This is a genomic window from Ruegeria atlantica (assembly GCF_013032005.1).
In the GTDB taxonomy this organism is placed as follows: domain Bacteria; phylum Pseudomonadota; class Alphaproteobacteria; order Rhodobacterales; family Rhodobacteraceae; genus Ruegeria; species Ruegeria atlantica_A.
The window spans coordinates 57,672-115,217 of the sequence record NZ_WQBE01000005.1 but is presented as its reverse complement, the minus strand read 5'-3'; the positions used below and the strand labels follow the sequence as shown (position 1 = coordinate 115,217).

Genomic DNA, 57,546 nt, shown 5'->3' with positions numbered 1-57,546 from the left:
GGCGGAAAAGCTGAAAACCAATATCGCGGTGGGGTATTCGGTCACTTATATCTTTGGCTCAATCGGTCCGATCCTAGCGGTCAGCGTTATCCCGATCATCATGCGTGTCGACCTGCGACAAGAGGCAATCAAGCTGGCTCAGAAGCTCAGCGGTGGCGGTCGCAAGCTGGAGGAAGGCGAATTCCTTCCAATGAACCGATTTGATGCCCGCGCCTATCAGGTGAATGCAGACGCCGCGATTGCAGGCCAATCGGTCAAATCCATCGAGGGCAGCTATGACGGAGATCTGGTCGTCGAAAAGCTGCTGCAGGACGGCGTCCCGGTGGATCCGACGCCGGATACTTTGATCAGCGCAGGGGACATGATCGTGGTTTCTGGCCTGGTCGGAACGCTGACGCAATTCGAAGGTACAGCTAGCGGTGAAATCGGAGAATACCCGCCCGAACTGACCGTTGTGGAAGAACGCCGCAATGTCGTGGTCACCAACCGCAAACTGACCGGCAAGACGCTAGCGGAATTGCGCGAGGCGTTGACGGCGGATCAGCGGCGGGGAGTTCATATCTCAAAAATCACCCGCATGGGCCATGAAGTGCCAGTGCTGCACAACACCGAAATCCACGCGGGCGATGAAGTCAGCATTGTCGGTCACAAGGATGATCTGAACCGGGTTGCTAAAATGGCGGGCTATGTGCCGCCCGCAGCCTCGGTCACCAACTTCATTGCACTGGGGATCGGCGTGGCTGTTGGATATCTGATCGGTGAGATCAGTTTTGTCATTGCCGGTACGAAAGTGGCGCTTGGGTCCGGGCTTGGTTGCTTGGTGACCGGGCTGATCATCGGATACCTGCGCATCCGGCGGCCCAAGATCGGTGGGATCAATCGTGGGGCTGCGAATTTCCTACAAAGCTTTGGCCTGGCCGTGTTCGTTGGGGTTGTCGGGCTGAACGCGGGCAAACCTGCGCTTGAAGCTATTCAGCAATACGGGATCACCTTGCTGTTGTTGGGCGTCGTGGTCACGCTGATGCCGATGATCGTGCAGTTCCCGATCAATTATTTCGTCTTGCGTATCAAAAACCCGGTCGAGGCTTGTGCAGTGGTGACAGGGTCGCGGTCGGGTAATCCCGGTTTTGCAACGCTTTTGGAAAAAGCCGGGAATGCAACCCCGACGCCCGCGTTTACGATGACTTATGCGGTGGCGAACATATTCCTGACACTCTGGGGTCCGTTGGTTGTGGCATTCGTGCCGTAAGCTACATCAATACAATAACGATGACCGAGCCCCACAGGGCCAGCAAGACGTTGCCCACGGCATAGCCAAGACCATAGCCCAGGGTTGGAACCTGGCTCTGCGCCGCTTCCTGCACGGCAGCCAGACCGGGGGCAGAGGTCCCTGCCCCGCAGCAGGTGCCCGCCAGAACGCCCTCGTTTATGCCAAAGACCTTGCACCCAACAATGACCGCCGACCCATGGGCCAACAACACGATGGCCACCGACCCGAAGATCAAAGATGGCCCGCTTTCGATCACCCCGGTCACAAAGCTCGGTCCCGAGGTGATGCCCACGCAGGCCACAAACACGCACAAACCAAGCGAATCGAAAATCCACAGCGTTGCCTCGGGCACAAAGCCGAATGTGCGGTGGACCGAGCGCAACCACCCCGCCACCAGACCGCCAAGCAGCACGCCGACCGACGTCCCAAGCCCCAGTTCTATCGCGCCATACTTCAACGCAGGGATACCGATCAACCCGCCCATCAGGATGAAAAAGGCCACAAAAACCATATCGGTCTTGCTGGTTTCGCGGTCCAGATAACCAAGGCGTGCAGCGGCATCCTCGATATGACTGCGAGTGCCCGAAACGGTCAGCACGTCACCCTTGTGCAGGGTCACGCCGCGAAAGATTGGCAAACGCTCGCCGCTGCGCATGATGCCGCGCAGGTAGATGGTGCGCGCTTCGGGACGGGCGGACAGTTCAGCCAGGGTCTTGTTGACCACCTCGCTGTTGGTCACGACGATGTCGTTGGTTTGCACCGGCAGGTCCAGAAGTTCGGGGTCTTCAACCTCTTCCCCCAATAAGGCGGTGTGTTCGATCAGATAGGATCGCACGCCGGCGATGGCGGCTATGTCACCCTCTTGCAGCACCATATCGCGCGTGGTGGGCAGGATCTTATTGCCCCGGCGGATACGATCGAAAAACGCGCGGACATGTTCAGGCACGCGGGCCTCAAGCTCGGAAATCCTGTGGCCGACGAATTCGGGGTTGATACGATAAGCGCGGGCTTCGAAATCGCGGTGTTCGGACACCATCGGAGCGTCGTTGCTGTTCAACCCGGCCTCGTACTCTGCGCAGGCCTCTTTCAGCGACCTGCCATAGAGCCTGGGCGCAAGCTGCGTGTGGAAAAAGATGGTCGCAATGACCCCGACGAAGTAAGCCACGGCAAAACCGGTGGCAATCTCACCGTCGAAAATGGCTTGCGCGGCCTCGTCGGCGCCAGCTTTGGCAAAGGCGTCAATGGCAACACCCAAAGTCGCGCTTTCCGTGACACCGCCCGCTAAAAGCCCCGCAGCAATTCCAACGGACAGCCCCATAAGCGGAGCCAACAGCACCGCGACCAACAGCGCCACAACACAAAGCAACACTGTGATGGCAATCTGCGGCAACGCACCAAAGTTCAAAGACCGGAAAAATTGTGGCCCGGTTCGGTACCCAATGGAGAACAGAAACAGTAAAAAGAACGCCTGTTTCAGGTCATCTGAAACGACCACTCCGGTCTGGCCGACCAGAACACCGGCCAGAAGACAGCCCGCCACCGATCCAACGGTAAACGAGCCGATGGTGATCTTGCCTAGCGCATAGCCAAGGGCAAGGCTGCAAAACAAGGCCAGCGCAGGATGAGGGCCCAGGATCGACCCGATCAACTCCATGATAAGCTCCCCTTCCCTGCGGCTCTGCCTCAGCCGTGTAGCGGCAATCCTTTCGAGGCCCGATAGGCCTGTACATAGCCCACAGCCACCGCCCGCACGGCACGCCCAATTTGGCGATAGGCGCTATCGTCCAGATTGGCGAAAGAAACACGTGCCGACCAGTTCGGTGCATCAAAGCCCGATCCGTTCAAAAGCACGATCCCATGGTCCTGCGCCAGCTTGAACGAGATATCCAGCGGGTGGACGTTTTCCTTGATCCACACCACCACCTCTTCGCCAACATATTTTCGCAGCCAGAATTCGAAATCAATGATGCCGTAATATTTGTCGAACAATGGGTTGTCGGGCACGTCGATACCCATCCCCTCGACCAGTTCATCGAAACGGTGTTTCAGGATACCCCAGCAGAACTTCTGATATCCCTTATCTTCGTCCATCAACTCGACCAGCGAAAACAGCGTCATCATCACCTGCTGCGGCAGGGACAGGCCTGCCGTGTGGTTCAGTGCAACATCGCGGCTGTCGGCGACGATCCGGTCGATGAACTTGAACGACGACGGATCGGGGGTCAGCGTCTCGTATCGCGCATTGACGACGGTCTTGGTTTCCTCCGGAGCCTCGGCAATCATCTTGTCGAAGATGTTGTTTTCGGCCACCAAAATGGCCCCCAGACGCCACCCCGTGCAGCCAAAATATTTAGAGTAAGAATAAACCCCGATGGTGTTCTCGGGCAGATGACCCATAACGGACTGAAAGTTTGGAACGAAGGTGCCATAGACGTCATCAGTCAAGATGATCAGGTCAGGCCGCCGGGTTTTGACGAATTCGACCAGTCGGGCCATGACCTCGGGGCTGATGGCGACCGAGGACGGGTTGCCCGGGTTGACCAGGAACAACGCTTTTACTTTTGGGTCGGACAATTGCTCAAGATCGTCATCGGTCAGCTGGAAATGGTCCTCTTCTTCCGAGGACACGTCCACCACATTCAGCCCGTAATCTTCAAGCACCGGCATTTCCAGGTAGGGTGTGAAAATCGGCGTGCCCAGCGCAATGGTATCGCCCGCATTCAGCAACCGTTGGTTTTTGAGCGCCTTGAAAATATAGCACATCGCGGCAGTGCCGCCTTCGACCGCGTAAATGTCAAACTTGGCATCGGGCCGGTGCCCCGCGCACATCGCCCACATCACGTATTCATGGACGATGGCTTCGTTATGCGCCATGCACCGGTCCGGCATTGGATAATGATCACCGACGATGCCATCGGTCAGTTCCAGCACGAAATCGTCTGGGGTAAAACCGAATTTTTCAATCGCGAAATCCACCACAGCGGCCAGAGTATCTGCGCCCGGAGGGCCGTTCTTCGCGATCGAGTCCGCGCAATAGGCGTTGAGCCGATCATAGCAACCCGGCCCCTGCGGCATCCCTGCCAGACCGACCAGCGCTTCGTTGCGATGGCGCTGTGCTTCGGTCATGGCGAACTGACCCAGCAGGAAAAACGCCTCGCGCGCTTTGGAGGCGATCCAGTTTGGATTGCCACGCCCTGCGTTCAGATAAGGCAGCGCCATCTGGCGTGACTCTTTCTGCGCCAGCTTGATCAGTTCATCTTTGATTTGAAAAGGACTTAGGTTTTCGAACTTATGCAGGTCCAGTGTTTCTGACATGGCATCAAACCCTTGCGTTAAAACAATCGGAAAAATTCTATCGGATCGTACGCAAGGATTCGCATGTGTGTAAACTGTGTAGTCAGTCGCTGACGTTGGGATAACTGCGCAGCAGTCAGTTGATCCGGGCCGACGCCGCCAGCGCACCTGCCAGCGCATTTTGAATCTCGCCAGGGAATTCCCGCCCCTTTTCATGCAGCCCTGCAGCAACCCAGCCCACAGTATGCCCCCGGCTACCAATGTCATTCGCCCGAACTATCGTCGGAGACGTATGCTCGACGCTGACCAAAGCCATCGACCGCTCAATCTCACTATCGGTCAGCACCATTTTGACGGCACTGAAAATATCCATCGAAACCTGCAAGGTCTGATGCTCAAGCCGATGCGCAGCGCCCGTCAGCATACGGGTGCAAAAGGCTGACAGGAAATACCAGCGAAAAATGGAAAAGACACGGTCCTGCAACTCACCATGTACTGCGGCGCCATCTTTGGCTGCGCAGGCGACCTGTTCAAACGCGGCCTCGGCGGCTTTGGATGCCCGGAATATCTCGCGCTCGCGCTTTGCGATCGAGATGACACGCGGCGCAATCTCAGTTGCGGCTTCGTGGGATTCCAAATTCATAGATGTCCTCCAGCATTAAAGTCTAATGAGGACATGGAAATTCTAAAGGAAATCCGAATGCGATTTAACGCCATTTTTTGCAGAAAACATCCCTTTGTTGGCGAAATAAAAATGTCACGACCAGCTATTTAACACAAACATAACTGGCGGAAAGGAAGTAATTTCCAGCAGGTATGTTGAAAACATGCACATTAAGATTGGGGCAAATTGCGCGGTTTCGACCGAAAGATACATAGAACTGACACGATCTTGTAATAGTTATGCCCATTTCCGCATCTATGAATACCTAATCCTGCTGATCAGTTTACGAGTTTGAATTTAACGAGGGGGTACGAGCGGGACCAGGGGGTGAGCGCCTGACCAACCGGGCTCGCCTATGGGCAGAGCAGCTCCCCCCGCCGCTTACGGCCACATTTCACCGCGCCTATCCAGCAAATTGACCGACACACAATTTTGCTACGTACGTGGTTCTGGCCTTCATCGATAAAAAGCCCAATACTCGGATGAAGAGAGCTCATCTGAAATCAGGCAATACTTACCAAATCATCATGTCCAGACGCCACTATAACCTGCCGCCCCTGACCACCTTGTCCGCCTTCGAGGCCGCCGCGCGGCATCTGAGCTTTAAGAACGCAGCCGAGGAACTGTCGGTCACGCCGGGCGCGGTCAGCCACCAGATCAAGGCGTTGGAGGGCGACCTGGAAACCACGCTGTTCCAGCGCAAGCATCGCGGCGTCGATCTGACCGAAGACGGCAACGCGCTTTACGAGGCGCTGTCGTCGTCATTCGGGCGTATCTCGAAAGTTCTGGCAACGATCCGTGACCGCAAATCTGGCGGCAAGGTCACGGTCGGATCGACCACGGCAGTGGCGGCGTTGTGGTTGTCACCCGCCGTGATCCGATTTTGGCGCGAAATGCCGGACGTCAACGTGGACCAGCTGTCGCAGGATCGCCCTTTTCGGGACCGACCGGATGTGGACTTCTTTATTCGCTATGGGCGCGACCCCGACCCGAACTTGACGCACACACCCCTGTTCCGCGATCACCTAATTCCCGTCGCCAGCCCCGAGGTCGCGGACCGATTGGCTGGTGCTGACCTCGACGCGCTGGCAACCGAACGCTTGATCCACATGGCCTCGGAAGACCGCACTTGGACCACCTGGCCGGAATGGTTCAAACAACTGGGATATGTGGGCACGATCCCGATTGACTCTAGGGTGAACAGCTATTCGGTTGCCCTGCAACTGGCGCGCAAGGGGGCTGGGCTGACGCTGGGTTGGCAACGGCTGATCCAGCCGATGCTGCAATCGGGAAAGCTGGTCGCCATTGGCCCGCACTATCTGACTGCGCCCAACCAATTCTACATTGTTGGCCGCCCGGACGAAGACCTCTCGGACAGCGCCCGTGCCTTGAAATCATGGATCATTCAAGAGGTTCAGGACGGTTCAGTTTAGATCAGATCACCCAGTGGTGAGGTTTTCTGATATTGAGAAAGGGCCACACCATCCGCCAATACGGAAAAGAACGCATCTAGCAACCCACAGGAGAGCCCGATGAACAAGCACAGCGCGCTGTCATCCGTTCTGAACGATGTGACCATCGCAAATGGCCTGCCGAATGAACACTATATCGACCCGGTTGTTTTTGCCGAAGAAAAGCGCTCGGTCCTCTTTGCCAATTGGTCCGGGATCGGGTTTGGTCTGGATGTCCCCGAGGTAGGCGATGCAAAACCGGTCGACTTTCTGGGCATGCCACTACTGATCGTCCGTGATCGCGACGGAGAGATCGGTGTTTTCCAAAACACCTGCCGCCACCGCGGCATGATCCTTGTGGATACGCCCCGCAAGATCGAAGGCGCGATCCGCTGCCCCTATCACAGCTGGTGCTACAGCCTGAAAGGTGAGCTGCGCGCTACCCCGCATGTGGGTGGCCCCGGTCAGAACAAGCACGAAAACGTCGATCACAAGGATCTGGGGTTGGTGCGCGTCCGGTCGTATGTCTGGCGCGATGTGATCTTTGTGAACGTAGACGGCAACGCACCGGAGTTTCAGGATGCCCATGGTGCCCTGCTGGATCGGTGGAAGGAATTCGAACAACCCCTGCATGACGGCGGCGAGATGGCCTCGTTCAAGCTGGAGGTCAAAACCAATTGGAAACTGGCGGTCGAGAACTATTGCGAAAGCTATCACCTGCCTTGGGTGCATCCCGGCCTGAACAGCTATTCCCGGTTGGAAGATCACTATAACATCGAAGTCCGCGGGCATTACTCCGGTCAGGGCACGCTGGTCTACCGGCAGCTAAAGGATCAGGACGGCACCACCTTTCCCGATTTCGAAGACCTGAGTGACAAGTGGGATGAAGGCGCGGAATACGTAGCCTTATACCCGAACGTCCTGTTGGGGGTGCAGCGCGACCATGCCTTTGCAATCTTGCTTGAGCCGGTCGACCACGAAAACACCGTCGAACATATCCGGCTGTACTATGCCAAAAGCGTTGAGGACACGCCGCATCTGGACGGGCTTCGCACCACAAACGCACAACAGTGGCGGGCCATTTTCGAAGAAGATGTCTTTGTTGTCGAAGGTATGCAAAAGGGTCGCCACGGGGTGCTGTTCGATGGCGGACGGTTTTCACCCGCAATGGACGGGCCGACCCATAACTTCCATCACTGGGTCGCAACGCAGATCGAAAACGGACGGGCGGAATAACCTCTCGGCCGGCCCCTTTTGGCAGGAGGTCCAATGGAAAAAGACGATTTGGATCGCCTGCTGTTAAAGGCCCATGAGCAGGACGATCATGCTGCCCTGATCCACTATTACACAATGGCTGCGGATGAGCGCGAGGCGGCACAGGACATTGATGCCGCTTGTTTTTACCTAACCCACGCCTTTGTCTTCGCGCTAGAATCCGGTGCGCCCGAGGCCGAGACACTTAATGCACGCCTTGTCGCGCATGGTCGGGCACATCGTCTCGAATTTTAAGATTGGTGTCACGTCAGGGCGAATGCGCACCAGGCTATCCAAACTCTATGTGACCCCACGGGAAGCTGTTCAGACGTCTTAGGTCCCCTATAGTCAAATGAAACCGTCACGGTTGCTTTGGGAGGGGCAGGTGCATGGCGCACAGCGCGGAAATGCTGATCATTGGTGCCGGGTTCTCGGGGCTGACCATGGCAATCGAGGCACGCAAGCGTGGAATCAGCGATATCGCCATCCTTGAAAAAGCGGGCGATATCGGGGGTACATGGCGCGAAAACACCTATCCCGGCGTGGCATGCGATATTCCCTCGCATCTGTATTCGATGTCCACGCACCTGAACCCGGACTGGAGCCGCGCCTATGCCGGTGGGGCCGAGATTCAGGCGTATCTGCAAAAGATCGGCCGAGATGAGGGCCTGTACGATCTGTGCCATTTCCACCAGCAACTGAAATCCGCGCGCTGGGACGGCGACCGATGGCAGGTGGAAACCGAGGGCGGGCAGCACTGGACGGCGCGCTTTTTAGTCTCGGCCATTGGGGCACTGCATCTACCGGATGTGCCCGACATACCCGGTGCCGACGGCTTTCCCGGCCCCAAGTTCCATTCTGCCGAATGGGATCACGACGTTGAACTTGTGGGTAAACGCATCGCGGTGGTCGGCACCGGTGCCTCAGCCGTTCAGTTTGTGCCTGAAATTGCGAAAACGGCAGCCCAAATCACCATCTTCCAACGGACCGCGCCCTACATCCTGCCCCGCCCCGACGGGCCAATTGCACCGTGGGTTCGCAGCCTCTATAGGCGCATCCCCATCCTGCCCCGGATACGCCGCAAACTGATCTACTGGATTTTTGAGTATCGCCACCGTGTGTTTCGGGGTGAAGAGCGGATGGTCAACTTTGCCATGAAGATGTGGCGAAACGGGCTGGAGAAAGCGATAACTGACCCCGAACAACGCGAACGCCTGACCCCTGGCTACAGGATTGGATGCAAACGTATCCTCAGTTCGAATGATTGGTACACGGTCCTTGCGCGAGACAACGTGACAGTAATCCCGCACGGGGTGGCGACAATCGAGGGAGATCAGATCATCGCCGCGGATGGCAGCCGGACCCAGGCCGATGTATTGATCTGGGGCACAGGCTTTCATGTGACGGACGTGGTCGAGCGTCTGGACATCACCGGAACCGATGGCCTGACCCTACGCCAAGCATGGACCGATGGGATGCAGGCCAATCTGGGCACTGCCATCGCAGGTTTTCCGAACTTCTTTATTCTGTTGGGGCCACATACCGGATTGGGCCATAACTCGGTCGTGCTAATGATCGAAGCACAGGTCCGCCATATAGGCAGGGTGCTGGATCAGATGCAGCGCAACGGCTTACAGGCCATCACACCTGACGCCGCGAAACAAGAAGCCTTTACGCAGGAAATGCAGGATCGCCACTCAGACAGCGTCTGGCAAGCGGGCGGCTGCACCTCGTGGTATCAGGATGCCCAAGGCCGCAACACGACGCTTTGGCCCGGCACCGTATCCGAGTATGAAAAGCGCATGGCCCGATCCGGGCTGGAACAATATCACCCTGCCCCTCCCCCAGCCGGAGATCGTTGACATGACCACTCTTCTAACCATCGCCCTGCTGATCGTCGCATTTTTTGTCGGCATGAAACTGTGGACCCGCAAACTGACTCGCCAAGGCCAAATCCGAGTTCCGCAGCTTGGGGTCATCGCGCCCGTGAACGGCGGCAGCATCCATTATGTGGAAAAGGGCGATCCGTCGAAGCAGACCCTTGTCATGATCCACGGGCTGGCTGGGCAATTGCAGCATTTCACCTATGCCTTGGTCGACATGCTGGCCGATGACTATCACGTCATCGCAGTGGACCGGCCCGGCTGTGGCTATTCGACCCGCGACAGTGCCGATCTGGGCCGTCTGCCCGAACAGGCGCGCATGATACAAGAGTTTCTGGACAGCAAGGACGTCACCGACGCTGTCCTTGTGGGTCATTCCTTGGGCGGCGCGGTGTCGTTGGCCATGGCGCTGGACCACCCAGAAAAGATCAAGGCCCTGGCTCTGCTGGCCCCTCTGACGCAAGTTTTGCCGTCGACACCCCAGGTTTTCAAACCACTGGAAATCCGCACAGAATGGCTACGCAGCCTGATCGGCAACACAATCGCTGTACCCGTGGCCGCCAAAACTGCACCACACACTCTGGACGTCGTTTTCGCCCCCGACCCTGCGCCTGCGGACTTTCTGGATCGTGCTGGCGGTGCGCTTGGACTGCGCCCGTCGGCCTTCATCACCGGATCGCAGGACGTTGTGGGGATTGATGACAGCATGGCGGCGCAGGTCGCCCGCTATGAGGAGTTAGCCGTACCCGGCGGCATTCTATACGGCACACAGGACGCTATACTTGCAGCCCACGCGCACGGCGATCCAATGATCCAGTTCGGCCTGTCAAACGAGTGGATTGACGGGGCAGGTCATATGATCCTGATCACGGCACCGGACACATGCGCCGCATTCATCCGCCAGATCGCAGAAACCAAGTATTTCGAAACCAAGGCGGCGCCCGAGACGGTTTGAACGGCGTGGAAAAGAATCCGGCTTTGACCGTGTTTTCCCTCTTGACCCGCCACAGCCCCTCGCTTAAATCGCCACTCACTCATGGCGGAGTAGCTCAGTTGGTTAGAGCAGCGGAATCATAATCCGCGTGTCGGGGGTTCAAGTCCCTCCTCCGCTACCAAAATCCCTTTAAAAATAAAGACATTACGTCCTGTGGCCAAAATCCTCCCTGCAGGTTATCCACCGGGACTGCAATGGGACAGCAACCCGGCGGAAGGGATTCTAACGCGGACCTAACTGATTGTCCTGTCTATAAGATCGAATCCTCGGTCAGTCGGCATGCATAACAAGCATTGGCCACCGCTGGCGTCAGCCCATGCGTCGCTAATCTGGCGCCTGGCTTCTTCCAAGTCGAAAAGATGCGCGCCCTTGTATTCGACAACCAAGATTCGCCCATCGTCGAGCATCGCTACAAAATCCGGATAGAACTTTCCGTGTGGTAGCTGGAGCCAGAAAGAGGTTTTCTTGTTCTCGATATTCCGAATCCTGTACTTCACCGTATCCAACCAGTCCAGATAGACGGCGCACTCGAACTCCTCGCCTTCGGCTTTCAAGTCGCCAATCAACGGGGTGTAACCCTTTAGGGCTCCAGTCGTCTTCATTTTCCGAATAAGGCAGCACAACTTTGTTAACGCCGCCTTCGTCACTGACAGAGACCACATGTTTGTCATCAACCGCCACACCAAATCTTTTTTCGCCCTTGGGGATGATGTTGATCACAACTGACGTTGGTAGCCAGCCTGGCTTTCTCAAATCGTCGTAGTCAGGAGAAGAGCGTTTCGCTTGGCTGATCGTAGACCATGGATATCCATACTCAACGAAGCGGGAAATTTCTTCTGATCGCTCTTCGTCATGCTGGCGTTGAATGCCAAGGTCTTCATTTCTATCAACTTCAAGGTTGGCAGATCGGCGATGAATTCCGCAAAGACTACGCAACTCTTTCGCAGGGATTGAAAAAATGAAAAAATGTGAATCTGGCTTTCTTCGTCTGGTTTCTTTGGAAAATTGGATTTCATCCCAAGCGTTGAGCCACTGTCGAACCTTTATGGCCGAAAGCTCACGACGTCGGTTTGAAGCTTGCATTGTAGATGTCCTACCCCTTTGCAACAATGGACCCAACTATTCGGTGCCATGCAGTTGAGGCAACGTAACCCACAGAAAACTCGCCAACAACTCTAAATTGAGTACAACCCATTTAGGATACCTTCTCGCCAAGATTTGCAGAAAAGCGATACGAGCAAGGGTACACCGAACACGGAATGGTGGATTAACTGGCGGATTGAGGTCAGGATTATCAACTTAACCATTTAATAGTAAAATAAAAATTGAGAAATAATGGTGCCCGGGGGCGGAATCGAACCACCGACACGAGGATTTTCAATCCACTGCTCTACCCCTGAGCTACCCGGGCAAGGGAACGATGTTCATCGTTGGGTGGAGGCCTTCTATGACTTGCCACAGGCAGTGTCCAGAGGCTTTTTCAGATTTTTTCAGTGTGGACGCGATTGCTCGGTTTGACCTTCGGATCCATCCGTGTCCAAGTCCTCTTCCCGCTGCGACGGAACCGCATATGAGCCGTTCAACCACTTGGCCAGATCGAGGTCGGCACAGCGTTTTGAACAGAAGGGGCGGAACTTGGTTACCGTGTCTTCACCACAGATCGGGCAACTCATTTCAACACCTCCGTCAGTGGAATACGGCCGCGTTTGCGTTGCAGTTCGTAATGGCCCAATGGTGTCCAACCCGCCAGGGTGGTTTCAATTCCATCTGCCTTGAACGCGGCGCGCAGGGCTGATTCAAAACCGCGCCGATCTTTCTTGGGCATTGGGGCAAGGTCCAAGGTGATTTGCCCGCCCAGACCCCGCACGCGCAACGCACGTGCCAACACCTTGGCGCAGGCGAAGTTCGCCTTGGTTCCGGCGGCCATTGAGGTGTCGGATCCGGTGTTTACATCCACTGCGACCAGGGCGCGTGTGGGCTGAACATACAAGTGCCCGCCGCCCGGAAGCGACTCGGAAATACCGCGCACCTCGTCCAACGCATCCAACACGCCCTGTGTTTCAAAGCTTCCGTCCTGCGTCACCACTTCGGCCGGGTCGGTCCAGTCGCGCCAGGCCAGAACGTGAGGGCCATCGCCCTCCAACAACAGCTCGGGTTCGGTTCCCGGATCATTCAAAACCTGATCGGCATGAGCCAGCATGGCGTTGATGTCCTCGGCGATCTCGCCTGCATCTTCACCCAGACAACAAGAGCGCAGAATCAGGCCATAAGTGCTGCCGTCCATGCAGTCATGCGCAATCTCAAGCAGACGGTCACGCTCGTCTTCGTCACGGATTGAGCGTGAAATATTCAGACCCGGCGCTTCGGGTGTGACAATCGCATAGCGGCTTTTGAACAGGATGCGATCTGTGACCGGCAGCGCCTTGCCCGGCTCTGCATAGCCAGTGATCTGCACCAGCATCAGGGTGCTCGGGGCCAATCCCTTCACCTGCCGCAAGAAGGCCGGACCGTCGGGAGTTGTCAGGAACATGCCGCCCTGCCCTTTGACGGGGCGGTCGGCACGGGCGCGATAGATCGTGCCCGGTGCGGGGGCATCCCCTGCGATCAGGAAATCATCCAGCTTGCCATCCACCATTAAGGCGGCAGCTTCGCGGTTGTCGATATGATCCAGAACGATGGTGCGGCCCTTCATGACACCTCACGATACAAGGGATAGCCGATACCCTGCAAAAGGGCGGCAGTTTCAGACAGGGGTAGCCCTACGATGCCGGTGAACGAACCTGAAATCCAGGGAATGAACGCCCCGGCCGGACCTTGAATGGCATAGGCACCTGCTTTGCCCTGCCAATCTCCGGTTGCCAAATAGGCATTGATCTCAACGTCCGACAGGCGCTTGACCTTGACCTGCGAGACCACATCACGTAGCAACACGCGATCCCCACGCCGCACAGCGACCGAAGTGATCACGCGATGCCGCCGACCGGACAGCGCATGTAGGAATTCGGCCGCCTGCCCCGCATCTTCGGGCTTGCCCAGAATGCGACGGCCAAGCGCGACGGTCGTATCCGCACACAGGGTGACATCATCGCTATCCGCCTGAATAGCCTGCACTTTTACCCGTGTAATACGATTACAGTAAGGCACTGGCAATTCGCCTTTCAAAGGCGTTTCGTCAATGTCGGGGGCGCGAATTGCATCGGGCTGCACGCCAAGCTGGGCCAGCAGGTCCAGCCGCCTTGGGCTGCCCGATCCTAAGATAAACGCCATTGCGGCAGGCGTTACTTGAAGCGGTAGTTGATCCGACCCTTGGTCAGATCATAGGGGGTCATCTCGACCTGAACCTTGTCGCCGGCCAGAACACGGATGCGGTTCTTGCGCATCTTGCCTGCCGTATGTGCGATGATCTCATGGCCGTTTTCCAGCTCGACCCGAAACGTCGCATTAGGCAGGAGTTCCTTCACGACACCGGGAAATTCGAGCGTATCTTCCTTGGCCATGTTGTCTCCATCATTACGTTGCACCCGCAGAATCTACGGGGATGTGCGCTTAAATGAGCCCATTTTGGGCTTATTTCAAGGCCAGAATCACCTAAAGGCGCGATAATGTGACGGAATCGACTCGCGGCGACTGCTCCTCCCAATGAGTGCGGTTCAGAACATGCCCATCGGTGCGAACTTCGGCAATTGCTGAAAGGTCGATATCCGCATAGGTCCATCCCGGCTGGTTCAAAGCGCCTTCGGCCAACACACCAGTCGCAGGAAACCCCTTGTCGGGTGGGCCGAAAATGCCGCCGGTGCCGGTATTCTTGTCCACCGCCTCGGACCAGTCATTGTCCCCGACCAGAGACGCCATCACCGTAACGCATTGATTTTCCAGCGCCCGTGACATCGCGCCGATCCGAACCCGCCAATAGCCTGCCAAAGCCTCGGTACATGAGGGGACCAGGATCAGATCGGCCTCGCTCAGCGCATGGCCCAACAGAGGAAATTCGCTGTCATAGCAGATCAACACGCCGATCTTGCCCAACGCGGTATCGAATAGTTTCAGCGGTCCGCCCGGCGCGATATCCCAGTCTTCGCGCTCAAAGCGGGTCATGATCTGTTTGTCTTGATGATCCTGCCCACCATCGGGCGCATAGAGTACCGCACGGTTTACCGGTCGGCCCGGCCCATCCACAATCGGGGCCGACGCGCCCAGAATGTAGGTCTTGTATTCCTGTGCAAGACGCTGATGCAGGGCCCGCGCTGCCTCCATCCGATCAGACACTGCCCGGATCGAACGCTCGAGATCGCCCGCGACGTCGACCCCATCCAATGTCGACAACTCCATCGCACCGTATTCAGGAAAGACCAGCAACTCAGCCCCCTGTCCGGCGGCGTCTGAGACCCAGCGGCCTAGCTTGTCCTCATACTGCGCCCAACTGTCGAGCCAATCGAGGTTATAGGCAGCGGTTGCGACTTTCATTTTTTGAAACCCAAATCTTTTGGTCACGCGACAGTAGATTGCAAATGGATAGCCTGTACAGCTCAATTGAACCAAAAGTAAGCGCGCCAGCCCGCAAATTACCCAGTACAGAGTTGGTTTGGACGACCCAATAAACCTGCATTACTGTCCAGATTTGCATTAACCAATTTCGGCAACGCTACCAAGCTGTCAAATCGGACGCTGTCGGCAAAATTGTAATGCACCTTACCGGAGCGTAATCTGGCGGTGTTAGACTGTGTAACACTCAACCGATGCTTAGGGTTTTTCATAACGGGAGAAATTGGCATGCCTCATTACATTAATCACTTCACTTGCTCGGCGGCGGCATGGCCAAAAGACCGCGAGGGGGAGATCGCTGCGTGGACCGATATGGTCGGCGACGCCAGCGAACTTGTGGAAGGGGAAGGCCCAGTCAAATTCACAGGTTGGATAAGCAATACTGAGGGCTATGTTCTCCTTGAGGCGGACTCCAAAGCCGAAGTAATTGGGATCTGTGCGCAATTCTGGCCGCTTTTTCACAATGACATCATGGAAATTGTGCCAACTGCAGAAGCAGGACCAGCAATTTTGGCTGGCGTAAAGCGAGGGTGGGAAAAGAAGGCATAGCACTTCGTTCTGGCGACCATCAGTTTCCCCTGAAGATCGGAAAGGCCGGCCAATTTGCGGGATTGCTACATGCTAACGGGTCAGCACCGTCTGTTAGATATCCCGTATCCAGAACTGCAGCGGCTTCAGCGTCTCGCCTTTTTCCCCGATATCCTGCCACGAGAACTGGGCGACGGCGCCTGACAGCGGCTCATATCCCCGCGCCCGCCAGAAGGCGTCCAGCGGCCGGTAGTTTTCGGGCCGCATCGGGTGATCCGCCGGGCGCTGTACGCCGCAAAAGGCGCATTTGCTGAAACCCAGTGCGCGGGCATGCTCCTCACGCAGATCGAAAAACTTATGGCCAACGCCCTGACCTCGATAATCGGACAACAAAACGGATTCCGCGCAGTAGAAGATCTGCGACAGATCCAGCCCGGTGCCCTCAAACGCCGCCGCGAAATCGTCGGCGTGGTCAGTCAGCGGTGCCCCAGTTGACGCGCCAATCAGGCTATCGCTGTCAAAGGCGCCGACGACAATTGCTTTGTCGCTGTCACGATAGGATTGCAGATATTTCCGCTCATATGTCAGATCGCCATCATAAAGGTAGGGCCACGCCCGAAACACTTCGATCCGCAAGCGCGCCACATCGTCCAGAGCGGCCTCTAGCGCCGCTCCGATCAGGGGGCGGACGGCGGTGACCTCAGCCACCGGACACCTGCTTGGTCCAGTCTGCAAGATTGTAGAAGGTGGTGACGCGGGTGATCTTGCCATCCCGAAGGTCAAAGAACGACCCCGCTGGCAGGCGGTAGGTCTGACCGTGGGCCTCGGGCAGGCCCTCGTCAGTTTCCAGATAGGTGCCGTTCACGATGAATTCGGCCGCTGCACGTGTGCCGCCCTTGGCCTCGAAAACAACGATATCAGTCAGGTTCTCGCGATAGCAGCGGTTCATGTGATCGCAAAAGGCCGTGAATTTCTCTTTCCCGACACGAATTTGACCTTCGTTCACGTGATGGGCCACATCCTCGGACAGGCAGGCCAACATGCCCTCTACATCGCCGGCGTTGAAGGCATCGAAATAGGTTTGGACGGTCTGGTTCATGGTCACTCCGTAGGTTCGCCCCAGCGGTCTTTCAGATGCTTGATGATCTGATCGCGGGTCTGTCGGTAGTGATGTAGCTTTTGTTCGCGATTCTCGCCCAGTCCAGTAGGGTCCATTATTGGCCAATAATCGACATCCAGATGAAAAACCCGTGTCAATTCCAGCGCCTGACGCTGACTGGCGGGCGACAGAGCCACGACCAGGTCGAAGGAACTAAGATCGTCGCCCCATTCCTGCATCTCATCAAAGGACCGCGAGCGATGCCGGGACAGCTCGACGCCGATCTCGTGACAAACGGAAATGCAAAACCCGTCAATCTCAAGGTCGTTATGGACGCCAGCAGACTGTACATAGGTGCCGGTACCATAGAATTTCTTCATGATACCTTCGGCCATCGGAGACCGGACCGAGTTGTGGTCGCAACAAAATAGGACCGACTGCGGCAGAGGCTTCACGCGTCAGCCCCCAAAATGCAACACGCAAATCAGCGTGAACAGACGGCGGGCGGTGTCTGTGTCAATATCCGCCTTTCCTTCCAGCCGCTCCTGCAACACGCGGCTGCCTTCGTTGTGAATTCCGCGCCGGGCCATATCGATGGTTTCGATCTGGCTGGGTGGCAGGTTCTTGACCGCATTGAAATAGCTTTCGCAGATCTGAAAATAGTCTTTGACCACCTGCTTGAACGGGCCAAGCGAAAGGTGGAACTCGGCGGCTTTTTCCTCGGCCTCTGTGGCGATGTCAAAGACCAGACGTTTTTCACGGATCGACAGTTGCACGTGATACGGCCCGTCCGGCGCCGTGCGCCCATCCCGTTGAGGAAGGGTAAAACTATTGTCTTCCAGCAGATCATAGATGGCGACCTTGCGCTCTTGCTCGATCTCGGGGGTCGGCGGCGGCAGGTTTCGATCATCCAGTTCGATATGTGAAATGCGGGTCATGTCGCGTGTGGTCCGTTCAGTTCAGCACAGACCTATAGCAATGGTTTTCATTGAGCAACGCACAGAAACGCCATGTGCCATAGGTCTTTGCGTCAATTCAGCCCATTGAGGCGGGCCGTCACCGACAGACCGTGCGCCTCAAGGCTTTCGGATTGCGCCAGTTGTTCCGCCGCAGGGCCAATAGCGCGCAGCGCGTCGGGCGTCATCTGGCTGAGCGTGGTACGTTTTAGAAAATCCATCACGCTGAGACCGGATGAGAACCTGGCCGAACGCGCGGTGGGCAGCACGTGATTTGGGCCACCAACGTAATCACCGATGGCCTCGGGCGTGTACTGGCCCAGGAAAATCGCACCCGCATGGATGGTTTTTTCACTCAGCCCGACCGGATCGGCGACGCACAGCTCCAGATGCTCGGGCGCAATGCGATTGGACAGGGCGGCGGCCTCATCCAAATCGCGCACGGTGATTATTGCCCCAAAGTCGCGCCAGCTGGCCCCTGCGATGGCGCGGCGTTGCAAGGTTTCAAGTCGCTTCTCAACCGCTTGCGCCACTGCCTGCCCAAAGTCGGCATCATCGGTGATCAGGATCGACTGGGCGCTTTCGTCATGTTCGGCCTGGCTGAGCAGATCCAACGCGATCCAATCGGGGTCATTGTCCTTGTTCGCGATCACGAGGATTTCAGATGGACCGGCAATCATGTCGATCCCGACCTTGCCGAACACTCGGCGCTTGGCCGCCGCGACAAAGGCATTGCCCGGGCCAGTGATCTTGTCCACTGGCGCGATGGATGCGGTGCCATAGGCCAGCGCTGCAATCGCCTGCGCGCCACCGATGCGATAGATTTCGTCGACTCCGGAAAGCCGCGCGGCCAACAGGACCAGTGGATTCACCTGCCCGTCTGGCGTTGGCACCGTAATAGCCAACCGCTGAACCCCCGCCACCTTGGCCGGAATTGCATTCATCAGAACTGACGAGGGGTACGAGGCCAACCCGCCCGGCACATAAAGCCCGGCTGCCGACACCGCCGACCAGCGCCAACCCAGTGTCGCCCCGGCTTCGTCGGTCCATTGATGATCCTCAGGCATCTGTTTTTCGTGATAGGCGCGGATGCGCTCGGCGGCCAGTTCCAGCGCAGCGCGGTCCGTATCCGAAACCTGCGCAACCGCAGTGTCGATTTCTTCTGCGGAAAAGGTCAAAGTAACGGGCGTCAGGTCAAGCCGATCGAACTTGGCGGTCAACTCTATCACAGCCGCGTCGCCCCGGCTGCGCACATCATCGATGATTTGCGCTACGGTGGCGTCTACGTCCGGGCTGTCCTCGCGCTTGGCCGACAACAGCGCTTGAAAGGCGGATTCGAACTCGGACGACGTGGTATCAAGGAAAACGGGCATGATCAGGCACTCCGGGGCGTTTGATGGGGACATATCGCCGGGATGAGTTGGCCTCAACCCTTAGTCCTTTGAGTGCAGCGATTTGCGCATCGCGAAACAGGACACGTCGCCACGCGCGCCACATTGCCCGGTGGCCTGCCAGCCGTGCCGCCGGTAAAAGTCCTGCGCGGTTTTTGTCGCCTCTAGTCTGGCATCGAATTGACCTGAGGCAATCAGGTCTTTCTCAAGCCGGTGCAGCAGGACGGTCCCGATGCCATGACCAGTGTGATCCGGGTCAATGTACAGCAGCGTGATTTCGTCGTCGCGCAAACCGCCCACGGCGGCAACCTGCCCTGCATGTTCGGCCAGCCATATGTGCGCACCCGCCACGATCCAACCCCGGATGGATGCAGGGTCCTTGTTTGCGGTCCAATGCGCGATGGCCTGTGGGTCGCCCCGATGATCCGCGACACAAAGCTGGGTGATCGATCGGATCAACACCCGACTCAGATCGAACACATCAAAAACGGTTGCGCGGCGCAGGGATACTCCAGCCGGAAATTGCGAGAATGCCTGTGAAATGCCGCGCTTGTTCTGCATCTATTCGGGGTGATGCGGCGCCTGACCCGAAGGGGCCTTGTACGGCCGCGTCACATCCTTGAGCGTGGCGTCCAGTGCTTCGACCTTCAGTCGGATGGCACCATCCCCTGCCAGCGTCAGCAAAACCTGACCCGCTCCGTCCTCGCCTGCCTCAAAATCAATCGACAGCAGGGACATCACCATCTCCTTATCCCTGCGGTCGATGCCCTGACTGGCCACCGACAGCACCGAATCGAACACCAGAACCGCCTGAACCCGCTCAAACGGACGATCACGGCGTGTCGCGGCATCCTTATCTTCCCACCGAAAACGGTTCAGCAGCAGGCCGAACCGGCGCTGCGAGGGCTGCCATGTTATCTCGGTTACAGGAAATACCGCATCCTGCGCCAGGGTCGAGATCACCTGCAGATCCTCTGCATCCTCGGCACCCAGATTCAGAGGGGCCTCGCGCCCGTCGTGGAAACTTGCGTCTGTCATTGGCCCTTGATCCGTTCTATTTTTGCACCCACGCCTTCCAGCTTGCGCACCACATGCTCATATCCGCGGTCCAGATGATAGACCCGGCTGACCGTGGTCTCGCCCTCGGCTGCCAGACCCGCCAGAATCAACGAGACTGAAGCCCGCAGATCCGTTGCCATCACCGGCGCACCTTTCAGCTGATCCACACCTGTAACAGTGGCCGTGCCGCCATGCACTTCGATATTCGCGCCCATGCGCACCAGTTCAGGGGCGTGCATAAAGCGATTCTCGAAGATGCGTTCTTCCAATACCGCGGTGCCTTCGGCCGTACACATCAACGCCATCATCTGCGCCTGCAGGTCAGTCGGAAACCCCGGAAAAGGCTCGGTCACCACATCCACCGAGGTCACGCGCCCGTTCTTGCGCGCCACTTTCAGACCCTTTTCGGTTTGCGTGACGCTGACACCCGCCGCGTCGAGCTTGGCAGCAAAGGAGTTAACCAGCGACATGCGACCGCCCAGCAACTCTACCTCACCACCGCAAATGGCCGGGGCCAGCATATAGGTGCCCAGCTCAATCCGATCGGTCACAACCTGGTGGGTTGCACCGTGCAAGCGATCAACGCCCTGAATCTCGATGGTCGAGGTCCCCTCGCCCGAGATTTGTGCGCCCATCTTGCGCAGGCACTCGACTAGATCGACGATCTCAGGCTCGCGCGCGGCGTTCTTCAGAACCGTGGTGCCTTTGGCCAATGTGGCCGCCATGACGATGTTTTCGGTCGCACCCACCGATGCAAAACGCATCTCGTGGACTGCGCCTTTCAACCCGCCGGATGCCTTGGCGTGCAGATAGCCGTCCTTCAGCTCGATCTCAGCGCCCAGCGCCTCAAGCCCCTCAACGTGCAGGTCCATGGGTCGCGCGCCAATCGCACAACCGCCAGGCAGCGAAACCACCGCCTGCCCCAACCGCGCCAGCATCGGACCCAACACCAAATTGGACGCACGCATCTTGCGCACGATTTCATAATCCGCAGTGTGGCTGGTCAGATCATGACTCGACATCGCGATCACCTGCCCGTCCTGCAGCGACGACACCTCAGCCCCCAAAGACTGCAGCAATTGTGTCATGGTCTTGATGTCGCTCAGCCGCGGCGCATTGGTCAGCGTCAGCGGTTCTTCGCTCAGCAAGGTTGCGGGCATCAGCGTCAAACACGCATTCTTGGCCCCCGCAATCGGTATCTGACCGTTCAGCGGCCCATTGCCCGTCACCAGAATCGAATCCATCTGCTCTTATCCCTCGTCCTTTTCGGCATCGTTATCCGAGCTTGCGCGCGCCTTGGCCTGCGCCTTGCGCCGCGCCATATTCGCCTTCAGCGCCGCCTTCAGCCGCTCTTCCCGAGCGTCCGCGGATTTGCCATGTTTTTTGGGTGTATTTCTATCTGCCATAATCTTTCTCTACAGGAGGTGAAAAAAACCGTCCAGAGACCCTTGCGCCCTGTTTCGTTTGCGTCTAATCACCCGCCCACAGCGCTGCTGTAGCTCAGAGGTAGAGCACTCCCTTGGTAAGGGAGAGGTCGAGAGTTCAATTCTCTCCAGCAGCACCATGATTTCCTTATATTCCTCAAAAACTTACGCCGAACCAACGGCTTGCGCTTGCAGACTCCTACACAGGAGTCCTACACAGTGACCCTTATCATGCCTACACCAGTCAAAGACAAAAAAAGCGGAATCTACTACGTCAGGGTGCGCGTTCCAGCGGACCTTAAGGGAATCGTTGGCCGTGCCGAGGTGTCAAAGTCACTACGCACCAGAGACCCAGCAGAGGCCAAAGAGAGATTTGCGGCTGAATACGCCAAAATCCAAAAGCGATGGGCGTCCCTTCGGGCAAAGCCTGAACCGCTTCCCTTGAAAAAGATCGTTGCACTTTCGGGGCGTGTTTACTTCCGCCTTATGGAAGTGCTGGAAAACGAACCGGGTGAACCTGAGATTTGGAACCGCGTTCTGGAACTGAGCCACCAAGCGGAGGCCGCTGAGGGCGGATTAGAAAAATGGTACGGAGATGCCGCTGACGAGATATTGGCAGAAGAAGGAATTGCTGTAGACGAACCTACGCGCACTCGTTTGCTACGCGAAGTCCATAGGTCTTGGAAGCAGGCAGCTAGTCAGCAATTGAAGCGGGCCGAAGGCGACTTCACCCCGGACCCTCAAGCTATGCGCTTCCCTGAGTGGGAACCCTCAGCCTCGCCAAAAGTGGCAACCGAAGGCCCCACCCTCACCAGCCTTTTTGAACGGTGGAAGAAAGACCACTTGAGTAACGGAAAGGCAGCCGCAACGGTCGATGACTTCGCTCAGAAGAAGGATGCTCTGATCGCATATCTGGGTCATGAGGATGTCACCCGAATAAAACCTAAGGACATTGCTGACTGGTGCGACTACTTGCGGGACGAGAAGGACCTTACGGCAAAAACCATTGGCCGAAAATACCTAGCGGCCATCAAAGCTATTCTTCGCTTGGCACGGTCGAAGTTTCTGATTGAAAGTGATCCATCCAAGGACGTTTCCTTCAAAGTTCCAAAACCTATTGCGGCGCGTTCTAAGGGCTTCACAGATGATGAAGCGAAAAGAATACTGCGACACGCCAACGACGCCCTAAATGACGACGCACGGGCCACCCGAAAAAACAAACTAGCCTGCCGCTGGATACCTTGGATTTGCGCCTATACCGGAGCGAGGGCAGGTGAAATCGCACAGCTCCGTAAACAAGACTTGCGAAGCGAAGGGAATATCCAATGGCTCTTAATCACGCCGGACGCAGGGAGCGTCAAAGCACGACGCTATCGAACCGTGCCTTTACACCCCCACCTAAACGATATTGGCCTTGTTGACTTCATTAACAGTACCAGTGCGGGGTATCTATTCCACGATGGAGGCAGGACCCCGGAAGACGCCTTGCGGTTGTCCCAGAACGCCCGTGATAAGGTTGGCGATTGGGTTAGGAACAAGGTGGGCATAGCAGACCCTAGGATACAGCCGAGCCATGCGTGGCGACATAGATTCAAGACTCAGGCGCGGAATGCGGATGTCGATACAGCCTATCAGAATGCAATCTGCGGTCACGCATCTGGTAACGCAGGCGACGACTATGGGGACTTTCCCGTTGAAACACTATACCGCGAAATCTGTAAAATTCCGTGCATTAAGCTCGACTAGAAGTTCTAAGTTTCCTGCCGTTTGAGAAATCCCAAGTTTTGGCCTCTTATCCGAAAGCGGCAAAGTGCAATAGCTCAAAGCAAGTGGACCGTTTCATCGCAACATGCGAAACAGATTGAAATAATTGGCGGAGATAAACTTAGTGAAAAACTATATTATAGTGGGGTTGGCATGTCTTGTAGCGGTCTTGGTCATAGGCGTTAAACCAGTGCAACGGGCGATAAACGAGGCGATAAACCAAGGAACCTTGAAAGGTGTCGAAACTTGCATGTCTTATTCGGACAGCGAGCTTCTCTCTACAGAAGTCATAAAGGCAACATGCGTGACAACGTTTCACAAGCGTCTATACCATAACGACCACGCGACAGGCCGCGCGGGGCCGCGGCTGAAGCAGCAAACTGTAAGTTGGGGCGGCGTTCTCAAAAACAAGACACCAGACCACGTGACTACTTGGATACAAATCTCAGTTAGCATTTTTGACGAGAAAGGCGAGGAACAGGAGTACTCAGCCGAAACACCAATTTGGATAGACCCCCTGAACGAAGCTGAGTTTCAAGTAGAACTGTCAGACCTTGAAAGCGGGCAATTCGAAAACTTGGATTTTTGTGACCATGAAGATTCTGCACCCGCCGCGTGTATGACATGGGGCGTGACAGATGTAATGGGGCTTTCTCTATAGCCTCGACGCTTCGGACGCACCTCTAAGGAAAACACTGCAAAGCGTCGAGAAAGCAATCAAATTTAGCTAATGTTGACCCACGGGAAAATTTAACCAAAGGCCGAAAATCACAAGCCGATAGCTGCAACAACGCATTACAACAAACCACATGCTTGGCAAAGTTTCTCGCCAAACCGTGTAAGTTCAATTCCTAGGCTCACCTCTTGCTCGTCTTCATTGCGACTGACAAGGAAGTCTATTTCCAGACCCTCCAAAGACAAACTTTCCGCCTCTGAAACTCTTTCTTCGACAAACTTCAAAAGCTCTGAAATATGCCCGCCATGAACATCCATACTGCTAAATGAGGGCGCGTCAGTGATAGGAGTGTATTCTTCGGGCTTTGGTCGAATGACACCCACTCGCCTCAAGTTATCCGACCAGTCGTCCGCCGTGGTAATCTCTTGAAGCTCAAACTCTGCCGCCATTCGAGATGTATCTTCCATGAACGTAATGAGACGCGGCCCCATTGCCTGCCGTTCTTTCTTGACCCGGTCAACGTCCCCATAGGTGAGCCATTTCTTTCCCTCCAAGCCCGCCGCCTTCGTCGCATCTTGTTGTATTGCGCGGTTGTTCTTCACTACGAAAGCCACATACTCAATAATCCTCGCATCAGCAGGGGATAGTGAGGAAATAGCGGAGACCAAAGGGCGGTCGATGCTTTGGGATTTGTTGGGGTCAAGTGCGCTTGCTAATAATCCAGACCAAAGCGCTCTAACCTTTTCGTCAGCAGATACAGACATACCATCTAGAAGAACGTGTAAGTCTTCTTCTAATGGTGGCGTAATGTCCTTTAGCTCTATGCCTCGTTCTTCAAGCGCACCTCTGGTTTCTTCCAAGCCTAGCTGTGTATTGAGCAAACGTTTTCGTTTGACCCGATCTCCTAATATACCGATACCGTCTGCCAACAGGTTTCCTGCTTCCTCGGAAGGCTTCTGTAGTAGGCCGCGGATAACGTCGCCAAGCGCAGCATCAATTTGTTTTCCAATTGTTACATCCACGGAGACCTTCGGCTTCGTATCATCATCACTTGGCATATACTCACCCTACGTTATCTTAAGTTTCTGATTTTATAGTTTATTCAGGGGCGGCCGAACAGGGGTCCTATGGGTGTGAGTACTTGCACAGAATCCTACGCCAGAATGATTTCACCACAAAAATTTGTGGCCCAGAGATAGTAAGAGAGGCACCGCGTTACCCCCCGGGGGGGTGTCACAAGATCAGTTCTCAGCACCTGCGGGAAAGTCTCTTTAATTAATTAAAAACAAAGGGTTGACGCGAAGCTTCGCATGAATCATCTACACGTTGCATCACATAGATGCAGCACTACCAAGAATAGGAATAGTAGAATGATCGTCTTTGACTATTGCGTCGACCACTTTGACTTGCTCATCGAGCGTCACCCGCACTCAACGCCCTTTAAGGTGACCCGTGAGGGACCGGGCGAGACCTTCGTTGATGTTGGCCGCTACCGTCTGATGTTCACGAACCACAGGAAGACAGCTACGGCAGCCTGAATGCGCGCGTCTCATTTGACCAGAGTGTAACAAGACAGGTGCCAACCCCTAAGATACTGTCTCATTTAAGTGGGTTGAAACTTATAGCGCACTTTCTTACTTAACTCTCAAAGGTTAACGATACACACTCGGAGACAGGCACATGCTAATCGGATACGCGCGGACGTCGACAGCAGACCAGATCGCAGGCTTTGAAGCGCAGCAGCGTGAGTTGAAAGACCATGGTTGTGAGAAGGTGTTTGCTGAGCAGGTCAGTAGTGTGAAGCAACGTGACCAGCTTGAGGCAGCCATAGACTATGCCCGTGAAGGGGACACTCTGGTTGTCACTAAGCTGGACCGTCTAGCGCGCTCGGTCCCTGACCTCATCGATTTACGCAAGCGGCTTTCAGGCAAAGGCGTTCAACTGCACATCATGAACATGCCCATGATGAACGACAGCGCCACCGCACAGATGCTTGAAACCATCCTCGGTGCTGTTGCTCAGTTTGAACGTGAGGTGATGCTTGAAAGGCAGCGTGAAGGGATTGCTAAGGCCAAGGCTGAGGGGAAGTTCAAAGGACGCCCAGCTATGGACGAGACTAAGGCCACAGCCATTCGTGAGGCGTTCCAAAATGGTGAGAAGCCAACCCAGATCGCAAAGGACTATGGGGTCAGCAGAGCGACGGTTTACAGGCTGGCCAAAGAGGCGGCCTGAGGGGCTGAAAACAGTTCACCCCCATACATGCAGAAAGTAAGTAGTCAGCGAACAACAGTCATCGCTCATAAAAGCAGAAACCAATTCACCCCCACTTTAGCCGTACAGAACGCTCGCTATTGGGTCGGAGATAACCCTCATACGAGCCCTAACAGAACGCGCCCGGTGGTTCGAAGTTATTGCTCATAGTAGCCCTACCTAACGGCCAGATAGGGTCAAATCACCCACATACATGCCGTACACAGAATTTCCGAATTGCCTCGTTTCATGGAAGTGCGAGACGATGTCAGCATGGTGTTATCACCGACCGACAGGAAGACTGATAGCAGACCATCTGTGGCGAAGCGTCCTGTGTACTGGACATCTCACCCTAGCATTCCCCGTGGGTTTCCCTGAAGTGGAACCTATCGGGCACGTCATGTGTGGTTCCCTTCTTGGTTGCCTTGAGATAGCGGGGCTTAGGTTCCGTCAGATCATTTCGACGTGCCTGTGCATAAGGGCGTTATCAGTTAAAAAGCCACGTCGAATACAGTGTAGCGAGGGATGGCGTCGGTAAAAGGTCCCTCCGCATATGTAATAGTAACCCTAAAGGCCACCCTTAAGGTGCGTCGACCTTCGTCTCCTTCATCAAAATCAACCCCAATAAAGTCTTCCCCTGAATGTAATGCAGTTTCACTGCCAACACGTTCAGGTGCCCCCCTATGGCTCGCTCCGTTCGTGGAGAGACCAAGGGATGATGATCGTCATTCATCACACCACAATCTCACCGTAAGGAAACCTCCAAATGAACATTGTCGCATCCCTTCAGGGGAACCTTAAGGCGTGCGCTAGGTGCACCCAGACGTTTGAACCCAGAAGGTCCGACCAGAAGTATTGCTCAGTCAAATGCAAGAAGGCGGGCAGTAAGAACAGTACAAGAGGGGGTCGTGCGCTGGAGAACAAGGTGCGGTCTAGGACGCATTATGAGCGCGCGAGACACTTGGAACAAATGGTCTACTCCGTCGCTCCTTCCGAGCGTCTTGGCGTTATGCTACATATTCTGTCTTACATCTCCGTAGATGCGGGTCTCAGGAACATTCTGTGTGACCCTAAGTTGCTGCGTACACAGCCCAGAAAGTCAGGGCGGAAGAACATAGCACAGGCAGCAAGCTCATATACCCAGAGGTTCTATGGTCTTTCCATCCAGACATATGTCCGCAGGGTGCAAGCCGGCGATGAGATTGAAGGCATCGAGGTGGCACGCCTGCTTATGACTTCGCCCGCTATCCCGAACATCAAGACGAAGCTGACTTCATTCAACGTCCGTTGCAGGCATCAAATCGGAGTGGGCCGACCGTGTCCCCATAAACAGAAAACAGGGCGTCCACAGCGGGCGTCCTTTTCATCTATGAAGAAACATAGTGGAATTGAATGAACAGAACCACGTGGCCGACAAAAGGCTGCGTCGTATCGGCTACTACAAGCGTCGAGCGTTCACGAAACGCCAGAGGTCAACTGCAAGTGCCCGCTTGGGCCGCGACAAGATTGACGAACAGCCGACCGACAAAGCCACGGGCCAGCACTAGAGTCCCCCAAAAATTGGTGACGACGACCAGCGCAACACAGAGACAGATGGTTGAGCGATTGAGCCGGGAGATCTCCCTAAACGAAGCACTTTCATTGATACCCAAACTTGGATTGATCTACATGAACAACCCAAAACGGACGTCACGTTTTTCCCAAGTAAAAAAGATACAAAAAAAATTTAGTCAACAACCCTTTGATTGTATGGATTGCTTTGAAATACCGTTCTAGGTGGTGTAAGGGTTTCTGAAGTGTGATTTTTTTTGGAAAAGCCTTTGCCTAAGACGACGCTGTCAACGTTTGCTGAACAAACCCCACGGGAGACAGCAGGACCGAATACTTTCAGCGCATTCGACTATCAAGTTAACGTTTCGATGGCTTTGATGTTGGAATTGCACCGTCAGAATAAGGAATTCGTCGCCGTATTTGATCATCATGATGACCTCGTGCTCTTTGTCGGAGAAGGTGAGGAGGCTGAGCTTTCGTTCTATCAGATAAAAACCACTCACCACCTTAATTGGACCGCGAAACGGCTCGCGCAGAGCACACCCAAGGGGGAATTGCCGAAATCAATTATCGGAAAGGCTTACTACAACATCGCGCAGTTCGGGCCGGAGATTCGCCGTGCGTGTATTCTGTCTAATAGACCCTTGAAAGCTACGCCAGCATCAAGCGAAAAGGAGACTCTACTTGATGGCGAGCTAACGGTCGCCGACCTTTGCGAAAAAGACAAAAAGGCGTTGTTCCAGGCTCTGGAGGCTGACTTTAGCGGTGCTTTCGATAGCTCGCATTCCAATCTGCTATCTTTTGAGCGAGTACCCTATGACAAGGAAAGCTATCGTTTAACAGTGATGGGGCAGATCACTAAGCTGCTAGAGGAACTGCACCCTGATTTTGTAGCCTGCTCAAGCCCTTTTTACGAAGCTCTGCTCGCTTCTGCCGGGGAGTGTACCGGAAACAAAACAAAGTCGGGTACAGTCGAAGAGTTACAAGCGCGTGTATCTCTCAACCGCAACGACATCAGCAAAATGATTCACATAGTTCAAAACCGATCGAAAAATGCGGTCGAGTGGTGGCCGGTTGTTCACGATGAGCTCGCCAAGAAAGGCAAAATGGGGTTGGAAATTCAGAGAACAAAAAACAAGTGCCTTTCCTACACCAATGCTCGCCGCTCGGGGGAGAAAGCGGCATTAGACCTGAGTGCCTCAATCTCCAATGCTATTTCTCACCTCGAAATCGACGAAATTGACAGTGTTTTTAGTGCAATAGCACTGCTCAATATTAGCGGCCTTTGCCACGAACCACCGTCCGAGAGTTATGATCTTCAGGCTGCAATGATCGTCGAGGTTATGGAGGCCGTAACATGACACGCGAAGAAACGTCGAAACTTCGTCGCGTCCTTCGAAAACTAAGCGAGAAGCGCAATGCAAAAAGTAAAATTCAAGAATCTCTACCTGTTGTCACAGGTAGAAAAGAGAGCGTTGCACGTACCCTTGAACTATCAAAAACTGTTAATCAAAGGCGCAAACGGCTTCGGAAAATCAGTAATTATGAAGAGCTTGTACGAAGCGCTGGGAGCAACACCGAACAAAATTGATAACCGTTGGAAGTCTGCAAGCGCCTCGAGTTGTTTGGAGTTTGAGTACGCCGGGAAAGTATGGTTCTCCGTAAAAGCACACGGGGTTCATTCGCTCTTCGATGAAGGTGGCAACAGAGTTTTTTGGGGTCAGCGTCTTGTGAAGGACTGGGGTCCCAAGCTCGCCAAGTTCTTTGAGTTCAAGCTAGAAATGGCTGACAAACATGGCCAGACGTTGACGCCACTTCCTGCTTATCTGTTTGCGCCTTTCTATATTGATCAGGACGGCAGTTGGGACAAACCTTGGATATCATTTAAAAAGGACTTTTACCTGCCAAATAGCGCGACCACTTTGGCAGACTATCACTCCGGAATACGGCCCGATGGCTACTATTCGGCAAGGGCCGAATTGACCCAAGAAAGGATTGTACTCGCTGGCTTGGAGACCGCCGTGGAAACGCTGCGCCAAACGATGAAGCAGATCGAAGCGATTGAGGGCTCTACACCAACGTACGATCTTCGGGAGTTTGAGGGTGCATGTGACGATTTGATCACGGAAAGCGAAAACCTTCTGGGTCTTCAGGTCAGCCATAGGCAGCAACTCTCCGACCTCCGCGAGGAAGCACATCTTCTCAAGACCGAAGCCAACCTCTTAAGAAGCGCTCTTTTCGAGATGCGTGGCGAGTTTGAGATGGCAACATCGCTACCGAAAGAAGTTGAATGCCCAACTTGTGGGCAGGAATACCAAAACTGCCTAGCTGATCGGTTTGCATTAATTGAAGACGAGGGAGTGCTTTCGGCGGCCCTGATTAAAGCGCAATCCAATTTGGACCGCGTAGTGGAAAAAGAGCGGACCCAGAAAGAAAAACTTGAAACGATCAACTCAAGTCTAGCGCGAATACAAAGGATTCTAGATGTAAAGAAGCAGTCTGTATCACTCAATGACGTTCTAACAGCAGCTGGAAAAACTGAGGCTGCTAAAATGCTGCGCGTTTCATTGGATGAAAAGATCGTAGCGACAGATAACTCTAGAAAGAAAGTAGAAGCTGCTCAATCTAAGATGGGCGAGTTCAGTGATCGCGGTAGGTCTGCTGAAATTCTCAAAAATTACCGGACTTTTTTGTCCATGAACGCGCAAAGGTTGGATGTTCTCCTCGACAACCCGGAAAAACAGCCAATCACTTCGGTTAGCGCGGCTCGAGGTAGTGAGGGGCCCAGAGCTCTTCTCGCTTATTATTACGCCTTCCTGCATACGAAGGTTGAGTACACCGAAAACGTGCGGTTCCCAATTGTTATCGACTCGCCAAATCAACAGGGTCAGGACAAGACCCATTTGCCTCAGATGCTAAAATTCATCTTTGGAAGCGTGCCAGATGAAATACAGACGATTGTCGCGACTGAAGAGTTGCCGGATGAAGGGTTGAATGGAGTAACCATCGCAACCTATGGCGAGGCAAAGCGGCAGGTACTTCGAGAGAACGAGTTTGAAAGAGTGAGAACATTTTTTGAGCCGTTCTTTAATAAGATACTCACGATGGAATGAAAGATTCTGCAAACCAACGACCATTCACCCATGAGATTGGCCCCACAACTTCCCTACACAGGGATTGCTTCATACAAATTTTTATGAAACAAAATCAGTGCATTGAATGAAATGCGTCTGAGTTCAATTCTCTCCAGCAGCACCATAAAATCAAAGACTTATAGAATTGTCGGCGTGCCCCCACAGGGGATAGGCGACCACATGGGGGCCATCGCACAGGATTCCTCATCCGATGGCTACATTGCGCCGATTGGCTTGAGCATTCGATGATAGGTTGCAACTAACTGACGAACCCGCCCCCCGGCCTACCCCCTAAGTCAGCCCTGCGTGTGCCATTGAGGTTCGCCGACTTTGCGGGCATGATTTCCAAAGGACCATCCTCTCTGAAGTAAGGCTCTTGGTGTTCTTTGAAGGCTGTCGAATTGGGGCTCGGGACGAATGCCCGCTTCAGCCCGACAGGGGACGTTCACATAAGACGGAGCTACGTCCGAGGTGCGGACAAAGCCGCCATCCACTTAGCACAAGGCAACGACCGCTCTTAGTCCAAAGCGGACACCAAGATGTATTGCGCTAAGTACGCGCGTACAAAACGCAAAGCTGACCTTAGGCAATATCTTTGAAATCACAATTGATTTTGCTGCGAATGACTCGGCAAAAAGGCAAAAGTTCTAGTGTCAGATTTTGATTCAGCTGCTTTTCTCAATTGTGTCGGAAAGCAGAAAATTATTGATCGCAAGTCGCCAATCATTAGGGTCAAGGTTGCAGAATGAAACTCTTGTATCTCCTTCACGGTCACGTAACCCATCAACTTTACTGGCGATCACATTGCGCTTCGCGGCAAGCGCTTCGTCCAGCACAAGTCCATAAGCCTCCCAACGCGAGGGAATCGCAATGATATCGACGGCTTGATAAGCTTCTGCCGGATCTTTGGCGTGACCCCGAAATTCGATGCGCGGGTCACCCTCAGCCAACGCCTCAAGGTATGACCTTTGACTGCCTTCGCCAAAGATCAACAAGCGCGCGCCCGGCGTTCGGGTTGACCGAAAGCCTTGGATCAGGATGTCGAAGCCTTTCTGCTGCTCAAGCCGCCCGATGGCGCCAATTGTGGTCTTTGACTTGGGAGGCATCGTCTTTCGTGACAACTGCTCAAGATCAACGGCCGGAGGAATGACGGCCAGTTTTTCTGAAGCAGCTAGGCGTCGTTCTTGCATCCAGTCCGCCTGCGCATGGCTGACCGCCACCAACTGATCGAAGAAGGAATAGATCACCCGAAGCATCGCAAAAAACCGACGTTTGTGAGGGACATTCAGGGTGGTGAATGCCCGGGTGTAACTGTGTTCGACATGGACAAGTCGATTATTAACATGCATTGCGCGAAGGGCCGAGAACGCAGGCAGGCTTCTCCAACTTGGTGCGACGTGGGACACGATGACATCCGCATCCAGTTTGCCCCAAGAAAACGCGGTCCGTTTGACCTTCAACACCTTTTGCTCGATCGCGCCGGAAAGATCTGACTGCGCCAAAAGATGGTCGAGCATTCGCATCACGCCGCCCGCTGTCGTGTCGTCTACCAGGTGGAGGACCTTTTTCTGTTCCATGATGATGCCTCTCTCAAATCGATTGCAGTTTGGATTTCATTTGCCTCAGCCGGGTGATCGGGCCGGGTCCAAACGTTTTCAACACAAGGGCCGCGGCGAAGGTGCTGAACGACTTCACAGGTTCCTCAAGCACCGGGCGGAGGCTTTCCTGGACGCTTCGCGCAAACAACTCCCAAGCTGTGTCCCGGTCGAGGTTGGTGATGGCCCGCCGTGCCAGATAGCGTAGCTGATAGGCCCGCGCTGAGTGTTCGTGCTGGGCAAAAAACTCAGGGTTAATCGGGCGCAACTTCGCGACCAACCGCTCCCACGCCTCCAACTGGCGGTCCACAGCCGCTGACAGCCCGCCTGCATTGATCCGGTAATAGGTTAACAGCCCCGGAACGCCTTCGATCTGCCAATCGGTCGTCAACATCAGCCGCATCCAGCATTCTATATCTTCGGACTGCCTGAACGTCTCATCGAAGACCCAATCCCGCTCGATCTCAAAACTCGGGCGGTAGGCCAGAGCCTCCAGTACCGTCTTTCGAATAACGGCCGCCGATCCATTGCCGATTGGATTGCGGTTCAGAACATGGGCTGAGGTCACATCCTTCAGGCGGGGTGCTTGTTTGATCCCCATCATGAACCCCGCCTCGTCGATCAAGGCACTGCCGGAGAAACTAACTCCCACATCCGGTTCGGCCTTGAGATGGTGAATATGAGCCGCCAGCTTCTCGGGCATCCACAGATCGTCGGCGTCGCAAAAGCCGATGAACGTACCCCGCGCGGCAGCGATGCCAGTATTTCTGGCCCCCGCCAGCCCACGATTGGCCTGCCCGACAAGTCGTACGCGCGGGTCGCCTTGGTGCGCGCGGGCAATCTCAGAGGTCGCGTCCTGCGATCCATCGTCGACGATGATGATTTCGAAATCGTCATAGGTTTGCGCCTGCAGTGAGGCGAGCGTTTCGACCAAGGTTGCTTCGGCATTGTAGGCGGGTACGACGATGGATGCTGTGGGCATGGTGATCTCCTTCAGAATTCTTAAGAAAACAACGCGCGTTTGATCGCTTGCGGGAGGATCGGGGCCAGCGCGGCCCCTGCGGCGGTAGGCAGTCCTCGGCGCAGGGGCAGCAGGAAACTGCGCGCATGCAGGCTCAAGCCTTTGCGTGTGTAAGACAGGGCCTGACCCTGATGCCCCAACCGCAGCGCCCGGCGGGCAAGATAGCGCAAATAGACGGCCTCGGACGACCTCAACGGGAACACGCCAAAAGACGCAGCCGTTTTCACCGCATAGGCCCGCCCAGCGCGCATTGCGTTCAGGTCCGAGGACAAGCCCCCGGCTCTGGTGCGATACCAGACCTGGAACTGATTGACCCCTTTGACGGTAAACCCCTTGCCTACGAGGCGGATTAACAGCTCCAAATCTTCGTTATGCACCGTTCTCGTGTCCAACCCGCCAATGGCGTTAAAGACCTCGCGACGGATCGAAAGATTCGACATGGTGCAGACGGGATTCTCAGCCAACAGGTCCTGAATGTTCAGTGGTGCGCTAGGAACGGTCGAGCATGTCTGAGAATCTCCGAGCTGATCGGCGAAGAACCCGATCTGCCCAAAAACAGCATCCGTCGAAGAGGATTGAAAGGCTTCGTTAAGCTGCGCCAGCTTGTCCTTGTGCCACAGATCGTCTGCATCACAGAACGCCAGCATGTCTCCCTTGGCCAGTTCGGCCCCATAGTTGCGGGCGGCACTTGGGCCATCGAAGGGGCTGCTTGCGACCCGGATACGGGGGTCTTGGGCAATGTGATCCAGCACGATGGACAGGCACGCCTTCGAGGGACGGTCGCCGACGCAGATCGCCTCCCATTCCGTGAAGCTTTGCGCGCGAATGCTGGTCAGCGTTTCAGCAATTGTGTCCGCATCGGTGTGAAACGGCACGATGATGGTAAAGCGGGTCATTGGAAGCCGAACCTCTCTGTTGTCTTTTGATCCCGAGGCAGCAGCACCCAAGAGGCGATCAACATGAGGGAAGCACTGGTCATCAGGTATCCCATCGCCACTGGCATCAGCCCGAACGGGGCCATGATCGCGGTGTTGAGGATCAATGCGAATGCAAGGGCCGTGCTGACTCGTAGCTCGGTGATCGCGCGGTTCTCGGACCGCAGCCAGCCGGCCACGGCGGACCAGATGACGCTGGGCAATGCGGCAAGGCACAAGACCGAGACCACCGGTGAAATCTGCTGCCACTCAGCACCCAGCAGCAGCGGCACGTAGACCGGCGCAAGGGCGGCTTGCAGCAAAACCAGCGGGGACAGTACTAGGAGGGACGTACCGAGCCCATGACGCAACGCCTTGGTCTTGTCCGGGGCTGCGCAAAGATGTGGGAAAAGAACGACTGAAAAGGCCTGCGTGAACGATGTCGCCAAGCCGAGCCCAGCGTTGAAAGCCATGAAGTAGATGCCAAGGCTCTCGGCCCCCAGCATCGCGCCGACGACAAGCTTGTCGGCCTGCAAACGCAGAACTTTGACAACCTCAACCCCCAGAACGGCCCAGCCGAAGCCAACAAACGGGCGAAGGGCGGCAAACCCGCGCTCCGCGTTTGATGCCCAGGGACGTAGACGGCGCATCAGGACCAGCCAAATCGGGGCGGCCAGCAATCGGGGCAGAACCAAAGCCAGCGGCGAGGCCCAGAGCAGCGCCAGTAGCGCGGCCATAACATTTGCGCCAACCACCTGCCCTCCGGCAACAGCGGCTGTCTTTTGTAGCTTGCCCTCACGCATCGCAAGCGCGGCCTGCACCAGGCCGGCGGGCATGAACAGGTACTCTCCGGCCAGAATAGCGAGCAGCAGCGCCAGGGTCTGGTGCCCTATCGCATAGAGGGCAATGGCGATAGTCACCTGCAGCAAAAACAGCGCCCCGCACCAGACCCAGAAGATACGATGCGCGGTGTTGCAGCGCTGTTCCAGCTCGGACTGCGGGGCTTGGATGATCCTCTGCCCCACGCCGTTCTCGGTTAGCGCCTTTAGAATATCCCCTGCCGCGAGGGCAGCGGCAGCCAGCCCTATTGCCTCGGGGCTGAGGGTGCGGGCCACAACCACGACCACCGCAAGACGTGAGGCTTTTGCCGCCACTTCCGACGCCGCATAGGCTAGCAGGTGCCGCAGGAAACTGGAGTGTGCCAATCGCTGAGTCATGTCGCCAAGTGTCCAAAAACAGTATTGGGATCAGTTCTAGTTGGCAGAGACATCCCTGTCCCAGACGCGGGCGGACAGCCAGACGAACCATCGGGCGAGCGACCTATCCGATTGGGATAGACGGCAATCCCGATGCCGGTCTGACGCACATCAAGACACTGCTGTAGCTGTGAATGCAGTTCAGGAGAGTTCAAAATGAAACGACATTCCAAAGTTTTGGTTTTAGGGGCCGTCAGCGCGATTGCTCTGTCGGGTTGCAGCAGCATGAAGACCCCGCGCAACATCGAACCCGTCGCAAAAGGCGAAAGCTATCAGGCGCAGTACCGTGCCCCATCACGGCGCCGGGCAAATGCGCCCTTGCTGCAAGCGGAACATTTGAACGGGCGCGCCTGTATGCCTCCGACCGGGGATCAGGGCACAAACGCCTTTGCCAAATGGTCTAAACCCGCGCTTAGCCCTCTGCTGGGCGAGAAACTTTCGCGCAATGATATGGTGCAGATCACCATCGACGGGGATGAGCTTCTCAGCGACACCTATGTTGTGTCCCGCGATGGCGACCTGAAGCTGCCGTACCTGCCGCCGGTGCGCGCGCAGGGCAGAACGACCGAGCAGGTCGAGCGAGACGTGGCCCGGGTTCTGGTAGCCGCACAGTTCTACGACAGTACCCCGCGCGTCACGGCGCGCATCAGCGATTTCGCCTCGGTCACTGTCGGCGTGAAAGGCGCGGTGTTTGAACCCCATTCGGTCGAGATCGGAGGCACCCCCGGCGACGCGCTGGATCGACGGCGTCAGGGCGTACTGGGTGCCTCGACCGAGGCGCGCAACCTCTCGGCCGCCATTCGCGCTTCCGGAGGTGTGCGCCCGGATGCGGATCTGTCAGCGGTTGAGCTGCACCGACAGGGCACGATCTACCGGATGGACCTGCGCGGGGTGTTCGAAGGCTCGGATCCGACCGACATCATGCTGCTGACCGGGGATCAGATCGTGGTCAACAGCCGAGGGTGTTTCCAAGATGATTTGATGCGTCCCAGCCCGATCAGCCCGCCCGGCGTAACGCTTTATATGTCCAACCTCACACAACCTGCCACCGGCAACGCAGAGTCGGCCATTGGACGAGACGTGCGTGAGGTACCCTATGGGACGCGCTACCTGCAGGCCGTAGTCGATACCAATTGCGTCGGTGGGGCCAAAACCACCAATGCCAATCGCAGCGCGGTCCTGTTCACCCGCAACCCGATGACCGGGAACTCGATCGTCATCGAACGCAATATCGAAAAGCTGCTGCGACGTGGGGATCGCGATGACTATGACCCCTATGTTCTGCCAGGAGATGCGATTGCATGCTACGACAGTAAGGTGACCGGCCTGACCGAAGTCGCCCGCGCGGTTGGCATCGTCGGCGCAGCAGCGCTGCTGGCGCCCTAAGTCAATCCCTAGCGGGCGATGATTTCGCCCGCTCCCAAGCAGTGGAGACTGCAGCGAGTTTGTTAGTGATGTCTTTGTGTACTTTGGCTGCAGTCTCTACCGCAACTAACGCCGCTCGAAACTCTTCCACGCCGAATGTTGCTGCACTCCCAGCCAGTTTGTGACAGGCCTGAGCGATTTGATTTAGATCTGTCTGGTCAAATGCCCCGGTTTCAAGTTGTTCAACCAATTCATCCCCTTCGGCAATGAACTTGGCATGCAGGCGGGCAAAGACTTCAGGGCCGAGGCTGCCTTTCAACTCCACTAACGGATCTGGCTGCGCATGTTCCGAAATCTGCCCGTCGGTGCGCGTGACCACCGAAAGCGCCCTGCGCAAGGCATTCAGCGAGATCGGTTTGCCAATGAAAGCCGTCATACCGGCGGCGCGAAAGGTCTCAACCGCATCTGGCAGGACATTGGCCGACACAGCGATAATCGGCACATCTGTCGACTGCCCCCGACCGCCACGAATATGGCGCGCAGCGGTTGGCCCATCCATTATTGGCATGCTGATATCCATCAGGATCGCGTCGAACCTCTGACTGCTGGCCTTGTCGACGCCAACCTGCCCGTTCTCCGCCGTAGTTACACGGTGACCGTCCAGCGCCAACATGTTGCAGATGACCTCGAGGTTGATCTCGTTGTCTTCAACCACCAACAAGTTCAGCGGGAGAGCGGTCTCGGTATTGATCTGAGCAGCTTCTAGCAGTTGGTCGCGCGCTGACGGCTGTAACGGTATCCGCAACCAAAAAACGCTTCCTTCGCCCAATGTGCTTTCCGCCCCCACCTCACCACCCATGGCCTGCGCGAACCTGCGGGCAATTCCCAGGCCAAGCCCGGTCCCTCCGACCGTGCGACCGATAGAGGGATCGCTGGTGTAGAAGTCATCAAAAATGGCGTCGATCTCATCCTCGGCGATGCCAGCCCCGCTGTCGATCACACGCACTTCGTAGACATGTGCCTTACTCTGACCGGAAGGTTCACATCTTTCGACCTCGATCGACACACGGCCATTTTCGGTAAACTTGATCGCATTACCCACAAGGTTCAGCAGAATTTGCCGCAACCTTTGCGCGTCAGTCGCGACATGCGGATAGACTCCACCCACCCATTGCCACGAGATTGAATTGCCGCGCGAGGCCGCATTGCCGCTTTGACCATCCACAAGGTCCTGCAGCATCGCGTTCAGGTCGGTTGGCTCGTGCGCGACAGACAGCTTGCCGGCCTCGAACCGAGCAATATCCAGCACCGCATCCACATGATTTTGCAGAACCTGGCCCGAGATCTCCATGTTGCGGACAAACTGAGACTGCTGTTTGGTCGTGCGTGTATTCTTGAGAAGGGTGAGGTTGCCCAGCAACCCGTTCAACGGGGTTCTGATCTCATGACTCATTACAGTCAGAAAATCCGACTTGGCCTTTTCCCCGGCAAGGGCACGGTCGCGGGCCGAGACAAGCTCTTTCTGATCCGCAACGCTTTGTGAGATATCGCGGACGAAACCGATAACAATTTCCTCGTCCCCGGCCTGAGCGGATTGCAAAGCGAGTTCGACGGGAAAAACATCGCCATTCCTGCGCAACGCCTCAAGCTGAACGCGACCCTTGCCAACCACGTGGCGGTCGCCCCCGCTCTGCATCCGCTCCATCCCTTCATCATGCGCCGCGCGTAGATGCGCAGGCACAATCAAGTCGCCGATCGAATGCCCTTTGGCCTCATCTTCGGAATACCCGAAAATCGCCTGTGCAGCTGGGTTGAACTCCAGCACTTCGCCGGCGGCGTTCACCACGATCACGGCATCCAATGAGGTGGAAAGGATCGTATTCATGCGCTGGTTGGCCTGCTGGATTGCCCCACCGCGTTGATCTGCCTTGCGATTGACCACCAGGAGATAGGCGCTGACCGCGGTCAGCGTCAGAAACAATCCCCCGGACAAAACGGCCAGTTGAAACAGGCTGAGCGCGGTTTCTTCACGGCGCTGATCCGACTGGCTTGCAAAGTACGAGATCGCCGAGACCGAAAGCTCTCGCACTTTTTGAGCGATCCCCTGCGCGCCGTCATAGAGAACCGGCAGCCCCGCCTTCAACCCAGGATCCTCAGCATCGATTGTAGGCACCGAGACCTCCAGATATGCGGAGACGTCGTTCAGAGGTTCAGCGAATTTCGGGTCGCTTCGCAGCGTTTCAAACAACCGCGAGGTGTCTAGAATATCGATTCGGCTGTAAAAAAGATCGAAACGGCGCCGGACAAGGTCCAGGTTTTCTGTGCTTGGCTCTGCGTCCGATACACCCGCCTCAAGCGCGTTGAGGTAGAACAGGAACTCGACCTCGACCTGCGTCAGCGTCCATTGCACGTTATCTGTTCGGGCTGACTGCCGGTCGCGCAGGTCGGATATCACCTTGACGGAAAGCAACACGACCAAAGCAAGGGCACCCAAAACGGCGATACCGAGGAGCCCGAAAGCCCACCGGCGCCGCGAGTGGTATTGGAAATTTCTTGTCAAAGTCTAGCCCGTATCACCCACTTCATACTGTATTGTAACCCCACGCTATTTAACGATTTCCAACCTGTCGAGTTGCCAAATGCTGCGAGAGTAAATCACCTCGGTCTGGTACTTGGTATCACTGTCATAGGGATATACGATCCATAGCGGACCTTTCTGCCGCCGGGACATCGCCGCGCCATCCATCTCATAGGCGACAATCGGGTCCTGCGCCGATATTGAGCCCACAGGTATCTCAACCGCGTAGTCGTTGATCGCCGTTGCCCGGATCGTAGCACCCTCTGCTCCGATCTGTTCCAGCAACACAGAGAGGGGAACGCCGACAAAGCTGGTCTTGCCTTCAGTCCAGATCGTCGAGGTTTCAAAGCTGCGCTGCGGTAGCGCCTGCAACATTTCCATATCGAACTGCGCCGTCCCGTCGGGGCCGGTCTGTGCGATGTTGCCCGAAACGGTCAGGACGACTTCTCCTATCGGAGTTCCCAAGTCTTCTGCTTGCGCAGGCGTCAGGCAAATGGTGAACGCCGCTGTGAGAATCGCAAAAAACAGGCGCATCTCGGTCTCCATTTTTGTGACCTTAAGAAACCAGAAAGAGGTCCGTAGCGACAGATGGGCATGAGGATAAGCACCTATCCGAACGGATAGGTGCCTCGGTCTCATGCGGCGCTAGTCAGCAGATTCATGCGCTGTTGCAACATGGTTTTAAACCCATCACGCAACTCGGCACGTTCCAATGCAAAGACGGTGGTTGCCTCAAGAAACCCGGCGATCGACCCACAATCGAAGCGCTCTCCTTGAAAAGCGAAACCGCGGCATCCGGTCGCTTCGATATCGGCCGCGATCGCATCGGTCAGTTGGATTTCATTGCCCGCACCGGGCGCCAATCCGTCCAACTGATCGAAAATCGAAGGGTGCATCAGATAACGCCCGACAATGCCAAATTCTGACGGAGCTTGATCGGCAGAGGGCTTTTCGACCAACCCTTTCAGATGTTGCACCTGCCCTGTCCTATGTTCGATATCGACCACGCCATAGGCGCTGATCCGGTCGGATGGGACGGCTTCGGTTGCGATCATATGGCTGCCTTCAAAGTTCTGGACCATTTGCGCCAGAACCGGGCGCTGCGCGTAGATCACATCATCAGGCAGGATCACGGCAAAGGGTTCATCACCGACAATGTCACGTGCCAGAGAGATTGCATGGCCCAGACCGCGTGGGCTGTCTTGTTGGATAAAGCTATATGTCTCATCCTCAAGGTTCGTGAGGCGCAAACGGTTCAGCAGGGTGGTTTTGCCGCCATCCTTCAGTTTACGCTCCAGTCCCGAGTTGCGACCAAAATACGCCTCCAGCGCGGATTGGCCGGTTGAGGTGATGAAGATGAACTCATCAATCCCGGCCGCGCGGGCCTCGTCCACCGCATATTGAATCAAGGGGCGGTCAATCAGCGGCAACATCTCCTTGGTCACCGATTTGGTAGCGGGCAGAAACCTTGTGCCGAGACCCGCGACCGGAAAAACAGCTTTGCGAATACGTGCCATTTCAATGCTCCTAGGTTTGATCAGTAAGCGCCGCGACCTGACACGACGGCACGTGCGGTCATTGCGATGAGGATGAGGTTTAGAAGGGGCGAACGGGAGCGGACATAGGCTGTATCCAGCTCGATCATGTGGTCAAAGCCGATGCCGGCGCGGCCCGAAACCTGCCAGAGGCCGGTGATGCCGGGACGCACCTGCAGGCGCTCCAGCGCTTGTTCAGGATAGGCGGCAACCTCTTCGGGCAAAGCCGGGCGCGGGCCAACCAGCGACATATCCCCTTTCAGCACATTGAAGATTTGCGGCAATTCATCCAGCGAGAACCGGCGCAGAACCTTCCCAACGCGGGTGATGCGTGGGTCATTTTTGGCTTTGAAGCACACGCCGTCTCGATCCGAATGGGTGAGCAGATCCGCACGTCGCGCTTCGGCGTCCGGGGTCATTGAGCGAAACTTGTACATCGTGAAGGGCACCCCGTTTCGACCGATACGTGTCTGCCGAAAAAAGGCGGAGCCGCGACTGTCCAATCGCACTAATGCGGCGATTGCGGCCATGGGCAGGGCCAGAAGAGACAGCGCGACCACCGCCAAAGTGAGGTCCAGCAGGCGACATGCTGAGACCTTGGGAACAGAATTGTGCGCGGCACGCCCGAGGAATTCGAAATTGCCCAATAGATATCTGCGGGCCATACGGCGGGGCTCCATCGCCAACCGCCATGCCCACTCCATCCGGAAGCGCCGAACAAGGCGCGGCGCCCGGCGCACGTTGCCAGCCAGGAAGTCAAACAAAGCACCCACGCCCAGCGCGACGCAAGGGGCAAGCCGGTGGCGGTTCTGCATAATCCACAGCTCCTGCAGCGGGACGCCCATCGCGACCAACAGGATGTCTGCGCCAGACTGGTTGATATCGTCAATCGCCTCATCAACCCGCGCGGCCCCCGCGTAGCCATCACGCGTACCAGCCACTGCCAAATCGGGGATCATGTGCTGCAACCGCGCCGCCGCCGCCTGAGCTGTTCCGGGACTTCCCCCCAAAAGGTAGACCGACTGCCCAAAACGCGCAGCGCGTTTCAGCAGTTTGGGCACAAAATCCGTGCCGTTTAGGTTCTCGGTCAACTGGACGCCTTGCAACTTTGCCGCGACGTCTACACCAATTCCATCAGGTAGGATCATATCTGCCCGGGCCAATGCTGCTCGATAGGTATGGTTGCGGGCCCGTATGTTTGCGCAATGTGCATTCAGGAAAAACACAGTCCGGCGTGTCCCATCCAGCAGTTTGGAGATCACCTGTCCGGATCGAGCGTTCACAACTGGCAGACCCATTATCTCAGTCTTTTCCAGAGTTGGTATGGGTGTTGGCTGCGCGCCTTTATACATATCTTGGACTGACAGGAACTGCATAGAACTCTCCGATCAACAATGACAATCTGTGGCTTCAGACTGCCAATGAGACCCTGCAACCGATAGGCGAGCATCCGGAGAGGGATCGGAGAATAGGTCTATTCAAACGACCCCGCAGCACATAGCGTGGTGAAAACGGCCCGCTGACCTATCCGATTGGATATTCACCTGTCCGTCAGGAAGGCTTCATGCCATGGGTTCAATGATTTATTAACGCATTTGGGTGTGTTTGGGGGCAGGCGGAGGTTTGAAATGAAAGTTCTTATTGCTGACGACCACGAGCTTATTTTGGACACGCTCGTTGCCTTCATAGATGCAGCAGGCGGGATCGAGGTGGAGACCGCGCCGGATTTCCCAGCCGCGAAAACTTTGATTGAGAACGACGGAGCCTTTGATCTGGTTCTTCTGGACCTGAACATGCCCGGCATGAACGGGTTGGCCGGACTTGAAACCTGCATCGCTTTGGACGGTGCCCAGCATGTGGCCCTGTTTACCGGCGACACCTCGCGTGATCTGGCGCAACGCGCGCTAGAGCTTGGTGCAGCCGGTTTCGTCCCAAAAACTTTACCGGCTAAATCTCTGGTCAACGCGATCCGCTTTATGGCGATGGGGGAACAATACCTTCCTGCGGGTTTCATGAACGCAGAGCAGCCGGAAGACTCCCACCCCATGGCTCAAAAACTGACAGAGCGTGAGCGGCAAGTTCTGAAAGGGCTGACTGAGGGCAAATCCAACAAGGAAATCGCTCGTGATCTGGATCTGTCAGAGCCGACGATCAAACTGCATATGAAGACTTTGTACCGTAAAGTTGGTGTCAGCAATCGAACGCAGGCCGCCCTGGCCGCGCGCGAGGCTGGGTTGTTCTAGGCCTCACTATCCGAAGGGATAGGGGACGCTCCCAATCCCCTCGGCCCCTAGCCTGCTGAGCGAATGATCAGCAATCAGATGCGGTGTATCACCCTTGTAAGAAAGGGTTTTTCCATGCCGCAACAGATTTCGAACTCCTCTGAGTCCACGCGCGACATGCAATTTCTGCATTGGGTGCGCATTTCCCGATCCAATTTCAGAACGCTCGGGTGGCGTCGCTTCGTAAAGGGCGGGCGCCTTAGCGATGTAGGCCGCCTGCCCCGTTACGTGGCATTATACCTTCTTGGGGCGAGTTGCATCTGGGCCCCGATCAGCGGTTATTTGGCGACCGCGCCTGTCAAATACACCTCTCACGCATCATTGATCCTGCCAGGATCTGGCGCTTCGGCATCGGTCAATCTGGCCAATATCGGTCAGGCATCCTCATACGCGAATTCCGCCTTTGCCAACGGGTCAATCAGCCCGACCGAGACGTATAAACGTTTGTTGTCGGCCGACCGTATCCTCGACGCGGCAGCCAAGGCGGTAGAGGCTGACCGGGACGCGTTTGGAAAGCCGCGGGTGCAACTGGTCGATCAAACCAGCCTGATCCATATCGAGCTTCAGGCGGCCTCTCCGGCAGACGCTCAGCAATATGGTGACGCCTTGGTGGCCGCCTTTTTCGCTGAGATTGACGCCCTGCGCGCCGATGAAATTACCACTCGCGAGGCCAGCAATACCGGCGCGATCGAGGACTACACGCGCGCAATTCAGGCCACGCGGGCCGAGATCAAACAGCTGCAGTCGCAAAGCGGTCTGATATCGGTCGCGCAATACCAAGAGCAGGTCGCCGCTAATGACCGTGCAAAGCAGGAACTGCGAAAGCAGGAGAGCGAGCTGGCACGCCAATCGGAACGTGTCGCCGCGCTTCAAGTCGCGTTGAATCTGCCCTCTGACGCAGCGGCGGCAACGCTGAAACTCTATGCTGATGCGCAGTACCTATCGTTGCTTGAGGATGTGTCGGTGGGGGCTGCAAAGCTGGCGCAAGCCGACGCGACCTACGGATCGCGCCACCCAATCTATGTGAATGCCCAAAACGACTATGAAGGGGCGCGTTCGGTTGCTTTAAGACGCGCGGCGCAGGTGACTGGTCTTGAGGTCGAGCAGCTCGGTGGACTGGATCGCGCGCCGGAAGGGCAACGGGCGCAGTTGCTCAGCGAGTTGGTGCGCGAAGATGCCTTGCGCGCCGGATTGGAAGAGCATGTCGCGACACAGCGCGCACAAGTTCGTCTGGAAACCCTGCGCCTGTCAAACCTCGCCCCCATCGCCGCTGAATTGGAGGACCGGCAGAGAGATTTCGCAGTGGCAGAAGCCGTGTTCGCCTCTGCCATCGCTCGGTCCGAGTCGAAAAAGACCGATGTCTATGCCTCCTATCCCTTGATCCAAGTGCTGGAGAACCCGTCTCTGCCGACTCGCCCATCTTCGCCGAACAAGAAGATCTCGATTGCCGCCGGGATCGTTGCAAGCCTTATGCTGCTGATGGGTTTGGTTCTGGCATGGATCCGAAACCCGCTGATCTCAAAGCTGCTGAAAGACCAGAAAGAGGCCGCAGTTTGACGCGTGTGGCCCCTCAAACGCCAGCCGAAAAGATCGTCTGGTGTACGCTGATCTGGACATGGCCGTTCTACGGGCTTGGCGCGCTGTATGTTGTCGGTCCGGTGCTAGGTTGGATGTTGGCTGCGATAGCCGGGGTGTCACTTTATCTCGGCCCGGCGATCCGATTGGATCTGCGTGCAACGGGCCCTGTACCTGCTCTGGTCTGGATCTGGAGCGTTGGCATGCTGGTGATGCTGGTCTCACTATGGGCAGGCCACGCGGATTGGAACCTCGGCACCACCAATACGATCAAATCGAGTATCGGATGGGCAAAGGGTTGGGCGCTGATCCCGTTGTTTATCCTAGCAGGGGCGGTTTTGCCAATACGGCGCGAGGTTTTGGTCAGAGGGCAATGCGTGGTGGGCCTTTGGACCTTGTGCCTTCTGCCGTTGCTCATTGCCGCCCCCTATGCCGGTTTGCCGCATCTTCTGTTTACATCTCCCCTTAAAGCAGTGGGCGGCCCGGGACCTGAATATTTCTCGGTCTACCTGTATACAATCGACCCCGCCAGCGGCACGCCGCGGTGGCAGTTCTTTGCGCCCTGGTCGCCATTCGCGGCCTTGTTGGGCGTCTGCATGGTCCTATTTGCCCTGGAAGAAAAGCACCGCAGCTGGAAGGTCATCGGCTTGGCTGCCGGAGTTGTGATGATCCTTATGTCCAAGTCCCGAATGGGCATGGTTGGATTGGTGATCTGCTCGCTGTCACCCAGCCTCTTGCCACTTGTCGCCCGCAGCTCGGGGTGGATTCTTTTGTCTGCAGTCACCACCGCCGTAGCCGTTTGGGGCGCAGTCTTTGTTGAGTTCGGCAACCGAGCCCTTTACAGCTTCAAATCCGCGCGCGCCGACAGTACCCGCGTACGCGAAACTCTGCAGCGTATTGCGTATGAGCGCTGGCAATCGGATGCGGTGGTTTTCGGGCACGGCACAGTCAGACCCGGAGCGCATCTTGTTGAGTACATGCCGATAGGCAGCCATCACACCTGGTACGGGTTGCTATTCGTGAAAGGGCTGACCGGATTTACAGCGTTTCTCGTTCCTTTCCTCGTTCATTTAACAATCGTTACCCTGGACGCCATAAAGTCGGAACGCGGGAGGCTGCCGCTCGGACTGTTGCTCACAATTCTCCTGCTGACCTTTGGAGAGAACGTTGAAATCCAAACCTATCTCCTCTGGCCGACTCTACTGATGCTCGGATTGCATTTGCGAGAGGTCAAATCAGTGCGTCTGGGAAGCTGATGTGCCGCTAGGATTGTTGCGACGCCAGCGTATTGTCAGCGGTCACTCTTTTGGGTCGGGTCCTTAACTGCTGCTAGCGACATGTTGACCATGTAAAGTGAGTACTTTCACATCGGGTATCCGCCCTGTTGGTATTTTAACGGCTGCCGCAAAGCGCGGAAAGCGGACGTTCGACTAATACACTGGAAGGCAGGTTTGTCCGCAGAGCAGACACCCATTTAAGTTGCAGCGAAGGTCCGCTTCGAGCCCAAAGTACCGAATGCTGCGGGCCCAACCGATGGCGGCTATGCAACTTGCCCCAACGCGCCTAGTGTCACGTGCATGAGCACGTTCAGAAACGCCAAACCTTCCGACGCAACTCGATGCTTTGAGATCGAAACTGCTGCCTATGAAGGCGACGACGCAGCAACCCTCAAAAAGATATCCAAGAGGATTGAGGAATATCCCGATGGTTTCCTCATTCTTGAAGAACACGGCGAGATCGTTGGCTTTATCAATTGCGGATGTGCCCATGACGTCGAAATGTCTGATGAGGAATTTAAGGAGCTTGTGGGGCATGATCCCGACGCTCCGAATGTCGTCATTATGTCTGTCGTCGTTGATCCTGCCCATCAGGGAAGGGGCCTATCGCGGGCATTGATGACTGAATTCGTCGACCGCATGAGAAAAGTGGGTAAATCGGCGATCTTCCTTATGTGCAAAGAGCATCACGTCCCACTGTATGAGCGATTTGGATACAGCTATTTGCAGCCATCGACTTCCGACCATGGAGGAATGACTTGGCATGAGATGTCTATGATGCTTTGAATTCTTTGGAGTACGAGACGTGATACCACTTGAAAAGCCTTTGAGATTGGCCGTTGAAACTGATGCCCATGCACTTGCGGACTTAGTGAATTTTGCAGGTGAAGGCCTGCCGCTCCATATCTGGACCGGGCTGGCACAAGATGGCGAGGATCCTTGGGCCGTCGGTCGCGCGCGACAGGCCGAAAAGGCACGAGAGAGGCAAGTAGTTGTAATTGACTATGGAAACGGGGCAGTTGCTGGGCTCACGGGCTATGGGATCGGATCAGAACCAGAAGAAATTGGAGATGACTTCCCAGCGTTGTTCCGCCCCTTGCAGGAGCTGGAAAACAAAGCGTTAGACAGCTGGTATGTGAATGTTCTGGCTTGTTACCCAGAGAACCGGGGGCAAGGACTTGGTTCAAGACTACTCGATGTCGCCGACGAGATAGCCCGAGACGCGGGCTACAACAAAATGAGCGTTATTGTCGCCGATGAAAACGTGGGAGCGAGACGTCTATACGAGCGAAAGGGATACTCTGAGCTGGATAAAGCCCCATGCGCCAAAGATGGGTGGGAGACTGAGACCGAAAACTGGGTTCTCCTCATCAAGTCGCTGTCGTGATGCCGCGCGAAATTGGTCTTTCCTTGTGTAGGCTACTCTCGCTTTTGGGCTAACGTTGCGCAAGGGCGCCACACTCATTTTTTGCTGTACCGCCCGAGAGCCGTCGTTGGTCTGAGAGCTACGTAGGTCGGGAATGTCCGCATAGCGGTCGTTTGCTGCAACTTGCTTGAATGTCTACTTTGCGAACAAAGCTGCCATTGATTGTCCAACGCAATCGGCACTCGAATTACCTCGGTCGGTGAGTAATCCGCATTAAACTTGTTCACTTTCCAACCGGCGTCAGTTCTATTGACACCATACTTATTGGTCACCCAGCGATATGGTAGTGTTCTTGCGCAGACAACACGTTGGATCGAGAATTGACCGTGTTTAGGTTTTCCCCGTCGAAGTATCCCCACCTATAATGCACTGCCACCAGCAAACGTAGTGGCAAGCGCTGTAAACGATGTCGTCGCCCTGGGTCGGCCGTATGCCGGATGCATGGGGCTGGAGGCCGATGCACAGAGGCACGTCAAAAACCAGAACCTAGTGTCGGATCGAATAACCTGAGAAATCGGATGGTGAAGATGGGACGCCGCCTCGCGCGCACCGCCGTTAGGGACGTCCCGCGAGAGGTCGAACTTGAGTTCGCTCGAAACTGGGCCGCAAATGTTCCGCAGCCCGATCACGAGAGGTTTCTACTCGCACTAACGTCGGCGCGACCAAGCCGGCAAAAAGGGTCGCGTAGTGGCAGATATTGCAGGCGTCAAACAATACTAATTTCAACGGAGCAACGAACGGGAAACAAATTGTGATTAGAAATTAGATAATTACGGACCAGTTTTGTGGTAGACTAGGATGAACTTAGCGCGCTGGGACGAAGGAGTACGAAACCTAGAGGAACTTTTAAAATGGAGATTTTCGAGCAGTTTGCAGAAGAGTATGGGCGGACGAAGCTCATCGAAATGACATTGCAGGACTATTTGCTGGAATGTCGTGAAGACCCAACTATGCGGGCTACCGCAGCCGAGCGGATGATCGCCGCGATAGGCGAGCCTGAGCTTATTGATACCAGTCAGGATGCTCGGCTTAGTCGCATATTTCTTAATCGAACAATCAAACGATACAAGCCCTTCCAGGACATATATGGCGTCGAAGAAACCATCGAGCGCATCGTTGGCTTTTTCCGCCATGCCAGCCAGGGTCTCGAGGAACGCAAGCAAATCCTCTATCTGTTGGGCCCAGTCGGTGGGGGCAAGTCAACGCTTGCCGAGATTCTAAAGAACCTGATGGAGCGGCAGCCGATTTATGTACTGAAGGCGGATGACCAGATCAGCCCAATCTTTGAGTCGCCGCTTGGCCTTTTCGACCGTGCGCGGATGGGGGATATGCTGGAGAACAAATACAATATCCCCAAACGGTTGTTGAACGGATTGATTTCGCCCTGGGCTGTCAAACGCCTGCAGGAATTTGACGGCGATATTTCCAGATTTTCGGTTGTCAAACTCTACCCGTCGAAACTGCGCCAGATTTGCGTTGCGAAGACTGAACCGGGCGATGAAAACAACCAGGACATCTCTTCGCTTGTCGGAAAACTCGATATTCGCAAGCTGGAGGAATTCAGCCAGAACGACCCAGACGCCTATTCCTATTCCGGTGCTCTGAACCGCACCACGCAGGGGTTGATGGAATTCGTTGAGATGTTCAAGGCGCCGATCAAGGTCTTGCATCCGTTGCTGACCGCCACGCAAGAGGGGTCATATGCTGGTACGGAGAATATCGGTGCTTTCCCCTTCCAGGGTGTGATAGTTGCGCATTCGAATGAAGCGGAATGGCAGCAGTTCAAAAACAACAAGAACAACGAGGCCTTTCTGGATCGGATCAGTTTGGTCAAGGTTCCCTATTGCCTACGTGCCTCGGATGAATCCCAGATTTACGAGAAGTTGCTTGAGGAAAGCAGCCTAGGTGAATCTCCCTGCGCACCCGAGACGCTGACTATCCTGAGCCAGTTCAGTGTTTTGACTCGGCTAAAAGAGCATGAAAATTCGCCAACATTTTCTAAGCTCCGCGTCTATGATGGTGAAACACTGAAGGATACCGATCCCAAAGCGCGGTCAGTGCAGGAATATCGGGATGCGGCCGGGGTGGACGAGGGGATGACGGGCACATCGACCCGCTTTGCCTTCAAAGTGCTGTCCGAGACCTTCAATCACGACACCGAGGAAGTGGGCGCCGACCCGGTTCATCTGCTTTATGTTCTTGAACAGGCGGTGAAACGCGAGCAATTCCCCGACGAGATTGAAAGCCGGTATCTATCTTTCATGAAAGACGATCTGTCGCCGCGATACGCGGAATTTATCGGCAACGAGATCCAAAAAGCCTATCTGGAATCCTATTCTGACTTTGGTCAGAACCTTTTTGACAGATACATCTCTTTTGCAGATGCATGGATCGAAGATCAGGACTTCAAGGATCCGGATACCGGCCAGATTCTCAATCGCGGAGTTCTGGAACAGGAGCTTGAAAAGATCGAAAAACCGGCCGGAATTTCCAATCCCAAGGATTTCCGGAACGAAGTGGTCAAATTCGTGCTGCGCGCGCGGGCCAACAATCGCGGTCGTAACCCTGACTGGCGCAAATATGAAAAGTTAAGAAGGGTTATCGAAAAGCGCATGTTCGGCCAAATTCAGGATCTTCTGCCTGTCATCAGCTTTGGCGCTAAGCGGGACAAGGAAACCGAAGCCAAGCATAACGAGTTCATTGATCGCATGATCGGCCGCGGCTACACGCGCCGTCAGGTCAGGCGCCTGGTTGAATGGTACATGCGGGTCAACAAGGCAGGATGAGGAGTCTATGCTCAAATGGCCCATTTCATCGATCGAAGGCTAAACCCCAAGGATAAGAACCTTGGGAACCGCAGGCGGTTTCTGCGTCGGGTTCGATCTGCTGTCAAAGAGGCGGTTGACGAAAGTGTCCGGCGTCGGAAAATCGCTGATGTCGACCAGCAGGAAAATATCTCGGTATCGTCAGAAGGGATCGGGGAGCCGCATTTTCAACATGACAGCAAAGGTGGTTCCAGACACCGGGTTCTAACCGGAAACAAGACGTTCAAGGCAGGTGACCGGCTTAAGAAACCCCCGTCGGGTCAGGATGGGCAAGGTGGACGTGAGGGGGCACCCGATGGAGAGGGCGAAGACGAGTTCATGTTCGTCCTGTCGCGGGACGAGTTTCTTTCCATGTTCTTCGAGGATCTCGAACTGCCCGACATGGTAAAACGCAGTCTGAAAGAGGTTGCCGTCTCCAAACCGCACCGCATGGGATATACTGCCGCTGGGACGCCCGCCAACCTCAGTGTTTCGCGAACAATGCGCAATGCGTTCGGGCGACGTCTCGCAATGCGGCGCCCGACAAACACCGAGATACAGGTTCTTACGCAACAGGTTGAAGAATTGGAGGCGTTGGAAAAACCAGATGCGGCGCGAAAGGCGGAAAGGCAGTTGCTACGTGAGCAGCTCGACAAGATGCTACGGCGACGCAAGATCATTCCCTACATTGATCCGCTGGACGTACGTTACAAGTATTTCGAGATGCGCCCCGAACCGGCAGCTAATGCGGTGATGTTCTGCCTGATGGACGTTTCGGCCTCGATGGGAGAGCGGGAGAAGAGCCTTGCTAAGCAGTTCTTCGTCCTGCTGCATCTTTTTCTCAAGCAACGCTACGACAAGATCGAACTAGTATTTATCCGCCACACGCAGATTGCCGCGGAAGTCGATGAAGATACCTTCTTTCACTCCCGCCAAACCGGTGGGACGGTCGTGAGCAGCGCGCTTAACGAGATGAAAAAGATTATCGAAGCCCGCTATCCGTCCGCACTGTGGAATATCTATGCCGCGCAGGCATCGGATGGTGAAAATTTCAGCGGAGATTCGCAACTGTGCGCCGACCTGCTGAACAGTGAACTGATGAAGTGGTGCCAATATTTCGCCTATACGGAGATCGTCGACGAGACCGAAGCCAATCTGATGAACAGCGAAGACAATGGTATGGAGCTGTGGCGCTCGTACCGACAGGTCGCAGAGACTTGGCCAAACTTCGCCATGAAACGGATCGCGCGCGCCAGTGACATCTACCCTGTTCTGCACGAGTTGTTTGCGCGCAAGACGAACGGAGTTTCCAATGGCTGATCGGACCGAAGTTAAGGTGCCGCTGTTTGAAGGCGCAGAATGGGATTTCGAGACCATCCAGCGAAGCTTTGACGCGATCGAATGTGTGGCGATTGATGATCTCGAACTTGACGTCTATCCCAACCAGATAGAAATCATCTCGTATCAGCAAATGCTGGATGCCTATTCGTCGACCGGGATGCCGCTCATGTATAGGCATTGGTCCTTCGGGAAGCGTTTCGTTCACGAAGAAAAAGCCTACAGCAAGGGCGCAAACGGTCTTGCCTATGAGATCGTCATCAATTCCGATCCCTGTATTTCGTACTGCCTCGAAGACAACACTATGGCGCTTCAGGTCCTTGTGATTGCCCACGCGGCCTTTGGGCACAATCATTTCTTCAAGAACAATCACCTGTTTCGCCAGTGGAGTGATGCACAGGGTATTCTCGACTACCTCGACTACGCGCGCGGCTTTATTGCCCAATGCGAAGAACAGCACGGGGAACGCGAGGTTGAGCAATTGCTGGACGCCGCCCACGCGCTCATGCCGTCCAGCGTTTTCCGGCATAGGCGCCCGCCCCACTCATCGCTCGCGGATGAGAGAACCAGACAGCGTGAGCGGCGTATCGAAGAGGAACGGGCGGTACACTATTTGTGGGACGCCTTCGATCATCCCACACAGTCATCGAAAACCGATGAAGAGGCGCGGAAACGCAAGCGTGAAATGGGGTTGCCCGAAGAAAACCTGCTTTATTTCGTTGAACGCCACAGCCCGGTTCTGGAGTCTTGGCAACGTGAAGTTTTGCGTATCGTTCGCAACATAGCACAGTATTTCTATCCGCAGCGCCAAACCAAAGTGATGAATGAAGGTTGTGCCTGCTTCGTTCACTATTACATCACCAACGAGCTGCACCGCGCCGGTCTGCTGACGGATGGCGCCATGCTGGAAATATTGCACAGTCATACCAATGTGTTGACGCAGCCCGGCTTTGATGCTCCGAACGCGATGGGGATCAACCCCTATGCGCTGGGTTTCGCGATGATGCAGGATATCCAGCGCATCTGCACCGACCCGACCGAGGAGGATAGGGAATGGTTTCCGGACATAGCGGGAAGCGGCGCGTGGCGCGATATATTAAAGGATGCCTGGGCCAACTATCGGGACGAGAGCTTCGTGCAACAGTTCCTCAGCCCCAATGTCATGCGCCGATTCCGCATGTTTTCACTGACCGATGACGAGGGGAAACCTTTCTATACAGTCGACGCAATTCATGACGAGCGCGGTTATCACCAAGTGCGCGACACCTTGGCGCACGGTTTCGACGTTTCGGAACACGATCCCGATATTCAGATCGTTGACGTAGACTTGATGGGCGATCGTCACCTCAGGTTAAATCACTCCGTGCGCAATGGTGTGCCGTTGAACAAAAAGGCGTCCGAAGCGACTTTAGGTTATCTGCAGCAAATCTGGGGTTTTGATGTGGCGTTTGAAAACTAGGTTCGGGACCCGTTGATATCCGCTTTGCGGCGTGAATCATCGTTCGAAGAATGAGCGGTGACATATCTGATCTTCTCTAGCTGAGCCATGCGCAGATGGTGCGTCTGCAGTCCTGTTTCCCAAAGCCCCACGGCAATCTTAGGGCGACAGCGGACAGCGACAGTACCAGAGCATTTTGATCAAGATAATGTCGCGCGGATATCGACGCGCTATGGAAAGATTGCGCCGAGTTATCGTTATCTTCACGTTTGGGACAGCGATGCTTCTGTTGTACCGAAGGTTAATGCAACAAAACCGCATCAAGAAACCCACCGATCTGGGGCGATCCACAGGTCACTTCAACCTAATAACTGAACGGGGCCAGTTCTTTAGCAACCCGAAGCCCATCCACATCCGAACGGCTTAGCGCCAATTCCAGATCAAAGCTCGCTGCGTAAACGCCTGAACTCAGCATGGCAGGCGCAAACAGTGATCCATCTTTCTTACCCCAGTTGGCAACATCTGTCAGAGCGTCCGTTTAGGTATGGTGATCTTAAATAAGTGCACAATTTCTAAGCCTGTAAAAACACCATAGTTGCTCATTAGCAATGCCTCCATGCTGTTGCGTGTCTAGATGCCCGCCAAGGGCAATGGGCGACAGATCTGGATTTAGGCCTAACCCGCGGACAAGTATATTGGCCGACCTGTCATACTAACATAGCACCCACCCTCATTACATATGACGGAATGTCTTGCGCGCCAGTCGGTGTTCGTCGGTTTAGGCCACACGTATGCAATCTCCACCAGGCTGTGCCCCGATTTATGTCATGCCCATCGGACATTGCCGCGGACGATCAACTTTAATGCCCAGATATTGGTCATGCGGCCTCGCGATGCAGGGCCTGACACAGGCAGTGAACGCCACCGCCGCCCAAGGTGAACATCGACATATCAGGATCATAGACCTGGAACCCAAGGGCCCGCATTTTTGCGTTTAGGTCGGTAGCACCAGCCATAGACAGTACCTTGCTATCCCCTAGCGCCACCAGATTAACCCCGAGGTTTTTGGCTTCGCGGAACTCAACATCAACGATTTCAATGCCCCATCCTTTGATAACATCCACCAACCAAGGCTCCATCGCGTCAATGCAGGCCACGGCAAGTTTCTCGGCCAACGGAACGATTAACCCGTCCATGTGGACAAACTCGCGACTGATCGGCGCAACGACTGCCTCCCAACCCTCGGCGCGTACAAATTCGGCTACTTGTTCCGATCCCTCTTGCTCAGACCGTTCACCACAATAGCCAATTAGAACACGGCCAGGTTCGATGATGTTGAAATCACCGCCTTCAAAGTGTCCTGCGGTCGCAAATTTCCAAATCGGGATATTGTTGTCCTGATAAAATTTTATCGCGGTGGCATAATCCGCACGCCGACACTTCAACTGCATATGGCAAATCAAAGCGCCCCAGGGGGTCATCGCCGAGCTGTCACGGGCGAAGAAATTGCGGTGAAGGACCGGATCACTGTCCAGATAGTGACAGTTCACGCCGTTTTCTTCGTAAATCGACACCATTTCAGCATGTTGTGACATTGCCTGTTGTAGATCAAAGATCGCGCCGGTTTTGTGCGCATTGGCCAACGTCCGACCGATCAATGGGCCTGCTTCAACCCATTTGAAGTATTCAGGACGACCAAGCAGAACATCCGTGAGTTTTGCGTAATCGTTGTTGATTCCCCAATTGGGCGCATTTTCCGCCTTCAACGCCATGGTGCCATTTCCTCTGGTCTCATTCCTTGTATTGCAAAGCTTGGCACGGCAATTACACTTATAAAATTACAAAGTAAGAGATATTATTTGCATAAATATACAAGTAAAGGTCATGTATGCTGCCTCCTTCATTATCGAAAGCCGACATTCATCTGCTGCACGTGTTTTCTATCGTCGTTGAAGCACGCAGTTTCTCGGCAGCACAAGTTGTTTTGAACGTGTCCGCGTCGACGATTTCGCGCCAGATATCCGATCTCGAAACGCGTTTGGGTCTGAGACTGTGCCAGCGAGGACGCAAGGGGTTCCGCCTAACCGACAAAGGAGAAATCGTCTATGCAGCCTCTCGCAAGCTCTTTGCAGCATTGGATCTGTTTGGTGAAACCGTAGACGGGACGCGCGGGAAACTGGTCGGTCGGTTGACTATCGGAGCAATCGACAATTGGGTTTTCAATGACAACGCGCCTATCGTACCAGCTTTGTCAGAGTTTGCTCGTATTGCGCCAGATGTGGCCATCGAATTGCATTCAATTGCGCCTGGCGATATCGAGATAGGGGTTCAGGACGGACATATCGCTTTAGGCATCGGAGTGTTCCATAATAAAAAACCGGGGTTGATATATGAGCCGCTGAAAACGGAACGAATTGGCTTGTATTGTGGACAAACCCATCCTTTGTTCAAAGCAGAAACGAAGGCCGCCGTTGATGAATTTCTTTCTCAGGCAAACTTTTGCAATCGTGCCTATTTGAACGAACAAAAAGTTGCGCCGGTTTCACGCGGCTTACGCTCTACAGCCAAAGCGCATCAGATCGAAGGCGTTGCCATGTTGGTGCTGACTGGTCGTTTCATCGGCTATCTTCCCGAAGGCTTGGCTGATATCTGGGTACGTCAGGGACGAATGCGCTCAGTCGGAAATGGTCGGTTCGATCAGAAGTCGCATATCACGCTCGTCCGTAAACGTGGTGACGAACCAAATCTGGTGGTTAAGACCTTCACAGAACTACTTGTACGCGCATGTAAATCTGATCTGTCTTCAGATTCCTCTCTGTGGGCAAGGTCTGCTACTCTCCCTAATGGCTGATTGTCTTGCGCTTGCAGCGAATGACCGCTTTCCGCCCGAACTCTCACGTGTATCGAACGGCCCAAACCGGCCATTGAACAAGTCTCATGTATTCTGCAGTGCAGCTGATCGATGCAGAACTTAGCTGCACCGGCATACCGCACTCCAAAATCATTCCATGTCATTCAAACCTGTCCAGGAAGCCATAAAACGATAGCAGGGAACGCTACGAGCATCGCGATGGTTGCAGCATCCGCCAGAAAGAAAGGCGTTACACCTTTAAAAACATCCTGAACGCTTAGGTCATCACGCACGCCGGCCACTACAAAGCAATTCAGCCCAATAGGTGGGGTGATCAGACAAAACTCGGCCATTTTAACAACCAGAATACCAAACCAGATAGCGCACATAGGCCCAGACATACCGAAGGTACTTTCGGCTGCGCTTACGGTTTCGCCACCGTTCAACGCCATGACGGCGGGGTAAACTACCGGCAACGTCAGCAGCAGCATACCTATCGCGTCCATGAACATACCCAGTACAGCGTAAGCCAGAAGAATACAGATCAGGATCAGCATCGGAGACATCTCAAGCGAGGTAATCCAGTCGGAGAACGCACTTGGCAGTTCGGCGAACCCAAGAAAACGAACGTAGACCAAAACGCCCCAGATGATCGTGAAAATCATGACGCTCAGCTTGGCGGTTTCCAGAAGCGCGTCTTTGAGCTCGGACCAGCGCATGCCTTGATACAGCGCCATCAGGAACACCACAAATGCTCCAATTGCGCCGCCTTCGGTTGGCGTACCCCAGGCATCGCCGCCAAACGGGTTGTAGACAAAGAAGATGATGGTGACGACGACAATCACGATGGGCAATGCGGGCGGCAACGAGAGGAATCGTTCTTTCCATGTAAACCCGGTGACTGCGGGACCAAATCCTTTGATAACGACGGCCATGCCAATGATCAGCAAGCCATAAATTACCGCCGAGAACATGCCCGGGATGAATCCGGCCAACAGCAGTTTACCCACGTCCTGCTCGACAATAATCGCGTAGATGACCAGAATGGCCGAAGGCGGGATGAGCGAAGCGAGTGTACCGCCTGCAGCGACGACACCTGCAGCAAAA

At 55.3% G+C, this 57,546-nt stretch carries 53 protein-coding genes and 3 tRNA genes (2 of these 56 running past the window's edge); 26 read left to right on the top strand and 30 right to left on the bottom strand.

The annotated features are described in order from the left end of the window. On the top strand, positions 1-1,249 hold the 3' portion of the coding sequence (gene aspT, locus GOX21_RS11410; protein WP_170377320.1) for an aspartate-alanine antiporter. Its footprint begins 452 nt before the window's first position; only the last 1,249 of its 1,701 coding nucleotides appear in the window; the start codon falls outside the window, past its left edge; it ends in the stop codon at positions 1,247-1,249. Between the two features lies 1 nt (position 1,250). On the opposite strand, the gene GOX21_RS11405 is transcribed toward aspT, so the two are convergent. The 3 genes from GOX21_RS11405 to GOX21_RS11395 all read right to left on the bottom strand — a co-directional run bounded on the left by GOX21_RS11405 (position 1,251) and on the right by GOX21_RS11395 (position 5,207). Beyond that, positions 1,251-2,924, bottom strand: a complete 1,674-nt coding sequence (locus GOX21_RS11405) for an aspartate:alanine exchanger family transporter (RefSeq protein ID WP_170377318.1) — start codon at positions 2,922-2,924, stop codon at positions 1,251-1,253. A 29-nt stretch (positions 2,925-2,953) separates the two neighbouring features. Beyond that, positions 2,954-4,585, bottom strand: coding sequence for a bifunctional aspartate transaminase/aspartate 4-decarboxylase (locus tag GOX21_RS11400; RefSeq protein ID WP_170377316.1), 1,632 nt, complete (start codon positions 4,583-4,585; stop codon positions 2,954-2,956). Between the two features lie 115 nt (positions 4,586-4,700). Further along, entirely contained in the window at positions 4,701-5,207 is a 507-nt protein-coding gene (locus GOX21_RS11395) for a hypothetical protein (RefSeq protein ID WP_170377314.1), read from the bottom strand. Positions 5,208-5,755: 548 nt separating this feature from the next. On the opposite strand from GOX21_RS11395, the gene GOX21_RS11390 reads away from it, so the two are divergent. The 6 genes from GOX21_RS11390 (at position 5,756) to GOX21_RS11365 (ending at position 10,931) form a co-directional block, all read left to right on the top strand. Beyond that, positions 5,756-6,661, top strand: a complete 906-nt coding sequence (locus tag GOX21_RS11390; RefSeq protein ID WP_170377312.1) for a LysR substrate-binding domain-containing protein — start codon at positions 5,756-5,758, stop codon at positions 6,659-6,661. A gap of 99 nt (positions 6,662-6,760) precedes the next feature. Further along, positions 6,761-7,915 carry an aromatic ring-hydroxylating oxygenase subunit alpha gene (locus GOX21_RS11385; RefSeq protein ID WP_170350229.1) on the top strand — a complete coding sequence of 385 codons (1,155 nt, stop codon included), beginning with the start codon at positions 6,761-6,763 and terminating at the stop codon, positions 7,913-7,915. A gap of 33 nt (positions 7,916-7,948) precedes the next feature. Beyond that, complete coding sequence (locus GOX21_RS11380) at positions 7,949-8,188, top strand: hypothetical protein (protein ID WP_170377310.1); 240 nt, start codon at positions 7,949-7,951, stop codon at positions 8,186-8,188. Positions 8,189-8,322: 134 nt separating this feature from the next. Beyond that, positions 8,323-9,795, top strand: coding sequence for a flavin-containing monooxygenase (locus GOX21_RS11375; RefSeq protein WP_170377308.1), 1,473 nt, complete (start codon positions 8,323-8,325; stop codon positions 9,793-9,795). 1 nt (position 9,796) lies between these two features. Beyond that, positions 9,797-10,771 carry an alpha/beta fold hydrolase gene (locus tag GOX21_RS11370; RefSeq protein ID WP_170377306.1) on the top strand — a complete coding sequence of 325 codons (975 nt, stop codon included), beginning with the start codon at positions 9,797-9,799 and terminating at the stop codon, positions 10,769-10,771. An 83-nt stretch (positions 10,772-10,854) separates the two neighbouring features. After that, positions 10,855-10,931 (top strand) — tRNA-Met (locus tag GOX21_RS11365). A gap of 203 nt (positions 10,932-11,134) precedes the next feature. Here GOX21_RS11365 and GOX21_RS11360 read toward each other — a convergent pair. The 7 genes from GOX21_RS11360 to GOX21_RS11330 all read right to left on the bottom strand — a co-directional run bounded on the left by GOX21_RS11360 (position 11,135) and on the right by GOX21_RS11330 (position 15,274). Further along, entirely contained in the window at positions 11,135-11,893 is a 759-nt protein-coding gene (locus GOX21_RS11360; protein ID WP_170377304.1) for a hypothetical protein, read from the bottom strand. Between the two features lie 253 nt (positions 11,894-12,146). Further along, a tRNA-Phe gene (locus GOX21_RS11355) sits at positions 12,147-12,221 on the bottom strand. A gap of 79 nt (positions 12,222-12,300) precedes the next feature. Next, a complete protein-coding gene (locus GOX21_RS11350; protein ID WP_170350225.1) occupies positions 12,301-12,483 on the bottom strand; it encodes a DNA gyrase inhibitor YacG in 183 nt (60 codons plus the stop codon). Beyond that, positions 12,480-13,502: a ribonuclease E/G gene (locus GOX21_RS11345; protein WP_170377302.1), complete on the bottom strand. Its 1,023-nt coding sequence runs from the start codon at positions 13,500-13,502 to the stop codon at positions 12,480-12,482. Before GOX21_RS11345 ends, GOX21_RS11350 begins: the two co-directional genes overlap by 4 nt. Beyond that, complete coding sequence (locus GOX21_RS11340) at positions 13,499-14,077, bottom strand: Maf family protein (RefSeq protein ID WP_170377299.1); 579 nt, start codon at positions 14,075-14,077, stop codon at positions 13,499-13,501. Before GOX21_RS11340 ends, GOX21_RS11345 begins: the two co-directional genes overlap by 4 nt. Before the next feature lie 11 nt (positions 14,078-14,088). Next, positions 14,089-14,307 carry a translation initiation factor IF-1 gene (infA, locus tag GOX21_RS11335; RefSeq protein WP_005978431.1) on the bottom strand — a complete coding sequence of 73 codons (219 nt, stop codon included), beginning with the start codon at positions 14,305-14,307 and terminating at the stop codon, positions 14,089-14,091. A gap of 91 nt (positions 14,308-14,398) precedes the next feature. After that, on the bottom strand, positions 14,399-15,274 hold the full coding sequence (locus tag GOX21_RS11330) for a carbon-nitrogen hydrolase family protein (protein ID WP_170377297.1): 876 nt from the start codon (positions 15,272-15,274) through the stop codon (positions 14,399-14,401). Between the two features lie 306 nt (positions 15,275-15,580). Between GOX21_RS11330 and GOX21_RS11325 the strand changes: the two genes are divergently transcribed. Continuing rightward, positions 15,581-15,901 (top strand): hypothetical protein, encoded by a 321-nt coding sequence (locus GOX21_RS11325; protein WP_170350221.1) that lies wholly within the window; start codon positions 15,581-15,583, stop codon positions 15,899-15,901. 93 nt (positions 15,902-15,994) lie between these two features. Here GOX21_RS11325 and GOX21_RS11320 read toward each other — a convergent pair whose 3' ends face one another. From GOX21_RS11320 to GOX21_RS11280, 9 genes are all read right to left on the bottom strand, one after another. Then, positions 15,995-16,588, bottom strand: coding sequence for a GNAT family N-acetyltransferase (locus tag GOX21_RS11320; protein ID WP_170377295.1), 594 nt, complete (start codon positions 16,586-16,588; stop codon positions 15,995-15,997). Beyond that, positions 16,581-16,979, bottom strand: a complete 399-nt coding sequence (locus tag GOX21_RS11315) for a ketosteroid isomerase-related protein (RefSeq protein WP_170377293.1) — start codon at positions 16,977-16,979, stop codon at positions 16,581-16,583. The genes GOX21_RS11320 and GOX21_RS11315 overlap by 8 nt, the downstream gene beginning before the upstream one ends. A 2-nt stretch (positions 16,980-16,981) precedes the next feature. After that, positions 16,982-17,434, bottom strand: a complete 453-nt coding sequence (locus tag GOX21_RS11310; protein WP_170350218.1) for a low molecular weight phosphatase family protein — start codon at positions 17,432-17,434, stop codon at positions 16,982-16,984. A gap of 3 nt (positions 17,435-17,437) precedes the next feature. Then, positions 17,438-17,917 carry a UPF0262 family protein gene (locus tag GOX21_RS11305; protein ID WP_170350217.1) on the bottom strand — a complete coding sequence of 160 codons (480 nt, stop codon included), beginning with the start codon at positions 17,915-17,917 and terminating at the stop codon, positions 17,438-17,440. Positions 17,918-18,009: 92 nt separating this feature from the next. Then, the gene (hisD, locus tag GOX21_RS11300) at positions 18,010-19,308 is read right to left on the bottom strand and encodes a histidinol dehydrogenase (protein ID WP_170377291.1); all 1,299 of its coding nucleotides are present in this window, start codon (positions 19,306-19,308) and stop codon (positions 18,010-18,012) included. A gap of 60 nt (positions 19,309-19,368) precedes the next feature. Then, the gene (locus tag GOX21_RS11295) at positions 19,369-19,887 is read right to left on the bottom strand and encodes a GNAT family N-acetyltransferase (protein ID WP_170350215.1); all 519 of its coding nucleotides are present in this window, start codon (positions 19,885-19,887) and stop codon (positions 19,369-19,371) included. Further along, positions 19,888-20,364 carry a DUF2948 family protein gene (locus tag GOX21_RS11290; protein ID WP_170350214.1) on the bottom strand — a complete coding sequence of 159 codons (477 nt, stop codon included), beginning with the start codon at positions 20,362-20,364 and terminating at the stop codon, positions 19,888-19,890. Continuing rightward, the gene (gene murA / locus GOX21_RS11285) at positions 20,361-21,629 is read right to left on the bottom strand and encodes a UDP-N-acetylglucosamine 1-carboxyvinyltransferase (protein ID WP_170350213.1); all 1,269 of its coding nucleotides are present in this window, start codon (positions 21,627-21,629) and stop codon (positions 20,361-20,363) included. The genes GOX21_RS11290 and murA overlap by 4 nt, the downstream gene beginning before the upstream one ends. A 6-nt stretch (positions 21,630-21,635) precedes the next feature. Beyond that, the gene (locus GOX21_RS11280) at positions 21,636-21,791 is read right to left on the bottom strand and encodes a hypothetical protein (RefSeq protein WP_170350212.1); all 156 of its coding nucleotides are present in this window, start codon (positions 21,789-21,791) and stop codon (positions 21,636-21,638) included. Positions 21,792-21,874: 83 nt separating this feature from the next. Between GOX21_RS11280 and GOX21_RS11275 the strand changes: the two genes are divergently transcribed. The 3 genes from GOX21_RS11275 to GOX21_RS11265 all read left to right on the top strand — a co-directional run bounded on the left by GOX21_RS11275 (position 21,875) and on the right by GOX21_RS11265 (position 24,234). Further along, a tRNA-Thr gene (locus GOX21_RS11275) sits at positions 21,875-21,949 on the top strand. 79 nt (positions 21,950-22,028) lie between these two features. Further along, on the top strand, positions 22,029-23,555 hold the full coding sequence (locus tag GOX21_RS11270) for a DUF6538 domain-containing protein (protein ID WP_170377290.1): 1,527 nt from the start codon (positions 22,029-22,031) through the stop codon (positions 23,553-23,555). A 142-nt stretch (positions 23,556-23,697) separates the two neighbouring features. Beyond that, a complete protein-coding gene (locus GOX21_RS11265) occupies positions 23,698-24,234 on the top strand; it encodes a hypothetical protein (RefSeq protein ID WP_170377288.1) in 537 nt (178 codons plus the stop codon). A 134-nt stretch (positions 24,235-24,368) separates the two neighbouring features. Here the strand turns inward: GOX21_RS11265 and GOX21_RS11260 are convergent, their stop codons facing one another. After that, the gene (locus GOX21_RS11260; RefSeq protein ID WP_170377286.1) at positions 24,369-25,307 is read right to left on the bottom strand and encodes an Abi-alpha family protein; all 939 of its coding nucleotides are present in this window, start codon (positions 25,305-25,307) and stop codon (positions 24,369-24,371) included. Between the two features lie 312 nt (positions 25,308-25,619). Between GOX21_RS11260 and GOX21_RS11255 the strand changes: the two genes are divergently transcribed. The 5 genes from GOX21_RS11255 (at position 25,620) to GOX21_RS11235 (ending at position 31,163) form a co-directional block, all read left to right on the top strand. Beyond that, positions 25,620-25,787, top strand: a complete 168-nt coding sequence (locus tag GOX21_RS11255; protein ID WP_170377284.1) for a hypothetical protein — start codon at positions 25,620-25,622, stop codon at positions 25,785-25,787. 142 nt (positions 25,788-25,929) lie between these two features. Then, on the top strand, positions 25,930-26,481 hold the full coding sequence (locus tag GOX21_RS11250) for a recombinase family protein (protein ID WP_170377281.1): 552 nt from the start codon (positions 25,930-25,932) through the stop codon (positions 26,479-26,481). A gap of 1,400 nt (positions 26,482-27,881) precedes the next feature. After that, complete coding sequence (locus tag GOX21_RS11245; protein WP_170377279.1) at positions 27,882-28,046, top strand: hypothetical protein; 165 nt, start codon at positions 27,882-27,884, stop codon at positions 28,044-28,046. A 273-nt stretch (positions 28,047-28,319) separates the two neighbouring features. Further along, positions 28,320-29,411: a dsDNA nuclease domain-containing protein gene (locus GOX21_RS11240; protein ID WP_170377277.1), complete on the top strand. Its 1,092-nt coding sequence runs from the start codon at positions 28,320-28,322 to the stop codon at positions 29,409-29,411. A 57-nt stretch (positions 29,412-29,468) separates the two neighbouring features. Next, entirely contained in the window at positions 29,469-31,163 is a 1,695-nt protein-coding gene (locus GOX21_RS11235) for a hypothetical protein (protein WP_170377275.1), read from the top strand. Between the two features lie 686 nt (positions 31,164-31,849). Here GOX21_RS11235 and GOX21_RS11230 read toward each other — a convergent pair. From GOX21_RS11230 to GOX21_RS11215, 4 genes are read right to left on the bottom strand one after another with little or no spacing between them, the layout of a single operon-like run. Continuing rightward, positions 31,850-32,761, bottom strand: a complete 912-nt coding sequence (locus tag GOX21_RS11230; RefSeq protein ID WP_170359500.1) for a glycosyltransferase family 4 protein — start codon at positions 32,759-32,761, stop codon at positions 31,850-31,852. Positions 32,762-32,774: 13 nt separating this feature from the next. Next, entirely contained in the window at positions 32,775-33,761 is a 987-nt protein-coding gene (locus GOX21_RS11225; protein ID WP_170377274.1) for a glycosyltransferase family 2 protein, read from the bottom strand. 20 nt (positions 33,762-33,781) lie between these two features. Beyond that, the gene (locus GOX21_RS11220; protein ID WP_170377272.1) at positions 33,782-34,696 is read right to left on the bottom strand and encodes a glycosyltransferase family 2 protein; all 915 of its coding nucleotides are present in this window, start codon (positions 34,694-34,696) and stop codon (positions 33,782-33,784) included. Further along, positions 34,693-35,931 carry an oligosaccharide flippase family protein gene (locus GOX21_RS11215; RefSeq protein ID WP_170377270.1) on the bottom strand — a complete coding sequence of 413 codons (1,239 nt, stop codon included), beginning with the start codon at positions 35,929-35,931 and terminating at the stop codon, positions 34,693-34,695. Before GOX21_RS11215 ends, GOX21_RS11220 begins: the two co-directional genes overlap by 4 nt. Before the next feature lie 195 nt (positions 35,932-36,126). On the opposite strand from GOX21_RS11215, the gene GOX21_RS11210 reads away from it, so the two are divergent. Further along, positions 36,127-37,356: a polysaccharide biosynthesis/export family protein gene (locus tag GOX21_RS11210; protein ID WP_170377268.1), complete on the top strand. Its 1,230-nt coding sequence runs from the start codon at positions 36,127-36,129 to the stop codon at positions 37,354-37,356. Between the two features lies 1 nt (position 37,357). Here the strand turns inward: GOX21_RS11210 and GOX21_RS11205 are convergent, their stop codons facing one another. From GOX21_RS11205 to GOX21_RS11190, 4 genes are all read right to left on the bottom strand, one after another. Next, complete coding sequence (locus GOX21_RS11205) at positions 37,358-39,808, bottom strand: ATP-binding protein (RefSeq protein ID WP_368040016.1); 2,451 nt, start codon at positions 39,806-39,808, stop codon at positions 37,358-37,360. Between the two features lie 132 nt (positions 39,809-39,940). After that, entirely contained in the window at positions 39,941-40,447 is a 507-nt protein-coding gene (locus tag GOX21_RS11200; RefSeq protein WP_170377264.1) for a molybdopterin-dependent oxidoreductase, read from the bottom strand. Between the two features lie 101 nt (positions 40,448-40,548). Continuing rightward, positions 40,549-41,430, bottom strand: a complete 882-nt coding sequence (locus GOX21_RS11195) for a UTP--glucose-1-phosphate uridylyltransferase (RefSeq protein ID WP_170377262.1) — start codon at positions 41,428-41,430, stop codon at positions 40,549-40,551. 20 nt (positions 41,431-41,450) lie between these two features. Beyond that, complete coding sequence (locus GOX21_RS11190) at positions 41,451-42,824, bottom strand: WecB/TagA/CpsF family glycosyltransferase (protein WP_254428533.1); 1,374 nt, start codon at positions 42,822-42,824, stop codon at positions 41,451-41,453. A gap of 252 nt (positions 42,825-43,076) precedes the next feature. On the opposite strand from GOX21_RS11190, the gene GOX21_RS11185 reads away from it, so the two are divergent. The 8 genes from GOX21_RS11185 (at position 43,077) to GOX21_RS11150 (ending at position 53,609) form a co-directional block, all read left to right on the top strand. Next, entirely contained in the window at positions 43,077-43,691 is a 615-nt protein-coding gene (locus GOX21_RS11185; RefSeq protein WP_170350203.1) for a response regulator transcription factor, read from the top strand. A 114-nt stretch (positions 43,692-43,805) separates the two neighbouring features. Then, positions 43,806-45,287, top strand: coding sequence for a GumC family protein (locus GOX21_RS11180; RefSeq protein WP_170377260.1), 1,482 nt, complete (start codon positions 43,806-43,808; stop codon positions 45,285-45,287). Positions 45,288-45,292: 5 nt separating this feature from the next. Further along, positions 45,293-46,561: an O-antigen ligase domain-containing protein gene (locus GOX21_RS11175; RefSeq protein WP_368040015.1), complete on the top strand. Its 1,269-nt coding sequence runs from the start codon at positions 45,293-45,295 to the stop codon at positions 46,559-46,561. A 321-nt stretch (positions 46,562-46,882) separates the two neighbouring features. Continuing rightward, positions 46,883-47,368: a GNAT family N-acetyltransferase gene (locus GOX21_RS11170; protein ID WP_170377256.1), complete on the top strand. Its 486-nt coding sequence runs from the start codon at positions 46,883-46,885 to the stop codon at positions 47,366-47,368. Between the two features lie 19 nt (positions 47,369-47,387). Continuing rightward, positions 47,388-47,969 carry a GNAT family N-acetyltransferase gene (locus tag GOX21_RS11165; protein WP_170377254.1) on the top strand — a complete coding sequence of 194 codons (582 nt, stop codon included), beginning with the start codon at positions 47,388-47,390 and terminating at the stop codon, positions 47,967-47,969. An 890-nt stretch (positions 47,970-48,859) separates the two neighbouring features. Continuing rightward, a complete protein-coding gene (locus GOX21_RS11160) occupies positions 48,860-50,794 on the top strand; it encodes a PrkA family serine protein kinase (protein WP_170377252.1) in 1,935 nt (644 codons plus the stop codon). A gap of 15 nt (positions 50,795-50,809) precedes the next feature. Then, on the top strand, positions 50,810-52,132 hold the full coding sequence (locus GOX21_RS11155) for a YeaH/YhbH family protein (protein WP_170377250.1): 1,323 nt from the start codon (positions 50,810-50,812) through the stop codon (positions 52,130-52,132). Next, the gene (locus GOX21_RS11150; RefSeq protein ID WP_170377248.1) at positions 52,125-53,609 is read left to right on the top strand and encodes a SpoVR family protein; all 1,485 of its coding nucleotides are present in this window, start codon (positions 52,125-52,127) and stop codon (positions 53,607-53,609) included. The genes GOX21_RS11155 and GOX21_RS11150 overlap by 8 nt, the downstream gene beginning before the upstream one ends. An 857-nt stretch (positions 53,610-54,466) precedes the next feature. Here GOX21_RS11150 and GOX21_RS11145 read toward each other — a convergent pair. Then, positions 54,467-55,360, bottom strand: coding sequence for a dimethylarginine dimethylaminohydrolase family protein (locus tag GOX21_RS11145; RefSeq protein ID WP_170377247.1), 894 nt, complete (start codon positions 55,358-55,360; stop codon positions 54,467-54,469). Positions 55,361-55,476: 116 nt separating this feature from the next. On the opposite strand from GOX21_RS11145, the gene GOX21_RS11140 reads away from it, so the two are divergent. After that, on the top strand, positions 55,477-56,439 hold the full coding sequence (locus GOX21_RS11140) for a LysR family transcriptional regulator (RefSeq protein ID WP_170377245.1): 963 nt from the start codon (positions 55,477-55,479) through the stop codon (positions 56,437-56,439). Between the two features lie 164 nt (positions 56,440-56,603). Here GOX21_RS11140 and GOX21_RS11135 read toward each other — a convergent pair whose 3' ends face one another. Continuing rightward, positions 56,604-57,546: the 3' portion of a TRAP transporter large permease gene (locus GOX21_RS11135; RefSeq protein ID WP_170377243.1), read on the bottom strand. 458 nt of this gene lie beyond the right edge of the window; only the last 943 of its 1,401 coding nucleotides appear in the window; its start codon lies off the right edge, out of view — the gene reads right to left on this strand; the stop codon is at positions 56,604-56,606.

What these genes read in the sequence shown, in the direction of transcription:
- GOX21_RS11315 (WP_170377293.1), bottom strand. Translation starts at nt 16,979, where the DNA reads ATGAACCAGACCGTCCAAACCTATTTCGATGCCTTCAACGCCGGCGAT.
- GOX21_RS11255 (WP_170377284.1), top strand. Translation starts at nt 25,620, where the DNA reads ATGATCGTCTTTGACTATTGCGTCGACCACTTTGACTTGCTCATCGAG.
- GOX21_RS11140 (WP_170377245.1), top strand. Translation starts at nt 55,477, where the DNA reads ATGCTGCCTCCTTCATTATCGAAAGCCGACATTCATCTGCTGCACGTG.
- GOX21_RS11210 (WP_170377268.1), top strand. Translation starts at nt 36,127, where the DNA reads ATGAAACGACATTCCAAAGTTTTGGTTTTAGGGGCCGTCAGCGCGATT.
- GOX21_RS11215 (WP_170377270.1), bottom strand. Translation starts at nt 35,931, where the DNA reads ATGACTCAGCGATTGGCACACTCCAGTTTCCTGCGGCACCTGCTAGCC.
- GOX21_RS11190 (WP_254428533.1), bottom strand. Translation starts at nt 42,824, where the DNA reads ATGCAGTTCCTGTCAGTCCAAGATATGTATAAAGGCGCGCAGCCAACA.
- GOX21_RS11295 (WP_170350215.1), bottom strand. Translation starts at nt 19,887, where the DNA reads ATGCAGAACAAGCGCGGCATTTCACAGGCATTCTCGCAATTTCCGGCT.
- GOX21_RS11370 (WP_170377306.1), top strand. Translation starts at nt 9,797, where the DNA reads ATGACCACTCTTCTAACCATCGCCCTGCTGATCGTCGCATTTTTTGTC.
- GOX21_RS11350 (WP_170350225.1), bottom strand. Translation starts at nt 12,483, where the DNA reads ATGAGTTGCCCGATCTGTGGTGAAGACACGGTAACCAAGTTCCGCCCC.
- GOX21_RS11200 (WP_170377264.1), bottom strand. Translation starts at nt 40,447, where the DNA reads ATGCGCCTGTTTTTTGCGATTCTCACAGCGGCGTTCACCATTTGCCTG.
- GOX21_RS11405 (WP_170377318.1), bottom strand. Translation starts at nt 2,924, where the DNA reads ATGGAGTTGATCGGGTCGATCCTGGGCCCTCATCCTGCGCTGGCCTTG.
- GOX21_RS11330 (WP_170377297.1), bottom strand. Translation starts at nt 15,274, where the DNA reads ATGAAAGTCGCAACCGCTGCCTATAACCTCGATTGGCTCGACAGTTGG.
- GOX21_RS11290 (WP_170350214.1), bottom strand. Translation starts at nt 20,364, where the DNA reads ATGACAGACGCAAGTTTCCACGACGGGCGCGAGGCCCCTCTGAATCTG.
- GOX21_RS11280 (WP_170350212.1), bottom strand. Translation starts at nt 21,791, where the DNA reads ATGGCAGATAGAAATACACCCAAAAAACATGGCAAATCCGCGGACGCT.
- hisD (WP_170377291.1), bottom strand. Translation starts at nt 19,308, where the DNA reads ATGCCCGTTTTCCTTGATACCACGTCGTCCGAGTTCGAATCCGCCTTT.
- GOX21_RS11170 (WP_170377256.1), top strand. Translation starts at nt 46,883, where the DNA reads ATGAGCACGTTCAGAAACGCCAAACCTTCCGACGCAACTCGATGCTTT.
- GOX21_RS11340 (WP_170377299.1), bottom strand. Translation starts at nt 14,077, where the DNA reads ATGGCGTTTATCTTAGGATCGGGCAGCCCAAGGCGGCTGGACCTGCTG.
- GOX21_RS11145 (WP_170377247.1), bottom strand. Translation starts at nt 55,360, where the DNA reads ATGGCGTTGAAGGCGGAAAATGCGCCCAATTGGGGAATCAACAACGAT.
- GOX21_RS11220 (WP_170377272.1), bottom strand. Translation starts at nt 34,696, where the DNA reads ATGACCCGCTTTACCATCATCGTGCCGTTTCACACCGATGCGGACACA.
- GOX21_RS11380 (WP_170377310.1), top strand. Translation starts at nt 7,949, where the DNA reads ATGGAAAAAGACGATTTGGATCGCCTGCTGTTAAAGGCCCATGAGCAG.
- GOX21_RS11260 (WP_170377286.1), bottom strand. Translation starts at nt 25,307, where the DNA reads ATGCCAAGTGATGATGATACGAAGCCGAAGGTCTCCGTGGATGTAACA.
- GOX21_RS11225 (WP_170377274.1), bottom strand. Translation starts at nt 33,761, where the DNA reads ATGCCCACAGCATCCATCGTCGTACCCGCCTACAATGCCGAAGCAACC.
- GOX21_RS11375 (WP_170377308.1), top strand. Translation starts at nt 8,323, where the DNA reads ATGGCGCACAGCGCGGAAATGCTGATCATTGGTGCCGGGTTCTCGGGG.
- GOX21_RS11250 (WP_170377281.1), top strand. Translation starts at nt 25,930, where the DNA reads ATGCTAATCGGATACGCGCGGACGTCGACAGCAGACCAGATCGCAGGC.
- GOX21_RS11345 (WP_170377302.1), bottom strand. Translation starts at nt 13,502, where the DNA reads ATGAAGGGCCGCACCATCGTTCTGGATCATATCGACAACCGCGAAGCT.
- GOX21_RS11305 (WP_170350217.1), bottom strand. Translation starts at nt 17,917, where the DNA reads ATGACCCGCATTTCACATATCGAACTGGATGATCGAAACCTGCCGCCG.
- GOX21_RS11230 (WP_170359500.1), bottom strand. Translation starts at nt 32,761, where the DNA reads ATGGAACAGAAAAAGGTCCTCCACCTGGTAGACGACACGACAGCGGGC.
- GOX21_RS11155 (WP_170377250.1), top strand. Translation starts at nt 50,810, where the DNA reads ATGGCCCATTTCATCGATCGAAGGCTAAACCCCAAGGATAAGAACCTT.
- GOX21_RS11395 (WP_170377314.1), bottom strand. Translation starts at nt 5,207, where the DNA reads ATGAATTTGGAATCCCACGAAGCCGCAACTGAGATTGCGCCGCGTGTC.
- GOX21_RS11390 (WP_170377312.1), top strand. Translation starts at nt 5,756, where the DNA reads ATGTCCAGACGCCACTATAACCTGCCGCCCCTGACCACCTTGTCCGCC.
- GOX21_RS11195 (WP_170377262.1), bottom strand. Translation starts at nt 41,430, where the DNA reads ATGGCACGTATTCGCAAAGCTGTTTTTCCGGTCGCGGGTCTCGGCACA.
- GOX21_RS11360 (WP_170377304.1), bottom strand. Translation starts at nt 11,893, where the DNA reads ATGCAAGCTTCAAACCGACGTCGTGAGCTTTCGGCCATAAAGGTTCGA.
- GOX21_RS11400 (WP_170377316.1), bottom strand. Translation starts at nt 4,585, where the DNA reads ATGTCAGAAACACTGGACCTGCATAAGTTCGAAAACCTAAGTCCTTTT.
- GOX21_RS11150 (WP_170377248.1), top strand. Translation starts at nt 52,125, where the DNA reads ATGGCTGATCGGACCGAAGTTAAGGTGCCGCTGTTTGAAGGCGCAGAA.
- GOX21_RS11185 (WP_170350203.1), top strand. Translation starts at nt 43,077, where the DNA reads ATGAAAGTTCTTATTGCTGACGACCACGAGCTTATTTTGGACACGCTC.
- infA (WP_005978431.1), bottom strand. Translation starts at nt 14,307, where the DNA reads ATGGCCAAGGAAGATACGCTCGAATTTCCCGGTGTCGTGAAGGAACTC.
- GOX21_RS11180 (WP_170377260.1), top strand. Translation starts at nt 43,806, where the DNA reads ATGCCGCAACAGATTTCGAACTCCTCTGAGTCCACGCGCGACATGCAA.
- GOX21_RS11325 (WP_170350221.1), top strand. Translation starts at nt 15,581, where the DNA reads ATGCCTCATTACATTAATCACTTCACTTGCTCGGCGGCGGCATGGCCA.
- murA (WP_170350213.1), bottom strand. Translation starts at nt 21,629, where the DNA reads ATGGATTCGATTCTGGTGACGGGCAATGGGCCGCTGAACGGTCAGATA.
- GOX21_RS11385 (WP_170350229.1), top strand. Translation starts at nt 6,761, where the DNA reads ATGAACAAGCACAGCGCGCTGTCATCCGTTCTGAACGATGTGACCATC.
- GOX21_RS11235 (WP_170377275.1), top strand. Translation starts at nt 29,469, where the DNA reads ATGCAAAAAGTAAAATTCAAGAATCTCTACCTGTTGTCACAGGTAGAA.
- GOX21_RS11160 (WP_170377252.1), top strand. Translation starts at nt 48,860, where the DNA reads ATGGAGATTTTCGAGCAGTTTGCAGAAGAGTATGGGCGGACGAAGCTC.